Origin of the sequence: Sphingopyxis sp. P1IMeth2, from assembly GCF_900185685.1 — a bacterium.
GTDB classification, from domain to species: Bacteria; Pseudomonadota; Alphaproteobacteria; order Sphingomonadales; family Sphingomonadaceae; genus Sphingopyxis; species Sphingopyxis terrae_A.
On sequence record NZ_FYAT01000012.1, the window covers coordinates 283,708 to 341,378 of the forward strand.

A 57,671-nucleotide genomic window follows, 5' to 3' on the forward strand; every position below is an offset into this window, starting at 1 on the left:
AATGGTATCGCGCTGGTTGCCGGCGACCCCGTTGCGGCGATCGACCGCGCCGCGAGGACGGTGACGACCCGCAGCGGGGTCCACGAAAGCTATGACCGGCTGCTGATCGCGACCGGCTCCGATCCGTTCATCATCCCTGTCCCGGGCAAAGACCTGCCGGGCGTGATCGCCTTTCGCGACATGGACGATGTCGACACGATGCTCGCCGCGGCGGATGCGGGCGGCGACGCGGTGGTCATCGGCGGCGGCCTCCTCGGGCTCGAAGCGGCGCATGGCCTCAGTCTGCGCGGCATGAAAGTCACCGTCATCCACCTCATGCCGACACTGATGGAGCGCCAGCTCGACGAAGCGGCGGGCTGGTTGCTCAAGAACGCGCTCGAAGCCCGCGGCCAGACGATCCTGACCGGCGCCGATACCGCAGAGATCATCGGCGACGGCAAGGTCGAGGGGGTGAAGCTCAAGGACGGCACGCTGATCCCCGCCAGCCTCGTCGTGATGGCGGTCGGCATCCGCCCCTCGGTCGCCCTCGCCCGCGACGCCGGGCTCGCGGTCGGCCGCGGTATCCAAGTCGATGACCATATGGTGACGAGCGACCCCGCCGTGCTCGCGGTCGGCGAATGCGTCGAGCATGACGGGCAGGTCTATGGCCTCGTTGCGCCCTTGTGGGACATGTGCCGCAGCCTCGCCGACGGGCTGATCGAAAAACCCACAGGCTATCGCGGCTCGGTCACCTCGACCAAGCTCAAGGTGTCGGGGATCGACGTGTTTTCGGCGGGCGACTTTTCGGGAGGCGACGGCTGCGAGGACATCGTGCTGCGCGACGCAAGCCGCGGCGTTTACAAGCGCGTGATTGTCAAGGACGACCGCATCGTCGGTGCCGTGCTCTATGGCGATACCGCCGATGGCAACTGGTATTTCGACCTCCTGAAGAAGCAGGAGGATGTCTCCGGCCTCCGCGACCTGCTGATCTTCGGTCAGGCCTTCGCCGCGGGAGGCGGCGCGGCGGACCCTAAGGCAGCCGTTGCAGCGCTTTCCGACGATGCGGAAATCTGCGGCTGCAACGGCGTCACCAAGGGCCAGGTCGTGTCGTGCATCGCCAAGGGCGCGCACAGCCTCGACGCGGTGCGCGGCAGCTGCAAGGCCTCGGCGAGCTGCGGCAGCTGCACCGGTCTCGTCGAAACGCTCCTCGCGCTGACGCTGGGCGACGATGTGCAATCAGGCCCGAAGACGATGTGCAAATGCACCAGCTTCGGCCACGACGACGTCCGCCGCGAGATCGTCGCGCAGGGGATGCGTTCGATCCCCGAGGTGATGCAGAAGCTGCACTGGACCACGCCCGATGGCTGCTCGTCGTGCCGTCCGGCGCTCAACTATTACCTGCTCTGCGCGCTGCCGGGTGAGTATGTCGACGACCAGCAGAGCCGCTTCGTCAACGAGCGGCTCCACGCCAATATCCAGAAGGACGGCACTTACTCGGTCGTCCCGCGCATGTGGGGCGGACTCACAAATCCGACCGAATTGCGCGCGATCGCCGATGTGGTCGAGAAGTATAACGCGCCGATGGTCAAGGTGACCGGCGGCCAGCGGCTCGACATCTTCGGGATCAAAAAGGAGGATCTGCCTGCCGTCTGGGCCGACCTCAACGCCGCCGGCATGGTGTCGGGGCACGCCTATGGCAAGGCGCTGCGCACCGTGAAGACCTGCGTCGGGTCCGCATGGTGCCGCTTCGGCACGCAGGATTCGACCGGGCTCGGCGTCAAGCTCGAACGGATGAGCTGGGGCAGCTGGATGCCGCACAAGTTCAAGATCGCGGTGTCGGGCTGCCCGCGCAATTGCGCCGAGGCGACGATCAAGGATTTCGGTGTGGTATGCGTCGACAGCGGCTACGAACTCCATGTCGGCGGCAACGGCGGCATCCATGTCCGCGCCACCGACCTCCTCTGCAAGGTCGCCACCGAGCAGGAGGCGATGGATTATTGCGCCGCCTTCATTCAGCTCTACCGCGAGGAAGCGCGCTACCTCGAACGCACCGCGCCATGGATCGAACGCGTCGGGCTCGCGCATATCGTCGCGCGCATCGTCGAGGACGAGCCCGGCCGCGAGGCGCTGCGCGCACGCTTCCTCTATTCGCAAAGCTTCAGTCAAGACGACCCCTGGGCGCAACGCGCCGAAGGCGCCGAGGCCGAACATCATGCGCCGATGGCGCGCTTCACCCCGCAGGAGGAACCGGCATGAACGCCCCCGATTGGCTCGACATCGGCTGGATCGACCAGATTCCGATGCGCGGAAGCCGCACCGTACAGGTCGCGGGCGGCGACGATATCGCCGTCTTCCGCACCGCCGAGGGCAAAGTCTTCGCGCTGCGCGATCGCTGCCCGCACAAGCATGGCCGCCTCAGCCAGGGCATCATCCACGGCGGCGCGGTCGCCTGCCCGCTCCACAATTGGCGGATCAGCCTGTCGACCGGCGAAGCGCTCGGCGAAGACAAGGGCTGCACCCCGACCGTCCCCGTCAAGATCGATGGCGGCCGTGTCCTCATCTGCCGCGCGAGCACCTTGAAGGCCGCAGCCTGATGAGCGAAGCGGTCCGCACCACCTGCGCCTATTGCGGCGTCGGCTGCGGTATCCGCGCGACCTTGACCGGCGAACGGAGCGTCGAGATCGCGGGCGATCCCGACCATCCCGCCAACCGCGGCCGCCTCTGCTCGAAGGGTACGCATCTGGGCGAGACGGTAGGCCTCGAAGGCCGCCTCCTCCACCCGATGATCGGAACCAAGCGCGCAAGCTGGGACAAGGCGCTCGACCTCGTCGCGAAGAAATTCCGCGAGACCATCGCGCGCCACGGCCCGAACAGTGTCGCTTTCTACGTGTCGGGCCAGCTCCTGACCGAGGACTATTATGTCGCGAACAAGCTGATGAAGGGCTTCATCGGCACCGCGAACATCGACACCAATTCGCGCCTCTGCATGTCGAGCGCGGTCGCCGGCCACACCCGCGCCTTTGGCGAGGATATCGTCCCCGCCACCTATGACGATCTCGACGCCGCCGACCTTTTCGTCCTTGTCGGATCGAACACCGCGTGGTGTCACCCGATCGTCTATCAGCGCATCCGCGCCCGCTGCGAAGCCGGCGCCAAGCTCGTCGTCATCGACCCGCGCCGTACCGAAACCGCCGAAGAAGCGGACCTGCACCTGCCGATCCGGCCGGGCAGCGACGTCGCGCTGATGAACGGCCTTCTCCAGCATTGCCGGGAAGCCGGCATTGTCGACACCGACTATCTCGCCGCACATGTCGCCGAACCGGAAGGTTTCTGGGATCAGCTTGGAGAGGGGAATGACCTGTGGTCGGTGGCGCGCATTTGCGATGTCCCCGCCGCCGACCTCAGGCATTTCTATGAACTCTTCGCCGCGACCCCGCGCACCGTGACTTTGTTCAGTCAGGGCATCAACCAGTCGACCGCCGGCACCGATCAGGTCAATGCAATCACCAATCTCCACCTCGCAACCGGCCGGATCGGCAAGCCCGGCGCCGCGCCCTTCTCGATCACCGGCCAGCCCAATGCGATGGGCGGGCGCGAGGTCGGCGGCCTCGCCTCGACGCTCGCCGCGCATATGGATTTCGCGCCCGAAAACCGCGCCCGCGTCCAGCGTTTCTGGGCCGCGCCGACGATCGCCGAAAAACCGGGACTGAAAGCCGTCGATATGTTCCGCGCCATCGGCGAAGGCCGGATCAAGGCGCTATGGGTGATGGCAACTAACCCCGCGGTGTCGATGCCCGACGCCAATCGGGTGCGCGAGGCGCTCGCCGCCTGCCCCTTCGTCGTGGTCAGCGATGTGATCGAAAAGACCGACACCGGTGCCTTCGCCCATGTCCGCCTGCCCGCCGCAGCATGGGGCGAGAAGGACGGTACCGTCACCAACAGCGACCGGACGATCAGCCGCCAGCGCGCGTTCTTCCCGCTTCCGGGCGAAGCGATGCCCGACTGGTGGATCGTCAAGGAAGTCGCGCGGCGGATGGGATGGAAAACCGCCTTCAGCTATGACCGCGCCGCCGACATCTGGCGCGAGCATTCCCGCCTGTCGAATTACGACAATGACGGCGCGCGGCTGTTCGCACTGCCTGGCGCAGCGCAGGGCGGCAACGCCGCCTATGACGCCATGACGCCTTTTCGCTGGGGCGGCGATCAACCCTTTGCCGATGGCCGCTTTTCGACCGAGGACGGCCGCGCGCGGCTGGTCCCGGTGACGCAAAAGCCGCTCCCCGAACCGCTCCCAAAATGGCCGCTGACCCTGAACACCGGGCGCTACCGCGACCAATGGCACAGCATGACGCGCACAGGCCTTGCCCCGAAATTGGCGCGTCACCGCGAGGAGCCGCTCGTCGAGGTTCATCCCGACGACGGCTCCCGCCTTGGCCTCACCGACGGCGGCCTCGCCCGCGTCGAAACCCCGCAGGGCGACAGCCTCTACCGCGTCGCCTTCCACCCCGGCCAGCGCTCCGGCGAGTTGTTCGTGCCGATCCACTGGACCGACCGCACTGCCAGCGGCGGACGCACCGGCCTGCTCCCGCGCCCGCTCGTCGATCCGGTGTCGGGCCAGCCCGGCTTCAAGCGCACCCCGGCGTCGATCTCCGCGGTCACCCCCAAATGGCGCGCCTTCCTGCTACTGGCACGAGAGCTTCCCAATACGCCGCGTTGCCTGTGGGCGACGCGCGTCGCAGTCCCGTCGGGCGTGCTGTGGGAACTGGCGGGCAATGGCGACCTCAAGGCGATCGAGGCGCTGCTGCCCAAGGGCGAACGTGTCGAGGCACAGGACGCCGCACGCGGGACGAAGCGAATCGCAATCGTTGCGAATGGCCGCCTCGCTGGCGCGTTGTTCACAACAGAAACCGGCGAACTGCCGCCGCGCGACTGGCTGATCGCGCAACTCGCCGCGCCCGAGGTCGCCCCGACCCTGCTCGCCGGCCGCGCACCGGGCGTGCAAGTCGATCGCGGCCCGATCATCTGCGTCTGCTTCGACATCGGATTGAAGACGATCGTCGCTGCGATCCGCGACCAGAGCCTCGCCGACGTCGCGGCAATCGGCGCCGCGATCGGCGCCGGAACCAACTGCGGCTCGTGCCGCCCCGCGCTCGCGCGCATCCTGACCGAGGAGACCAGCCATGCAGCCTGACGACTTCGCACCCGGCACCGTCTGGCTCGTCGGCGCCGGCCCCGGTGATCCCGAGTTGCTGACGATGAAGGCCGTCCGGCTGATCGAACGCGCCGACATCGTCTTTTACGATGCGCTCATCGGCGACGGCGTCCTCGCGCTGATCCCGGCGGCGGCCGAGCGCGTCAGCGTCGGCAAGCGTTCCGGCCGTCACTCGAAGGACCAGCGGACGATCGACGCGCTGCTCGTCGATGCTGCGGCTGCCGGCAAACGTGTCGTCCGCCTGAAGGGCGGCGATCCGTCGATCTTCGGCCGCTCGACCGAGGAGCTGACCGCGCTACGCGACGCTGGATACCCCGTGCATATCTGCCCCGGGATCACCACCGCCTGCGCCGCTGCGGCCTCCGCCGGCCTCTCGTTGACGCTTCGCGGCGTGGCTCGCGACGTCCGCTTCGTCACCGCGCACAGCAAGCGCGGCGCGGCGCTCGACATCGACTGGACCTCGCTCGCCCACGGCGGATCGACCCTCGCCTTCTATATGGGGCGCGAGGCGGCGGGCGAGATCATGCGCGGCCTGATGCGCGCCGGCACGCCGGGCGCAATGCCGATAATGATCGCCTGCGACGTCAGCAGCCCGCGCGAGCGCCGACTGGCAACGCGGCTCGATCTGCTCGAGCTTGCGACTCGGTCGTTCGCGGCGGACGCACCGACGCTGATCCTCGTTGGCAGGGCTGTCGAACAAGGCGCCTCCGCGCTCACGATTTCGGAAGCGCACGCGAGACAGATGCATGGGTAAGCTAGCTCCCGTGCTGGTATCCGGCGCCTGCGCCGCTTCGCTCGATTTCGACGGCGCCTTGGCGATCCTGGCCGCGCATGCCCGTCCTCTCGGCAAGGAAAGCGTCTCGTTGGTCAATGCAGGCGGACGCTATCTCGCGGCGCCGGTGCTTGCCCGGATCGACGCGCCGCGGCGCGACTGCGCGGCCATGGACGGATATGCCGTCCGCGACACCGACCTGAAGGGCGGTACCATATTCTTGCGATCCAGGGGCACGAGCTACGCGGGCGGCGCCGAACCGGGCGCAATCTCGGCGGGAGAAACCTGGCGCGTGATGACGGGGGCGCCCCTGCCCCATGGTAGCGACCGCGTCGTGATGATCGAACATTGCCGGCATCGCGGCGAGATCGTGGTGCTGGACGCTCCACCGCTCGGCAAACAGCATGTCCGGAAGGCCGGTTCTGATTTTGCTGCGGGCGACCCGCTTCTCGCTGTGGGCGTGAGGATGACGGCGGCGCGGCTTGTCGTGGCGGCGGCCGCCGACCATGGAGAGCTCCATGTTTGGCGCCGCCCACGCGTTCTGCTGGTCGCGACGGGTGACGAAATCTTCACGCCGGGATGTGCATTGCGCATTCCTGACGCCATCCCGGACAGTCTTGGCGCCGCAATCGAACAACTGTGCGCATCAGCAGGCGCGGACGTCGTCGCAAGCCTCCGGCTCCCCGACAATGAGCAGGCAATTGCCAGGGCGCAGGAAGCGGAGTCCGCCGATGTGGTCGTCATCATCGGCGGAGCCTCGCGCGGTGATCGCGATTTCGGGCGCTCGGCCTTCGCATCGCTCGGGCTCGATATCGCCTTTGCCGATGTCGCCATGAAACCCGGCAAGCCGGTCTGGTATGGCCGGTTGGGGCAAACACATATTCTCGGGCTCCCGGGAAATCCGACTGCAGCATTTACGGTTGCTCGCCTTTTCCTGGCGCCGCTGATCGCAGGTCTCTCGGGAGGAGCGATATCCGACGCTCTGCCTTGGCAACTCAGGCGGGCGACGAAGCCCATTCCTGCCAATGGACCGCGCGAGGCATTTCTTTGTGCATCGCTGCGTTGCGAGGGCACCGCCATCTGCGATCGACAGGACGCATCGGGGCAAGCCACGCTTGCTTTGGCCGATTGCCTTGTGCGCCGACCCGCCGACGTCTCCGCGGCAAAAGTCGGCGATCTCGTACCAGTGTTGCCGCTGTGCTGATGGGTCTCTTGCTCGAGCGGTTTCGCGCCCTTGGAGCGCCGGATCGTCCGGCGAGGACAACGAACTCGGCGAGCCTCGAAGCGACGCTCGCAACAATTGGGAAAAAGATCGAAGTCAGTGGCGGAACGACGCTGACCATTGCGGAGTGCAAGATCTGGAACACAGCGGCGGTGATCTCGTACATGGCGACTGCGTCCAGAGATCATGCCCCGGCAAATGCCAAGGTTCTGAGCTGGGCAGCCGCCCGCGCCGGTTTCGAAGATATGGGTCTGCCAGCTGCAGCGACGTTCGTGACATCCTTGGTCACCGAACTCGCGTTTCGGACCGAAATGGATCCTCGCGACCGTCAGGGCGAGACAGGTTCCCTCGTCCGGCTTGCCAAGTTGAAACAGCAGTTTTCAGCCATCGAGGAGAAACATGACCTCTGGGAATTGCTACGGAGAATGATCGAGCGAACCGCTCACTAGCTTCGTGTTCTCGGTTGAAAAAGTGCGCCCGCCGAATGCACGGACGGGCGCAAGATGAAGATTTCTGTCCTCTTTCGAGGAAGAGCTCTTCTGGGTCGCGTGGCGCTATTAACCCGACCAGCCGCTTGTCGATTGTATGAAAGCGCCAAAACGCCAACCGTCTCATAGCGTTGAGCGATCGTGAGCGACTGCGCAGGGCCGGTTGCGGATCGGCAGGTTTCAGATGAGCGAAGCAGGAAAGCTACTGGCCCTGACCGGCTCACGTGCCTAGCCCGTTTCGAGCCAATTTCGGACGATCCCCCGATAGTTGATTGACCCAGGAAATGGCTGTTCGATAATAACCGTTGCCCATTCTCCGTCCGCGATGACCAGTTCCGGGAAGTGGTGATCACCAACCTATTTAGGAAAGCCAAAGCTGCGATCCGAGCATCACAGCGCTCCAGCGCGGGCCATCCAGTTGGGATTCGTTTGCGAGAATTTGGCTGCAGATTCTGCTAGCCCGATTGGGCCAGCTCCCCGACTTTGGTCAACGCTAGGTCAATTTCCTCGTTGGTGTTGTAGTAGTGAGGGGAAGCCCGGACCAGAGCGCCCAACCCGCGCTTGGTGCTATCGATCGGTGTACTAGTCGCATCAGACACTGACAAGTTGATGCCTAACGCTCCCAGAGACGCTACTGCGTCCGCCGCTTCCACGCCGTCCAAAGTGAATGTCACGATAGCGGCAGGGTCCGGCCCGACATCGTACACGGTCGCTGTCGGGATCGCGGTCAGACCGGTGCGCAACCGGGCCGCTAGGGCCCGGCTGCGTTGCTCAATCCGGTCGATGCCGACCGCCAGCGCATAATCGATCGCCGCGCCGAGCCCAGCTCGGGCAGCATAGTCGGACTCCCACGTTTCAAACCGGCGTGCGTCCGAGCGCAACGTGTAACGGTCGCCGCCCGCCCATTCTGCGCCAAACATATCGATCATCGCTGGCTCGGTACGCTGTACGAGGTCGCGGCGCATGTAGAGGAAGCCGGTACCACGCGGGCCGCGCAGGAATTTGCGCCCTGTCGCGGTAAGCATGTCGCAGCCGATCGCGGCAACATCGATCGGCATCTGGCCCGCTGCTTGGCAGGCATCAAGCAGGAACGGCACGCTGTGCGCGTTCGCGATCTTCCCAACGGCTTCAGCCGGGTTGACCAAGCCGCCGTTTGTTGGAACCCAGGTGATGGCGATCAGCTTCACGCTGTCATCGATCATGCAATCGAGCGCGTCCGGATCGAGCAGTCCGTCCGGTCCGTCCGGTATGACGTCGATCACAGCGCCCGTGCGACGCGCGACCTGTAGGTAGGAGAGATAGTTGGCTGCATATTCAGCCGTGGTGGTCAGGATGCGGTCGCCGTGCTTGAAACCTTGCGCATAGAAGGCCCACTGCCACGCTACCGTCGCGTTTTCGGAGATGGCGATTTCATCTGGCTCGGCACCGACGAGGCGCGCAATGCTCGCGTAAACTCCTTCGAGCTGCTCGTGACGTTCCGCCTTGGTCTCGTAGCCGCCAATCTCCGCCTCGCGCCCGAGATAATCGGTAACAGCCGATAGAACCGGCGTGGGCATCAGCGCGGCACCAGCGTTGTTGAGGTGAAGGCGGTGCCGCGTGCCAGGCGTGTCAGCGCGCAGCCGTGCGATTTCTTGCTCGGTGAAAGCGGTGTCGTTTGTCTTGGTCATGCGCCGCACTTAGGCCGCGATTGGGGGAAGCACCAGCCGCCAATGTTGCTTCCCGATCAACCGTCGTATCAGGGCAGAGGCGACAAAACAGCTATGTCCTCCCTTTAACCTGAAGCTTGCCACTCGGCTAAGTCCCAAAGTCGGCCGTTTAGGATCACACTTTCACCGGTGGTCGGACGACAGGTCTCGGGTCTTCGGAATTTCATAGCGAATGACCGACTAGGACGCGCATTTCCGCCGCAGCAGATTCACGATAACGGCCACTCTGCAACCTAGGATGCTGCTTCTCCTGTTGAGATCGAATTCCGGCGCCTAGTCAGGAACGAGCGAAGGCTATCTGTTGGAACAAGGGTACATCTGCCGATCTTGACGGTTTCAATCTCACCGGCGGCGATCATCTCGTATAGAGTAGATTTGCCGATACCCAGCATCTGCGCAGCCAGCGGGATCCTGACGGCCAGTGGCTCCACAGCCTGGGCAATTCGCTCGGAATTCATCTTCCTCACTTCATCAATCCTTAGATGTCGCGTTGAAAATCGGACTTGATCCGGTCACGCCCGCCCGCCAATGAAATATGCTCGCACCGAAGCGGCGACGCAGATGCTCAGAAACGGCGTTCGCGTAGCGACGCTGCCGCCACAGAGTTGGGCTGTGATATGTGCCGATCGCCTTCCAGTAGTCGCCGGTCGCGTGAAGGCCCGAAAGGAATATCCATCGTGCAGCATCGACATTGAAACAGGCATCGTTCGCGAGCCACCACCGAATTAGCACGGGCGACCGCCCCGTCACCGACGCAATTTTGCCTACCCACCAACTATTGACCTGGAGCGGACCTAGGTCGTGGCTACCGTCGCTGTTCCTGACCTCGGCGCCGATCCAACCGCCTTCCTGATCACGCAAGCCCCAAAGCGTCCGTTCAAGCCATTGACGGCCGCCAGCGGCGGCGCGAATGCACTGGGCGATCCTTGCTTCTCCGTCAGCGCTTTTCGTATTGGCAAACGCGGCACTAGCTGGCGACAAGGCGAACACGGCGACCACGATCGATATCCGATAAAGGCGGTTAGCGGTCATGACGGCTTCCTTCACTCGCATGGTTGGGAGATGGCTGCGGAGCCTGCGAGCTATCGGATGACGTGCGCTGCGCGGACCGGTCTCCGTCAAGGATCGAGCGGAAGAACCTGTCCATCGTCTCGGCTGCCGACAACGCGCGGTTTGCAAAATAAGAGCGGAAGCCAGGCGGGTCTGCCTGCTCGCGTCGAGCGCGGTGGGCCATCATCCGCTCCTCGCGGTCATGCCGCTGCTCGTCACGCAACTTATCGAGACGCCGGCCATGCCGCGCAGTCCGGCTTCGCACATTGTCGCGGTTGAGACGCCCCAAGCCTTCAAGCGCCGACGTCTTCTCGCCGGACCGCCGTTCGAGCCGGTTGACGAGCCGTTTCTCATCCTCGGTCCAGAGCTTTACGCCGAACCGCGCCCGCGTGATCGCCGTGTAATAATTCTGGCCCGTGACCAGCGGGGAGTTGACCGGGGCAAGCACATAGACGCGGTCATAGGTTTTGGACTGCGCCGAAAAGACGGTCTCGGCATAGCCATGGTCCCAATTCTTGTGTCGGCCTAGATCGATCGTTTGCACCCGCCCGTCGCGGTCCCAGCGGATCGTCGCCTGTGCGCCCTCCAGCCGCTCGACCGTTCCGCGGTCGGCGTTGCGGACGCCGTGATCATGCGACACGAGGCGCCACTGAACGCGGTCGCCTGCCGCAAGGTCGCGTTCTTCCGCCTTGAACACATTAACCTGCGACGCTCGTCCGAGGCTCGGATCCCAGCGAATGGTCCTGCCATTCTCGTCAACGAGGCGGACGATCTGTCGTCCGCGCTCGTCGCGCCCGATGCCAACGACCCGATATTCGGTGTCTCTGGCAATGCCGAGCCCGGCATTGTCGCGCGCGAAAACAAGCACCTGTCCGCCGGAATAGAAACGCGCAAAATGCTTCTCCTGATCCGTCAGGCCCGAAGGGGTGAGCACGGCAAGACGGGTATCTTCGGCCGCGACCGCGCCTTCAGCCTTCAGCGCCTCGCGCACCCTGGTGTTGACGATAAGCCGGGTCGCATTCTCAAGGACAAGGATATTGGTGTTCACCCGGTTCTCGGGCTTGAGATGCGTCCATTCGCTGACGAGCCCTTCGGCGAGCTTGTCGGTGCCTTCTCCACTCGACACCTTGTCGAGATTGGCGATTGATGCGGCATAGTTGAAAAGCCGGGCCTGGGTGACTGCCGCCTTCATCATCCGCGTTTCCTGACGGACCGATTCGAGGAGCTCGGCCTTCGGAAGCCCCAGGCGCTGCATCAGCCAGAAGGCCTTGCCCTGTTCGATCGCACCCGTCTGCTGGTTGTCACCGAGCAGGATCAGCCGCGCTCCAGTCAGCCGGCTGATCTCCAGCACCCGAAGTGCCTGCCGGTTGCCGAGCTGGCCCGCCTCGTCGAGCACCAGCGCATGCCGGTCATCGAGGCCGTACCCTCCGCCCGCGATAAGGCTCGCGACGGTCCGCGATTCTATTCCTGCGATGCGCCCGAGATTGGCTGCGGCCGACGAAGTCGGGGCGAGCGCGATGATCGCCATGTCCGGACCCGCCGCTTCACGGAGCGCCTTGACCAGCGTCGACTTCCCCGCGCCGGCGACGCCATGAACGCCGACCACACGATCAGTCGTCGTGCCGATATGAAGGAGCGCTGCCTCCTGCGCCGCGTTGAGCCCCGCTTCCTCGCTCATCTGCTCAAGCCGTTCGCGCGGTGCGACCGGGACAGCGTCGCCTAGCGCCAGTGCCAGATGATCGACAAGCGCGAGCTCCAGCCGTGCCGTGCGCCGCGTGGTCCGCCCGCGCACATGCACAGCGTCGCCCGTCTCGTGCCGCGTCACGAGGAGTTTCGCGCGATCTTCGTGCGCCTCGACAAGAGGGCGGATGTCGGCGAGCCGCACCTCGCCGACATGGCTGGCGAGCGCAGTGCGGAGGAACTGTCCCAGATTATTGACCGCCTCGCGGCCTTCCGACTGCCGGATGCCGAACAGCATCGCGCGCGCGGCGGTCATCGGCTCGACCGGGATCATGCGCTCGCCGGCTTGAGCCGCGGCGCGGATCAGCTTGTCCAGCACGTCCCGATGGGGTTCAAGGCGAGCGGCCCAGCGCCCACGCAATTCATCCAGCGACGCGCGTTCCTTGGGTCCACGGGTTTCATAGAAGGATATGCGCCGCGCCGCCTGCCCGGTGAGACCGTGCTCACGGGCATGTTCCTCGATCTGGGCGGCGCGGGTCGAATAAGTCTCGATCAGTTCGCGCGGAACGCCCCCGATCTCGAACAGACCCTTGCGAGGGTCGAATTCGATCGCATAACCGAGTTCCCTGAGCGCATGTGCGAGTTCGCTCCGATAAACCTGCCCCGCGGTCATCTGCTCGGCGAACATGGCGCGGGTCTCGAGGCTGGTCATCTGCGCGCCGTCCTCGCGATTGGTGAAGTTCATGACGACGACATGCGTATGGAGATGCGGATCGAGCTCGCGCGAAGCATGTTCGGTGAACCGCGCGAAGATCAGGCGTCCGGTCGTCTCGTGGACGATCCTGCCTCCATCGCGGTGGCGTAGCGTTGCATGTTCCTCCAGATAGGAAAGCGCGACACCGACCGCGCGCTCATGCGCGGCCACGATGCGCGAGTCCTCCGCGACGAGGGCCAAGATCGAGACGGATTTGGGCGCACTGACCGCGAAGTCCCATCCGGGGTGATGTTCGATCCGGCCGCCATGCCTGTGCCGGCCGAGTTGCTGGCCAGCGACCTTACCTTCGAGGAACGCCTCGAAGACGGCGTGCTCGACCTTCCCCTCAAGTCCAAGTTCGGCGGCGATCCGGCCACCCCATTCCGAATGCTCGTCGACGCCCTTCGAATAGTAATCGCCCACCGTATAATAGCGGGACAGGTTGCGGGGCATGCCCTTCAGGCGGCGTGGATGGATCATGCCGGTCTCGCCTCGTCGCGGTCGCCATCGCGGCGGCCATGCTGGCGCAGGCGGAACCCCGCCGGCTTGCCGAACAGGGCGATTTTCGGCTGAGGCCTTGGCGGGGGCGCCCCCGGTTCTTGGGGTGCGGATGGCACGCCCGCGGGAGGCTGCGGTTCGGGGAGCGGCAGTGTCGGCGCATCGTCACCCGTACGGCGGCGCTTTGGCTTGCTCGCGGCTATGGACGGCTTTGGCGACGATGGTCCGGCACCGGCCGTGACCAGACGGACCGGCTGCGCGGTCCGTTCTTCAAAGGCGACCGCGACCGACGGCACCTTGTTGTAGCGATCCTCGAAGCGGACAACCGGGAGATTACGGCCGAACCGGAGATAGCCTGCAAGGTTCGGAAGATTGGTGACCTCGGTATGCATCACCAGAGGCCGGGTTACCTGCATCCGCGAGAGATTGACCCCGTCGCGCATGTCGTTGACGCCGTAGCTCATGCCTTCATTGGCCTCAACCTGTTCGACCTGGCCGAGATTCTCGCTGACATGCTTGGCGGTAGGGGTGTCGTTCGCGCGCAGTGCCACCCAGGTCGAGCAATAGCCGGTGATTGCGGCGGCATCCTGGATTCCGTAGGTCGCTTCAAGCTGGGGATAGCTTTGGAACCCCAAGATACCGCACCCGCCATATTTCCGGGCGCGGGCGAGGAAGTCGGAGAGCGATGGCAGCTTCTGGAGGGTCGGGAGTTCGTCGATGACGCAATAGAGCCGCCGGTCGCGATCGGGCGCCATGCTCATGATCGCGCTGATCGCGATATCGAGCCATACCGTGATGAGGGGCCGGAGCGAGGGGAGCTGATCGGCCTTCACGGTGATGAAGAGCCAGCTGTCGTCCTTCTCGTTCGCCACCCAGTCGCGGATCGAAAGCCCATCGACGGTATCGTCGAGATAGGAGAAGCTGCGCATCACCGAGGCGAGCTCGGCCTGGATGCCGGCAGATGTGCGCTCCCCTTCCGTCGAGATGAAGGCCGCGGCGTCGGTCCCGGCCGCGAAAGCGGCGAGATCCTTGAGCTTGGACCGGAGCAGCGTGTCGAGCAGGATCGAGACCAGGGTCCGCTCCTGTCGGGCAAGCTTGCGCAGCACCGCCACCAGTGTGCCGCGCGCCGCCTTCGCCCAGAAGGGATCGCCCGCCTTGTCCGGAATCGTCGACTCGGCGATCTGGTCATAATGATAGTCGCGGGGCACATCGACCCAGGGCGACCATGCGTCCGCGCGGGCATCGAGCGGATTCAGCAGCACGTCGATCCCGGGGCGGTAGAATTTCTCGACGAAGGTCCCCGCGGTGTCATAAACGATAGCCCGCCGTTTTCTCTTGCGGATGCCGTCGAGCATCTTGACGATGATGTTGGTCTTGCCGGTTCCGGGCGCACCGCAGATCAGGATATGCTCGGGCTCGAAGGCCTCGGGCATTTGCACGCCGCCGATCTCGAAGCTCCCGTGCGGCTGCCAGCGCAGCGCCCGACGAACCTGGCGAACGGTCCCGAAGCGCGCACCGCGCAGGAACTGGTTGGAGCCGAGCCCCCTGCCCGTTCGGGTGAAATAGAACCAGGCCCAGGCGAGCATCGCGAGTGCGAACACCCCCGAGAGCGCCGCCCCGTGGAGGAGATAGGTCTCGAAGGAACGGAGGGTTTTTTCGGCGATACCGGAGTCAAGGAGCGCCTTGGGGCTGACCCAATAGTCGCGGCCTGCAGGCGTCCTGAACAGGATGGGCGCGGCGCCTCCGGGCACCGTGTCTCCCATCATCGCCGCCTGCGCCAGCTTCACGAGAACGAACCGCTCATAGTCTGTGGACTTCTCGAACGCGTACCAGAGGACGCCCCCGATCCAGATGACGATCCCTGCGAGACAGGTCTGGTAGAAGACCTGGGTGGTCATCCGGACATTATGGACGATCGCCTGCCCGCCCCTCGTCCAGGACCCCAGCGTGTCATGGCGGAAGATGCTCATGCGCGGTCCTGCTCTGGATCGAGCAGCCCCCTTTCGCGGAGCAGGCGCCGGGCATCGGCGAGCCCCTCCTCAAGCGTCTCGGGGGACCGCCGGCCGATCGACTTGGCGAGGATCGCGAGCGTCTGAATTCCGGTCGCATGAAGCTCGTCGAACCGGGCATGATAGCCGGCCGGATCATGACCTTCGTAGCGGTCGAGGACATCCCGGATATAGGCGGACGGTGTGGTCCCGATGCCCCGCGCGGCAGAAACCAAACGGTCGTGCAGCGCATCGTCGAGACGGAGCGTTATTCTGGCCAAGCACTGATCCTTGAACAGTGCCGACCGTGATGAAGCATTCGCTTGATAACAGATTAGCGACATGATCTCAACAACTTATCGTGTCCGCCGGCGTCAGACACGGTATGACGAATGCTATCAGCGGGTTAGCCCATTTCTTGCGCGCAACCGTCAGACGCCGTCTGACGATCGGAGACATCGCGTCCGCCATTTTGTGACCCGCAAAACCGTCACTTTTCTGGCGATTTTGCGACTGCAGCACCCGTGCGTACGGTGCATTACAAACGCCCTTGCGGCGTGCGTCCTTTCTTCGCAGCGCATTTCGCGCTGCGCCGCCTCGTGCCGGAAGGCGCGGGGCACCCCGGAGGGGGTGTTTCTCTTCGGCCGGCGGCACGCCGGCCCCTTCCTGTGCTTGCATCAGCGGGGTCTTTTTCGGATAAGGGGAAGCGGCGGGCGGACCTCCTTTTTGAAGGAACAGTCAATGCCCAAGATGACCGACCGCGAGCGCCTCGCGAAGATCGACAGCGACCAGAAAAAGCTCGCGGACGAAGCCGATGTCGTGCGCCGTCAGCTTCGCGCCCGCTATGGCGCGCTCACTGCCGATATACCGGTGGAACAATTGACCGAGCGCGAATATAAGGACGTGCTCGTCTTAGCGACCAAGGCGGGCGGTGCGGCCGCCGTGGCAGCGCTGAAAGCGCTCCCGGCGGTCGCCACCTGATCCCGATCATCGCCGGAACGGCGTCCCTGCGACGAGCACGGCGGAGCCGCGCGCAGGAGGCCGATGCCGCCGAGCGAAGCGCGGCATCGCATCGCCGGGCGACGGACCCCGTGAAGGGGTCCCCGAGCCCGGCGAATTTCCTCGCCGACAAGAAAAAGGGCCGATCCGGGAAGGCCCCGGACCGGCCCTTTCCGCCGTCAAGCGGCGCGGCGCTGGTCTCGCAGCCGGAAGAAATGCGCCGGGACGCCCTTCGCCCGTACGCCCCGAGCGAGATGCGACTGGAGCCCGCTGCCTTCGCAGACCACCGCCTCCACCGGCTTCAGGGCGAGCATCGCGTCGTTGCGCGCGAACCCCGCCCGGTCTCCCATGCGCCGCCACTTGGCGAGGGTGAAGGCGATCAGTGGCACCTCGCGGCTCGCGGCCCAGGCGGCGGCGATGGCGTCGCAGCCCTTGTCCTGTGCGGTCGTCGCCAGCACCATCATCGGTATCCGAGTGCGGATGCTGTCGAGGCGGTCCCAGAGGGCATCGCTATCCTCCCATGTCTGGCCGCCCGAGAAGAGAACGACCGGGCCCTTCGGTGCGTGACGGTCGATGCGCTGCTGACGGCGTGCGGCGAGGAAATCGGCGGCGGCGACCACCGACGCGGTGCGCTTGCTCGACACCAGTGATCCCCTGGGCGCGGACCATGGGCGGCCGGTCTCGGCGGCGAAGGTCCGTGCGGCATGGTCGCGCATGCAGGCGACCGCATCGCGCGCTTCGTCGAGGGACTGGCAGAATGTCTGGGCCTCCTCCAGCTCGGCGGTCAGCACCTCGCTGCCGTCGGCGTCGCGGATGAGATCGCGGACCTTGCGCGCCGCCTTGTCGGCCTCGCCGTCGAGTTGGCCCGCGACCTTGTGGAGACTGTGGACCATACCCCAGGCGATCCGGTCGGCGAGGCTTTCGAGGCGCGTGTCGCGGAAGAGGTCGAAGAGGGTGCGGACCACCATCTCGGTCGCCAGCTCCGCTTCATGGGCGAGCGGCATCGGCGCGTCGCTCTCGTCGTCGGCATAACTCATCCGGAACCCGTCTATGGTTTCGGTGAAGGCGTGTTCGAAGGCCGGGCTTGCGGTTTCCTCGGCGATGAGGGCGGCGATTTCGTCTGCGGTGCGGATACTTTTGATCGTCGTCATGAGAACCTCCTTGAAACGAAAGAGGTCTTTTTTCCGGCACGGGCTCCGAGCGGCGGGGTCAAGGATCGGGCGAAGCCCGACCGCGCAGCGGCGGTGGGGGTCACGATTTTTCTTGGCGGCCACCGGCGCCCGAAGGTGGGGCGCCGCGCCCGCTCCGCCAAGAAAAATGGTGGGGCCCCGCCGTCCTTGAGGCCGGCGCTGTCCCCGTGCCATGCTAAAAAGAGTTGAGAGAGAAGAAGAGGCTTGCGAAGCGGGGGCTCGACGCCCCCGATTCGCAAAGGGGTGCCCTAAGCGCCACCCTCAAAGGACCGGGGGCGGCAGCGACGATCACCCCGCCCCTGTGGCACCGGGGTAGCCGTGGAAAGGATGACAGGTCTTGAGTGCGCCGAAAGAGGGGGAACGGATCGACAGCACGTCACGAATCATCCTGGCAAGCCCGCGCCTGCTCTTCCGGACTTTTCTCGACCCGGAGACGCTCAAGGCGTGGCGGGTTCCCGAAGGGGTCGATGGCGGCTTCTCGGGTCTCGATCCCAGAACTGGCGGCGGCTATCGCCTCGAGCTTCGTTATCGGGATAAGCGCCGTGGCGTGTCGGCCTCAGGGCTGGACCTCATCGACGGACGCTTCGTCGATTTCCTCGCCGACGAACGGGTGCTGGAGGACGTACGTTTTCTAAAGAAGGATGGCAGCGAAGCCGCTGCCATGACCTTCGAGACCCTGATCGAGGCGGCACAGAGCGGCACCAAGGTGACGCTGCGCGCCACCGGCATGCCCGACGCCATCGACGCGGAGGAGCATCGCGAGGCGCTGGCCGCTGCGCTGCGCCGGCTCGCCATGCTGACCGAATAAAAAGGGCGACCACTCCGGGAGGAGGGTCGCCCTTGCAGTGTCAGCTGGCGGTCGGCTGGTGCCCTGGTGGCCAGATGAGTTCGGCGGGGTCGCCGTCATGGAGATGCGCAAGCGGGGTGATGACATGTGCGCCGCCTTCGCGCCGCATCTCGCACAGGACATAGACCGGGCCGCCGCTCGCGCGGCCGGTGCATTCCATCAGAGCAAGGTCGCCCCGTTCGGCGGCGCGCAGCAGCAGGGCATAGGTGTCGCGGCAACGCGCGGTGAACGCCATGGCCGCCTCACGCCGCCCGCGCGGCCGGGGCGACGGCCCCGGGGCGCCGCGGCGCATCCGCCGGGATCGCCGCGTCGGTCTTGCGGAAGGCGTGGATTGGAATGCCGGCCTTGCGGAGCAGCTGATAGAGATTGGCCTGAAGGCCCGATCCCTCGCAGAGCAAAGCCTCGGCTGGCGCGAGGTCGACGAGCTTGCGGTTGCGATTGAAGGCGATCTTCTTGCCCGAGCCATAAAGGCCATAGGCAACCAGCGGAACGCCGTTTTCGGGCCGCGCCGCCCAGGCGGCGGCGATCGCATCGGCGCCCTTGCGCTGTCCGGTCGTCACCAACGTCATGTGCGGGACGCGCGCCTTGATGGCGTCGAGCCTCGTCCAGATCGGCTGCCAATTCTCCCATTGCGCGGGACCGGAGAAGACGACGATCGGTCCCTGCGGCAGATGGCGTTCGCGCGCGGCGAGCTGGCGTTCGCGCAGGAAGTCCTGCACCGCGATCTGGCTCGCGATCGAGGCAGTCGAGACGCGCGAGCCCCTGGCCGGGGACCAGGGCCAGCCGGACAGCGCGCGGTACATCTCGGCGGCATAATCGCGCATGCATTCGATCGCATCGCGCTGCTCGGCGAGCGAGCGGCAGAGGAGCTGCTTTTCGTCGAGGGTTGTCGCATAGACCTCGCTGAGCTCGGGGCGGCGCGCGAGCTCTCCCAACTCCCCGGCGATCGCGTCCTCGCGCCGTTCGATCTTGCCCGCGACGAAATGGAACGAGTTGACGATGCCCCAGGCGATCTCGGGGGCGAAAGGTTCGAGCCGGGTGCCAGTGAACAGGTCGAAGATGGCGGCGACGATGCCGCCGCATTCGGCCTGCGCCGCGATCGGTTCGGGCATGTCATGCTCGCCAGGCTCGTCGCCGGCCTCGACGATCGAGAGGGGCATGGGATCGCCGAAGGCGGCCTGGAATTCGGGGGTGGCGATCGCTTCGGCATAAAGCTGCTTGAGGTCGGCGAAGCGGTCGATGCTTGGGGAACGGCTGTGCGTCATGTCCTGACCTTTCCAATGAAAGAAGAGAAAAGGGCCGGGCGCGCGAACGCCCCCGGCCCGGTCCTGACCCCCGTCAGAAGGGGATCTCGTCATCGACGGGCTGCTCGTCGCCCATCACGCCGCCGTCGCTACCGGCGGTGCTGTCGCCGAAGCCGCCCTGATCCCCGGAGGGATCGCCGGCCCGGCCCGAGCGGATCGCGGGTCCGAAATCGTCGCGCCGCTGCGGGCGACGCCAGGCGACGCGATAGCCGTCCTCGTCGCTTCCGAAGAGCGCGATCGGGAGCGGTTCAGCGAGGCCCGGATCATCGATCGAGCCCTGAAGAAACACCTCGCCGGTCGTGTGCTTGGCGACGGCTTCCCAGAGTGCGCCGACCTGGACCCAGCGATTGCCGACATTGAGCGCGATGATCTCGAAGACCGGGGCGCGGTCATTGTCGCTTTCGACGGGACGGAGGCCGAGGCGCGGCAGATCGATCGTACGGGTAGCGATCGAACCCAGGAGACGGCCGTTGCGGACGTTGAATTCACCGATATTCATGAGACTTTCCTTTGACTTATGCCGCTCCGGCCAATCCGAAGCGACACAAGCCAAAAGCCCTCTCTCCTCTCTGTCCCGCCGCCGCGGCCCCGCGTCCATGCTCGGGGCACACACCGCCCTCCCCGCCCGCACCGAGGCTCGCTTCATGACGTTTCGGGCGCTATGATCCCACCCATGGATTCGGAGACGATGCGAACGGTCGCGCGGCTGGCGCGATCCCGCGCGACGCGCGGCAGCGCGGCCGCGCATGGCGACGGCCTCGAACGGCTGGGCGCCGCGCGGGCGCTGCGTCAGCTTGCTGCCGATCTCGAAGCCTCCGCCGACGCGGCCGACCGCCGCCCGCAGCGTTTCCGCCCGCGCGGCTGATCTCCACACCCACCCTGCCCTTCACCCCGCGCCTTTCTTCCCCCGGCAGCCGAACGTCACCCGACAGGGCCGAGATCCGCCGCAGGCGGAGCTCGGTCGGAGCGGCGCGGAGATAGAGCGGCGGTGCCCGCGCCAGCGGGCAGCCGCCCTCTCCTCACCTCCGTCAGCGGGATGGTTCAGAGCGAACCGCCGCGCAGCCTCTTGCGGCGCCGAACCGGGATTCCTATATGGCATTGCGGGTTGGACACCTGTGACCTGTCGCCGGGTCAAACGTCCGAAGAGCATCGAGCTTTTGCATCATGATACCGAGGCACCCTTCCACCGGGCAGCTGCGTAATCGGCGAACGGCCATGCCCCTCCTGGAGGTGCTCTATGTTCACCCTGTCCATTTCCGTCACTGCGTCTGCTGTCGATGCGGTCAAACGTTCGCTGACCAGGGCGCTGCCCGAGGTCAAATCCTCGCACCGCTGCGAAGCGCTTGCGCGGGGGCTCGGCTACCGGACCTATGCGTCGCTCAAGGCGGATACGGACGCGGGTCATCATGCCGTCGCCGATGGCGCGGCGTTCACCGTTTATCTGGCGCAGCATGACTTCCACGGCCCGGGCACGGCACTGTACCAAGCGGTCGCCAAGGCTGCACTCGAGCAGGTGGCCGCGCGCTATCCGACGCTAACCGCGGGCGGCTTCGGCATCGGCGAATGGCAGCGCGATGACACGGCGACAGGGCGGCGCAAGCGCTTCGATGACGAGCGAGCCGAACTGGTCAGCGACCATGCCGCCGAGCCGTTCCTTGCCAGCCTCGCCTTCGTCGCGCGGGTCGAGCGAACGAAGACGATCCGGCCCGCGACCAACAGCTATTGGCTGAAGCATATCGCCGAGAATTATGAATGCCGCTATCCCGGCGGGGAAAAGCTCGGGCCGGTCTATGTCCCCAATGGCCTGCTGATCGCGGCCGCCATCCATGCCGGGTTCGCGGTGAAGCCTCATACCGACAATTATGGCCGCGAGACGCTCAACGCGGGCTTCAACATGGGCAAGGCCTCGCTCTACGATCTCGATTGCGAGATCAGGCCCGAGGGAGCCAGGGCGCAGGCGCGCCGCGAGGAAGAGCGGCGTCGCGCGCTCCGGCGGACCTATGGGTCCTCGGTCTGGGTCTAGACGAGCCGTGGCTGAAAATGGCAACGACGTGCCGCTACGCGATGCTCAGGCGTCCGCGGCCCCTCAGGGATCGACGTCGCCGACCGGGATAAAGAGATAGCGCAGGCGGCCGCCGGCTCCACCGACATCGGCATAGTCGCGCCAGGCCAGCGGATAGCTACCGGCGATTGCCAGCGGCACCTCCCGCCCCCTGGTCGTTCCCGTGCCGGTGCCCTCGGCCCAGGCGAGCGTACCGCCGAGCACCCGAGAGTCGGCGAGGTTGAACGCGGCGTCGAACGTGTCGGCGCGGCGGCGCGGCGACCAATAGGCTGGGTCGTTGGTGAGGATGAGGACGCCGCCGGTGGCGCCGAGGCGCTCGCAGAAGGCCTCCATGCGGACGACATCCTTGCAGACGTCGTAGCGGCGGATGTCGTGCGCGCTCTGATGGCGCAGGCGGAACGCCTCGCCGGCGACCGAGACATCGGCCGCGCGGCAGAGATATTTGAGTTCGAGGCCGGCCAGCACATTCTTCTTTCGGAGCAAGATATCGAGGCTGGCGCGTGCACCGAGCCCGATGGGATATTCGAGCCGCAACGCGAGCGCGGGGTCCATGGCGCGGAGTTCGATCGCCAGTTCATGCTGGAAGTCTGCCTCCGAGTGGAAGATCGGACGTCTGGCGCTCAAGCGCGTCATCAGTGGTTCGATACGGATCATCTCACTCTCCCCCGCGAAGTACGCCCGCTTAAGGTCCTCCCCCCGGGGCGCTCAGAACGCCCGGTGGACCGGTATGCCCATCCGGCCCAGCGCCGCATAGGTGAACACGAGATTGACGCCCCGGCCCCTGGACGCCTCGGTGAGCCCCAGGAGCGCGAAAAAGGCCTCGCGCAGCGCCGGATCGGGCCGGCGACGCTTGCCCGCGGCGTCGCGCGCGAACCGCATGGCGCAACCGGCAAGAAGATCGCTGGCCTGCAAGCACAGATCGTTCGTGCTGGCGGTGAAGCGTAACGCGGCGGCGCCGGAGACGTCATAGTCGGCGAAGGGCAGATGCATGACAGGCCCCTGCCGGGCGAGGTCATCCATCGCCGCCTTGGTGTCGGCAAGAACGCGGCCATATTGAAGTTGCTCGTCATGGACGAGGCTCACGCCTTCGAGGCCTCCGGGACGGGACAGGTTGATGCGGCCATAGATATGGGCGAGCGATGTCAGGTTGGGCAGCATCCAGACCATCCGGTCGGACTGGGTCCGATCGGGCAGCGGCAGGAAGGCCCTTGTGTCGGCGTCGGCCAGATGGGCCCGATCGCGGGCTTCCATGGCGAGAAACTGGCCGACGCGGGCGATGTCTCCGTCCGAGGCGTCGAACCAGGTCCACAGATCATCGAGAAGCAAGCGGATAGCCGGGAGCGATGGCTCGCGGCATGCGGCGAGATAGCCGAGCAGGAGAGCGTCGGCCGGCTCGTCGGTCAGGAATTCGGCCACGGCGTTGCGAACGGGCTCGGGCACGCTGTCGAAGCCAAGTCCGCCGCAGAGCAGATAGGTCACGACATGCGTGGCGATAAAGAAGCGCTTGTCAACGAGCTCGATGAAGATCGGGCAGTCCTGCGCCTTCAGATAGGCCGCGAGGTCGGTGACGAATCGGGGCAAGCGCGCCATGGCCGATTTGAGTTCGCCCGGGCCGCAGCCATGGACCCCGCGGAGACGTTCCATCTCGGCGCCGAGCGCCCCTGCATCGGCGACGCCGATACAGGCAAGCGCGAAGATCGGCTGATCGGCGAAATCGAGCGCGCGGGCGGCCGCGAGGTCGCCGCTATGGCCGCTCTCATCGATAAAATAGGCGGTGGGGTTCGGGCGAAGAGCCATGGGGTTCAGTAATAGAGATCATAATCGCCGCCGAAACCGCCAAGTGCGGCCAGCTCATCGAGAATGGTGATCGTGGTCGTGAGGAGAAGACGGGTACGCGGCGGATCGCTCCAATAGGTGAGCCCATGCTTACCGCCGTGGAAGAGGTTGTTCCGGACCGTCCGGACGTAGATCGTCAGTGCGTGGAGGTCCGAGGCATCCTCGGGGATCGGGGGCTCTTCGAAATCATGGTCGGGCTCGCCGACGACCTGCCGTTCGGGTTTTGCCGCGATGAGCGCATTGGCTGCGGGCGTCAGCTTGTACGCACCTTCATGGGCTTCCCAGAATTCCTTCCAGCTCGGTTCCGCTTTCCGTCCGACCACGTGCGACTTCAGATAGCGCCGTTCCTTCAGCGCGAATTCGAAGCGCGAGAACCAATAGAAGAAGTCGAACACGATGGCCCGGAATTCCTGGTCGATCTCGTCACCGCGCGTCATGGCCTTCGTCTCCTTTTGGGCTGGCGACCGAGGGGAAAGGCCTCATCGCATGTACTCAATTACGGTTGAGGCCGATGGAGCGGCTCAAAAGCTTCGCTTTCCATTGAGCTTCCATGGCAAGGATGTCGGCCTCCGAGGCGGCCGATCCCGCGACCTCCAGAATGCTGACCGTAAAATCGGAAGGGTCGCGGATTCTAAGGCCGACATTCCCGCCATGACCGGACGCAACATAATCGCGCCAGCGCGCGAGGAACCCTCCGGCTGAGCAGGCGGAACCGACATAATGTTCACGCGTGCGCGGACAGGCGAGCAGATAGACCCCGCGGCTCGCGGCGAGCACTTCCTTCCACGCCGGTGGCATCGTCTCGACCTCGGACAGCGGACGGATGAGATTGGTGAAGCCCGGGAAGACATCCTCGCGAAAGGCACGCAAAAGCTCCACGATCGGCTTGTCGCGCAGGTCCGCCCGCTGCTTCCAGGCGCGGCGGCTGCTCGCGCTGTCACCCCAATGGATGGACAGGCGGCCGACATAGTCAGCGAGATCCGGCATCAATAGACATTCATATTGATCATATTGCGCCCAGCCCTTCTCCTCGCCGATGCCGCGCCCCGTGAAGGCGTCGATCGCACCGACCGGGACGGCGCCGATCAGCTTCACCCGATAGAGGCCGACGAACAGGGTGCTGCCGCCGGGCGGCGCCACGAAGCTCGCCCAAAAGGCACCCCGGAAGTGGCTGCGCTGTTTCACGTCCTGGACGGATTGATATCGCTCGAAGGCAGCGGGATCGTCGCGCCAGAGCGAGTAAGGCGTGCGGCCATGCTCCTTTTCGGTCTGATGACGGAGCAGGCGCACATCGGCTGGATCGATGCCTTCCGAGCGCAGCAGCATGTTGAAGGTCAGCGGCATCGCGGCGGCTAGTCCGCCAGGATCGGATCGATGGTGGGCAGGACCCAGCGCATCAAACCCACCTGGTCGAAATATCCCAAAAAGGTGTCGCGGGGCTTTGGCGCGCCATCGACAAAGCGCGCGGGTTCGCATCGCCAGCGATCCTTGGCGGCCGGACGAATGGCATTACGCGGCATCCAGGCGATGTGCCGCGGCGCAGGATCCTCGAGCCTCGCAAAGAGCGGGATCGCCAGGATCATGTCGTCATGAAAAGCGGTGATCGGACCCACATAACCGTAACGCGCCTTGTCCGTTTTTCCCTCGGTTGGATATTTGCCCTTCACCTGGACTGGCCGGACGATCATACCGTCCGCGCCAGCGTAGGTTGCGATCATGTCGAACCCCTGGTCGCGGTGCGGGAAATAGAGGTTCCAGCCGGCGTCGGCCATCAGGCCCGCCACATACATTTCGGCGAAATAGTCGCGGGATTTCCAGCTGGCTTGTTCCTGTTCGATCATCGGCCGCCCGTTCTCCTTTCCGTATCCATGATGCGCACGGACCATGAAGAAAAGCTTGTTCCAAAGCCAGTCAAAGCCGTGGATCGCCGCAGCGTCCCTCGCCGGAGAGGCAGAACGAGAAGAATTCGAGGCCGTTGAGCTGACAGGAACATAGAATGAACTTCTACTTGCGCGGCTATTTCGCGGCGAGATATTGGGAGGACCGATCCCACGGCGAAACGCCGTCGGAGATCTCGATATGAGGACAAGATCGATGACGGTGAAAGATGCCCGGAATGCCGAAATGGAGAGGCTGCATAGCGAAGGGGCAAGCTATGCGGCCCTCGGACGGCAGTTCGGACTGTCGCCGTCGCGTGTGACGGAGATTATTGCCCGAGTAAGGCGCAAGCGAAAGACGTTGCAACTGCTCCTCGAGGCACCGCTTCGGCGCACGACATGAGTCACTTTCGCCGGATGGCTCCTCTTGCCTTCCGGCAGCATGGTCTCATTCTCACGGATATCGCCTGGAATAGGGCGCCTGCGATCATCCGGCGAGAGATGCGGTAACGCAAAGCCCGTGGGTCATGGTCCTCCCGCAGCAAGATGGGCAGCGGCAGCCGCGAATATTCGCTGCGCTTCCTCTGCACCTTGTTCGGATTCGATGATGAAGCGCACAGCTGCCAGCATGCGGTCGGCAGGCCAGGCGTCGGGGGAATCCATATCCTCGTCGTCGCCGACGTCATCGCTTTCGCCGTTGCCCCCGCCAGTGTCGTTGCCGTCATCCGCACCATCCCCATCATCGTCCTCCGGCGCCGGGTCGTTTCCACCTCCCTCTTCGGGTTTCTCCGGTTCCGGTTTCGGGCGCCCGCGCAGTTCGTCGAGCTTCTCCTGCAACGTCTTGAGCTTCGACACATACCCGCCGACCTCATCGGGGTCGCCGCCGGTGAGCTTCTCAGGCTTCAGCCGGGCAAGAATGCGATTGATGGTGGCGGCGACCCGGTCGGCAACAACCGGTTCGATCCACTCCACATCGATCGTTCGCGCGAGGCCGGATATTTCGCTGGCGATCGAGCGGAGCGTCGTTCGGCTCTTCGAGGCTTCCCGGACCAGGGTGACCACGCGCTTCGCGACCTTCGTCTTCACGTCGGTGCGGATCTGGCGCCAGGCTGCGCTGTCCTCGAACCCGTCGCGGCGCGCGTTGGGGATCACGGCGGGGTTAGTGATGAAAATCTCGCCGACGGCGTAGCGTTGGAGGCGGCCTTCGGTGCCACCGAGTGTCAGCTCAGACCCTAAAGTCTCGATGAGGTTCGACCCGTCGATCTGGATATTCTTCATCCGGAAGCGCACGCCTGCGACCATGTCGTCCGTAAGTTCTCCCTTGAAGTTCGAACGGGCGATCCAGCCGTGCCAGCCGAGCTCGGCATTGTTGATGAGTTCGATGTCATTTACGGTCGATGGCTTGCGCGGATCGCTCGTCGGCGTCGCATCGTCATAGGCCTTGAGGATCTGGGTGCGTTCGCGCTTGTAGCGGGTTTCAACCTCGATCGAGCCAATGGGATGTCCGACTGTCTCGGCGAAATTCCGGATGCGCGGCGCGAAGGTGAAGCGATCCGAATAGTCGGTCGGACAAACCTGTCGGAGATAGGGCACCAGTTTTTCGATCTCGGCAAATTCGAGACCGACACCGGTGAGGCCGATCATTTCGACCTCGGTCCAATGCGCATCAACCGGTGCCGTCCTGATGTCGCTCGTGGAGCATTGCCGGATGACTTCGCGAATATCCTGATAGTCCGCGCTGGGCTTCATGAAGCCTCGCAGGCGCCCGCAGTCGAACTCGACGACCGTCGCGACGTCCTCACCGGCCACGGTGGTGGAGAAACGAAGGGTCGTGCAATAGGCGATGCCTGCAAGGCGCCCGATCCCGCGAAATCCTGCATTCAGCGTCGAGCGTTTGGTGCTGGCACCGACAGACACGAGGATGCCGACGGCCTGCGCGGCGGGAATGCCGGTGCCATCGTCCTTGACCGTGATCGTCGGACGGCTTTGCGAGCCGCTGATCGAAACCGTGACGAGGCCCTCGGCCGGACCGATCAGTTCGGCGGCCCGCGCGGCGCGGATCGCGTCATAGCCATTTTGCACATATTCGCGGATACAGTGCCGCGGATCTTCATACATACCCGTGGTCAGGGATTCGAGCGAATAGGATCCGACGATCACTGAGTCGGCGGGCACCTGGGCTTTCGTCATCGCAGCAATTCTCCGCTGTTCGGGCCCCAGCCGACAAAACCTATCCGCTCGGGAAGTTCGATCTGGAAATTGGTCGGGCCTTCGAGAGTCAGCATGGCCTCAGGGACCACGAACTCGCGCGCCAGCGCGGCGAGCAGATCAGTGACCGGCATTTCCTCGCTCTTGCCGCCGCTCACGAGCTGACGCGATTCCGGGGCATTCATTTCGAGCAAATCCTTTCCGTCGGCCTGGCAACCGACGAGGCGGCTGCCGCTGAGCTGAAGTTCGATCGGGATGCTGCGTTCCGGTTCGCCCGGAAGAGCGAGATAGAGTTTGCGGAATGGATCGAGTGTCGTCGCGATCGTCGCTTCATAGGCGACGCGTGTGTCGGCGTCGCCGGCATGATCGAAGAGGATACCGGTGATGTCGCTGTGCGCCGTCGGCTTCCTCGGCTCGCCATTTTCGTCAAAATAGGTCTCGCCGAGCATGCCGACGAGGAGGTTGGCCCGTATCTCCGCCGAATATTCGTCTCCGTTGAGAACATGTTGTGCGAGTTCGATCGGCTTCAGCGCGTCGTCGTTCGACGCTGCGACAATGCCCCGGCCAATTTGCTTGGCCTGATCGGCATTCACCTGGTGCATATATTCGGTCAACGCCGCGGCCGCCGCGTTGGTTATGCTCCAGCCTTCCGCACGGAGCGCATTCACCGCTCGCCAGACCGGGCCTTCTGTATCCTCCCCGGGCTCGAACATCATGTCCGACGACCCGAAGCTCACGGCAACAGGGTCGCCCTCGGCACTTTCCCCGCGTCGTTCGGCGCGCCCGTCGCGCACGCTTCCGCGCGGGTTGCCGACATCGGGCTGAAGCGCGCGCACGAGGTTTGTGACGCGCGCGCCATGACCTGTCCGCAGAATGTGCGTGAGCATTTCGAGCGAGATCACGTGGACCCCTTCGAGGTGCGGGCAGCGAAATTTTGCTTCCTGTGCGAGAAGCGGGAGCGGAAGGGTGATGAGGCCGCCATTCTGCAAGAGGCCGCCCTCGTCGGTCGCAACGCGTTCGGGATTATAGACCCAGTCCTTCTTGGTGTTGTCGCGTGTCACGATCACGAGATGCTTGGCTTCCGGCGCACCGCAATCCTGCAGCGCCTCGAGCCACATTATCAGGTCGCCGAAGCGGTTGCGCTTCTTGCCCTTGAGCTGGGCCGATCCTTCGCTTTCCTCGCCTTCTCCATTTTGAGCCCTTACGCCGCCATCGCCGAAGCCCGGGGGGACGTCATGACTGTAGCGCGCCTCGCCTGTCCGGTTTACCTCGTCGTAGATGACCGTCATGTCGGATGTGAGGGCGTGGCCGGCGATGAACGGCAGCAAGCGCGCATTTGCGTCATCGTGGCCGGGGTCGATGTGCTCCGCCCGCTTGGCGAGCGCCTCGCCGGTGGCAAGAAAACCATCAAGCTCGCGTGCGAATTGCTCCATGCTCATGTCGCCGAAGGTTCGCTCATCGACGTAGCGAAGGCTTTCGGACCGAAACCGCGCCATGTAGTTGCTCAGTGTCTTGGCGGTTGCCTTCAAGGGCCATTTGGTCCGCAGCGCGCGGGTATGATCCCAGGTTTCCTTCGCTGACCAGACGGGAATGCGCACCTTGGCCCCGAAGGAATCGAGCGCGTTGAGCAGTTCCTCGCGGGCACTGCGGCTCATTTCGTAGCAGTGGATGAGAACACTTGCGTCGACATAAATTCTGGCGCCGTCAGACCGGAAAGCCTCCTGGATCTGCCGCATGCACTCGCTGCGAGAGGGGGCGATTTCCGGAAATATCATTATGTGAAAGCCGCCCCGCGAAAGAATTTTATTGGATGCGACGACTGATTACTGATTCAACCTTCTGAGTCGAGGGTGAACAAACTCGAGTTTGGAATCAGCCCATTGCCGGACAAGGCTTCGTCTCGAACGTTCCGATGAAAGTGCAATGCTATTCGATTACCCGGATCGGTTCCAAAATAGCGAACATGGGGCCGCCAGCCCGAAAGTGAAGGCTGCCCCGCGCCTGCCGAGCCTCTCACCGAAGACCACTCAGGCGATCTGGGCAATAATCCGGTCGACAAGGCCCTTTGCTGCCGAGCGGTTGACTGAGCAGTTGTAGATAAGAGCAAACATTTCCTCGTAAAAGGCGCGTCGTTCGGGGTTCAGCCGGTCAAGCGGCGATGCGGGCGCCTGTTCGTCCGACGCCAGCACGTCGAGCTCTTCGCGCAAGCCGTCGAGCTCCAGGCGCGTCTGTTGATGCGCATCCACGACGAGCCCCGTTTGGCCGGCATGCTTCTCGGCACGCATCAGCGCGAGTTCGACCGAAAGCGCCACGCGGTCGCGCTCGACGACACCAAGGCTTCCCTGTCTCAGGATTGAAAGCCCCTCGCGGGCGGAGGCTTGCTCAAGCTCGATATCGCGCACCCGCTTGCGCTCCCGCGAACTGGTGCGGCACCGGTTGGCAACCTCGCGTCCGTGCGGCGCGAGATGGTTCTTCAGATTCGCGAGATGGATGTTGCGCTCAAAATCGTCCCGGCGCCCATTCGGGACGATGCGAGGATCGAGAATATGGATTTCACCGACCGCCCAGCTGTCGAAACGCTGTTCGGGGAATGCGTCGGCGAGAACGCCCGCATCGCCAATCTGAATATTGCCGGCGCGCACGCGAAGTCCGCGTACCTTGGTCGAGGGATGGATTGCGCCCTCATAATCATGATGGGCGATCCATCCGAGCGCCGCGACCCCGCCATCCGTCGACGGGATCTCCACGAAGCTGATTTCGTGCAGCCGAAGCGGACGAACGCCGTCGACCAAGATCTCGTCGACATGTGGACGCATGAGCGGCGGTTCGCCGTTGATGGAAATTTCGATACCCGCCATGTCAAGCTCGGCCGAAAGCTTCGCGACGATGAGCTCCCGGTGTGAAAAGGCGGTGTTGAGCGGAAGCGGCGCGACCTGGGATAGATAATCGGCGACGGCGCCCGGCGACATCAGCCGGTCGTCACCGTGGCGCACCACCCCCTCGAGCCTGACCTCAAAAAACGGAGGGCCGGCTTCGGTTTCGATATGTGTTTCCGTGACCGCCGCGACCAGCGCGGGAAGATCGCGGTGATCGTCCGGGTCCTTGAGCGCAGCGCGCAGGCGCTGACAGTCCCATCGCATTGTTGACACAAAGTCCTCGCCTCGCGCGCGAGACCGGAAGGTGAGCGCGCGCGCATAGGCCAGTCCGGACAGCCGGCCGACGCCACGAAACCCCCGTGCCTGCGTGCCTCGTTTGAGACTCGCCCCTACAGCCGTCAATCTTGCGGCGAATCCCTGCATCGGCAGGCCGTCCCCGTCATCGCGAATGACGATCGTGCGCGCGGCGGGATCGAGCGCGATGTGGACCTGTCCCGCGTGATGTCCTGTGGCGCGCGCGGCATCGATCGCATCGGCCGAGTTCTGAATATATTCCCGGTAAACCGTAAGGGGGTCGACATACATCGCCGTCGAGAGGAGTTCGATGATATCCTTTCCAACTGTCGCAGTCTGCTCGAGTTGGCTTTCCGCGTCGCCGCGACCGAGCTGTATCATCGTATTCATGCTGCCACCTTTCGGTTCGCCGGCGCCTCGATCGGCTCTTCTTCTGCGTCAAGGCCCGCATCCTCAACACGTTCGTCCTCTGGAACCCCAAGGTCGGCGGCAACCTTCGGCCAGGAACCCCGTCCGCTCCAGATTGCCGCAAGAAGTTCTTTCGAGCGAGGCATATAGAATTGGAGGATGCTGCGAACGGCCGCATCGTCGGTCATTTCAGTCAAAGTCGGATAATGGCGCGGGTCGCACGATGAAAGGAGCGTTATCAGTTCGTGGCGCCGGTCCGGCGAGAGCCGCGAGGCCTGGGCCACATAGTCATCATATTCGGCCCGCCCGCCCTGCTTGTCATACCAGTCGCGGTTGAAGATCATGTCGTGCGGCATCATCAGGATATTCTCGAATTCGGCTACGGTGTCACCGAACGCGCGACGGAAAAATTCGGGAGCGCCGCTCACGACACCGTGTGTCGCCTGAAGGATGAGCTGCATCGATCGCAGCTGGTAGCGCGACCAGTGCTCGCCAATATGACCGCGGTCCGGTCGGTTCGTCGGCTGGAAACGCATGGGGAAGGACCAGACGCGAATGTCGAGTTCTTCGTTCAGCGTCACGTTGAGGCGCATTCGTTCGAAAAGGTCCGCGGGCGTATCGTGGAAATTATAGAGCATATAATTCGAAAGCTCGGTGAGCCCATGTTCATGAGCGTAACGGACCGCCTGCTCATAGGGCTTGCGAACGCCGAGATGATCGAATGCGATGCGCAAGGGCTTGAGACAGATCGAGGCCAGCTCCCGCAGATACATCGGATCCTTGCACAGAATGCGCGCATCGACGCCTTGGTTGAAATCGACCCGGCGCTGAACGGGGACTCGCGAGCCCGGCCGCAAGAGCTTCGCGCCCGGGGTGAAGCCGAGATCGCGAATCTCGGCGATAATCTCCTTGAATCGCGGGCTTGCGACAACATTGTTGTCCATGAGGATGAGGTCCTTCTTGGGACCATATTTCTCGTCGATCGCACGGACGATATCGGTCAACGATTCGACGTCACGCTGCATGCCCTCGAGCTTCGGCACGCCGCAGAACTGGCATTTGCGAATGCAGCCGCGGGACGTGTACGCAAAATAGGCGTCGCGGACGGGATATTGATAGTCGATCTGCGACAGGATGCTGTAGTCGGGCACAAGGTCTTCTATGGGCGTGCCCGCGTGATCGTCGGAATAGAGCTCCTCAGAAAAATCGTCGAGTTGCAGCGACGTTGCCGGCGCATCCGAAAGCAGTCCCTTGATGAAGCGCACACCCTGCCAGCGCCGTTCCTCGAGAAAGCGTTCGTGCATCAATGAGGCGGCGATGCCACCGACGAATACCTTGTCGGCCTGGCCGTTTGCGACCTTCAAGGCATAATCGATGCTGTTCGCGATGCGGGGATATTCAAACGAGAACAATGTCGTCACGTAGATGCGGTCCCAGGCTTCGGACAGCACGCTCGGATCTTCGCCCTTTACAAAGCGGACATGGTCCTTCTTGCCTTCGGGCCCGTGATATTGCGCGATCTTCATCAGGCCGAGGGGCGGATATTTATTCTTGTAGCCCGGCTCGATAAGCAGGATTTTCCTGTCAGCCATGGGCCACCTTGTCTTGTGCGTGGAACCCCGTTCCCCCCCTGAAACAGGCACGTCCGGCCGCCAGCCGGCCGGCTGCCGCCGGGCGTGCAAATACCCTCTCGATTCCTCGCCCGTTCATCTTGCGATCGCCCCCGAATTACAGTGCTGAACTGCACTGTGGCAGTCTCCTACTGTTCGTCAAGAAATAACCAAGGCTATTGCCGCGACGTTCTTAAGGGGTCACTCCGGGGCGCCGCCGACGTTTTGCCGGCATGGGCCCGACAGTTCGAGACAGCCGGTCCGACCGCGACGGTCGCCAGGCAGGCAACCCGAACGTCCGCTTTTGGAATGCTGCGTCGAGCGGAACGAAACGAGCCGTCCCGGATTGTTCGCGCGCGGAAACGGTCATCGACACCGCGTCGGGCGGTGCGCCGCGGGCGACATGCTCGCTGATCATCGCGGTGGAGCCGGCGCCCGCTCGCCCAGGGCGGCAAGAACAGGTGCGCAGCGCCGTCATCGAATCCAGGCCAGCACGCATCCGGCCTCGGCTGGCGGCGTAGCCGTTACGCGGACCGGTTGAAACGGATCGCCGGTGCGCACCACATAGTGGTTGCGGCCGGTCGCGTACCGAAGACGGGTCGCGAGGATATAGGCATGCTCGAAAGAGGCGAGCCGCGCCCGTAGAGGTGACAGAGTCTGCATCGAAGTGTCCGGGATCGTGTGCGCAACGCCGAGCGCCGGGTCAGTCGCCGTCGAGGGCGATCGCAATGGCATGCAGCGCATTGGCAAGATTGTCTTCAACCTCCGCGCTGGTCATGCCGAGGCGGGTCGCGATCTCGCTGATCGGCAGATCATCGACACGGTGCATCATGAAAACGGCGTGCTGGTCGACGGGAAGCGCGCCAATGGCGGCTCGGTATCGAGAACGGAGATCGGCGGTGCCCGGTGCGACGGGAAAAAACCGGAGGACTGCAAGGCAAGCGCGCGCCGCGCGCTGAAGCGCGGCGCCTATGCGGCGGGCGGCGTGACGGAACATGACGGTCATCCTCTTGGCGTGGCACCGCTCTGGATGCCTGCTCCCCAGCCCTCTTCCCTCCGTCGCACCGCTACCAGGGAAAGGTCGGCAGCACCGCCTCGGTGGGGCCGTCGCAGTCGAGGAGGATATAGTCACAGCCATGCGCCCGCCCGAGCGCCAGGATCGGAGGAATTTCCTTTGGCAGATGCCGCGCAGTATCGCCGGTCTCGATCCGGGTGGGCAGGAACCAGCCATATTGCGTGGGCGCGACGGGCAATGGCTGGCGAACGGGCGGCAGGTCGGCCCAGTCGCTGAGCAGCTGACCAGTCGCACAGCGTATGTGCGCTGTGCTGAGCACGAGATATTGTCCGGTTTCCATGATATTGGTCTCCTTTGCTCAGGCGTGGCGGAGGGCTGCTGCGAGGGCGGGGTTCGCCGGATCGAACTCGGCGGCCCTCATGTGGCCGTGCGGGCACGCCCGTTCCAGGCGACTTGGGCCTCCTCGATAGGCGTTTCCCGGAAGTGGCCGAGGCAGAACTGGATAAAGTCATAATCCTGGGCGATGTCCTCCGCGTCGAGCGCGGCCGCGAGATCGCGCGTGTAGCGGTCGAGCGGCACGACGTGGTCGGCGGGCACCCATCGCGCGAGATCGTCGCTCTCCCCGCCGCAGATATTGCAGGTCGTGCAGTCATAGAGACCCGACATCGTCCAGTCCTGTGCGTCCATGTCCCATCGAGCGGAGGCGTCGCGCACGAGCTGGTCCGAACCGCATTGGGTACAGACCGGCCTCGCGCGCGCGCCGGCGGGCGGTGGTTCGGGGTCGTCGGGGTCGAAGGGCGTGATCCTCATTGCATAGGAGAGCTCGGGGACAGACGCGTTGAAATAGGGACTGGCCTCCGCGGCGATCGTCGCTGCCGCCTCGATTTCGCCGCTGGCGGGTTGATCGACGAGCAACGTCTCAGCCGCAAAGACGTCGCCGCCGCTGAAATATTCCACGCGGATCGCGTAGGTGGGAACGGACAGGGTGGTTGTCATGAACGGACTCCTTGAAATGCAAAAGCCCGGCGCCTGGGCCAGGCTTTCGTGCAGGTGGCAGGAACGGATGGAGCGAACGTCAGCCCTTGCGTGCGCCGCTCGCGATATCGGTGATGCAGGTGACCGCTTGATCAAGATCTGCGCCGCCATCCGCGGGCGTACCCGGGAGAGCGAGCGTGCCCGCGCGGCGAGGCTGACCAGGACGCCGGACCATGGCGAGTCCGATCGACGCGAGCGTATCCGCGCCGGCGGTGTCGAGATTTGGGTTCGGCATGATCATATCCCTTCGAGATGACCGGGTTGGCAAGACGCCGGTGTATCGGCGCGCACCGTTCAATGGGCGCGCTGGAGCAGTCCTCTTGCCTTGCCTTCGAGTTCAAGGCGGCTGTCCTGATGCGACTTGGTGCGGGCGACGGCGGTGATGCCGTTCACGAAATCGTAGAGCGATGCCGGCGGATGGCCTTCCTCGCCCAGGACGCGCGCGATGATCTGCTGCGTATCGGACCTTGAGAAGCCTCGGTTCCGCAAGAAGCTCGTTCGGTCCTCGTCGGTGCGAGCAACGATCCGTTCGCGCGCGGTTTTGATCCCATCGATGAATCTGGCGGGCGAGGAGTCAGCGAAATGCGCGAGCGCCGGTTCGGCCTGGTGCGCGAAGCGATTGGCGGCGAATTTCGAGTGCCGGATGTTGATTTCCTGGAAATTCTCGACACCCCAGAGATTCCGGTTCATGCACACCGCCCGAAGATAGAAGGTCGCGATGCCCAGCGCCTTTGACCCCACCTCGGAGTTCCAGCAGTAAAAGCCACGGAAGAAGAGATCGGGGTCGCCATTGCGCAGTTTCCCGGCCTCGATCGGGTGCGTGTCGTCAACGAGAAAGAGGAAGACGTCGCGGTCGGAAGCGTAAAGCGTCGTCGTGTCGCGCGAGACATCGACATGAGGGTTATAGTGCATGGTCGACCAGTCGAGGACGCCCGGCACCTTCCAGCGCGTATCGCCCGTGCCATTGCCGGCGATGCGCATGACGGCGGAGACGAGTTCATGGTCCCAGATGCGGCCATAATCGGGCCCCGTGACCGCGCGGAGTTCGGTGCGGCCATCGCTGGTTTCAAGGAGCTTCACCTGCTCGCCTCGATGATCGATCAAGCCATGTTGCATGTTGATCCCGGCGAGTGCTGCGGGAAGCGTCCGCAAATAGGAGGCCGGCGCGCCCACGAGGCTGCAGAGCTGGCCGAAGGACCAGTTGGTCGGTGCGACGAGTTCGTCACGGCCGGGCACGGCCAGGGTCAGGCGCTCAGGTTCGTCGCTGCGCGCGAATACACGCACCGCGCGGCTCTCGACGACGCGCGTCGTTGCCGCCTCGGCTCGCGCGTGAACGCGATGATAGAGGTCGGGAAGCGAGAGGAAGCGTTCGTCGTCGGGCCTTGAAAACCATTCGGACGACACGCGGCTGATATTGCGGCCGCGGCTGATGTCGACCTTATAGGGTTTTTGTGCGGCGCGCGCAGCGGGAGCCATCATGTTCATGGGAAGGGTCTCCTGATTGAGGATCTGAAACAGCATCGCGCTGCTCCGCCCTTCCCTGTCCCCCTCCCTCCTCCGGCCACAGGCGGATCAATCGTCGCCCGCCGGATATTTGGCTCGACGCGGTCATTTCTGAAAGGCCGGAGAAGCCCCGCTCCTCGGCATCCGGCCTGATCGTCCGGCAGGAACGAACGTTCGATCGCATGTCGTGAACCTGGCAGGCGGCGTTACCTCAAGCCGCCGCCGCAGGGCTGTCGCGTTTCGTACGCCGAAGCCGACCAGCGGGGAAATTCTTTCAGCATCCGGCGCGCCGGTCCCGGCCTCGGATCGCGGAGATTGTCAGTCCGCCTGCAGATCCTGTCAGAGGTCCAAAGCCTAGTGAAAGCGGGTGCCCTGCTGCTCCTGGCGCAGCGGGAGAATGAAATCTTCAAGTTTGGCATCGACCCAAGCCGGCAGGCCGGGCGACGCAGAATTTTGCAGGGCCAAAAGCGCATGCTGGACCCTAACCGTAAGAGGAAGCGCATTCGCCTCCCGGACCTTTTCGAAAAAGGGGTCGAGGGACCGCCATTCCTCGGCAACCAATTTGTGGATTGCGGCGGTCAAGGGTTCGGCGAGCGCATGGCCAGGGTCGAGTACCGTTGCCGCGCCTCCCAGGTCTTCGATTGCATGTAACATCGGTGCCCGGCCGCCGTTGACGAGCGGAAAACCGCATTGCCCGAGATGGGTGATGATTTCGAAATCGAAACGGTCTCCATCGGAATCGCCGAATACGGAGCGGAGACGAGCAAGCTGAGAGAGGATCATCCAGGCGATCATGTCCTTGTAGGATCTGGCTTCATCGCCTTCATCGACCGGTTCGAAGGGGCTGAGCGGGTTCCCGTCTGCATCGGCAAGGGCTACCCATCCCTTTTCGTCAAAGACCATGTAGAATGGCTTTCCGTCTTCTCCTTCCGCACTGACCAGCTTGCCCGTCATGGTGTCGGCTTCGGGAAAGAAGTTCATCAGAAAAGCAAGCAGTTCGAGAGGCAAGGCCCGCCTGCGCGCTGCGAGGTCGACGATGGCGCAGGCACCGATCAGGTCCCCCAGGAAAAAGCGATGCGATTGCCAGAGGAGCTCCGTCGCGGCTGTTTCGGCGCCTTGTGCCAGGCGTTCGGAAACGCGTGTGGCCAGTTCGGAGGCGAGCTCGCTGACCAGGAACTCGGGCGCACGGATAACCACGATATCCTCGCCGCCATGATGACGGCTGCATTTGACCCAGCCTTGTGCAGCGAGCGCCGCCGTAGCTGCGTCCGACGCAGGGCCGAGGGCATCACGGCGAACGACGAGGGCATTTGCTTGCGTCAACGCGAGAGCGTCGGACACCTCGCCGCCGTCCGCGAGCGCGTCCCGCGCCAGGAGACGAAAGAGCCGGGCGGTATCACCGCCCACCTTCGCAAGGTGCTGACGGGCAGTCTGAACGAACTTGAGTCCCATGGATGCCGGCATGAAGGCTGCGACATCCTCGTCATCGGGTGTGGAGCCCGCAGCAAGCGCGGCGCGAAGGATCCAGGGCCTGCGATATTCCTGGCTTAGCTCGGCGCCGCCGTAAAAGAAGAGGCGAGCAGGTGCGATCGCTTCACGGACATAATGAAACTCCTGGTCGTCGAGAAGGTCGACCTCGATCACTTTCGCGACCGGCTCGAGTGCACCCGGTGTGCGGCCATTCGCGCCGCGGAGGATCGCATCGGCGCGATCGGTAGACAGGACGAGCCGCAAGGCATCGCCGAAGCCGGTTTCGGCAAGCTCTTCCAGATCTGAGGCGACGGCCGAACCTGGTGCGACGCCATCCACGGCGAGGATGAGCGCGGGCTTGCGGTCCGACCTCGACATGCGCCGCAGCCATGTCCGGACTTCCTGCGGCGAAAGCGACCATTCGAGCGTCGTTTCGAAAAGGTTGGCGATGCGCTGGAAGAGTCCGGGCCCGGCCGTGGCGGCGTTGATCATCAACATGGCCCAGTCGGGAGAAGAGCGGGTCAAGCGCGCAAGATCGCGCAGCACATTGCTTTTGCCGGAGAGCGGCGCCCCTTCGAGGACAATGGCCTTGGCGCCATCGTTGAGCATGGACAGGATGTCGACGGTAGCCCGTCGACGGAACAGCAGATCACGGCCATAAGGCAACCGGGGGTCATCCGGGTCTCCGGTGAGCTGCTCGATCAGCGCGTCGGTGCGTCCGCGGACGGCCTCGACCCAGACGGTCGTCTCCGGACCCATGAGCACTTCGATCGCCCAAGCGAGGTTTGACGCTGCAACCTTCCCGATATTGCTGAACAGCTTCTCCGCGAAGTCTGCGCCGTCCAGACCGGGGTCGAGCGGCTCGCCGTTGCTGGCTTGCCGCACCCATGTCTCCTTGCCGTTGCTTACGATGACCAGCGGCGGACGATCGAGGAGTTGCGCCGCATAGCTGCGGCCCTGGCCAACATGGTCTTCGCTGAGATTCTTGTCCTCGCGCTTGAGTTCGAAGAGCGCGAGCGGCCGCTTGCCGTGAAGAACGAGCAAGTCGGCGCGACCTTCGGCCTCCCAAAGCGCAGCGCCATCATAATCATCCTCATGATGTCCTATCCGCAGCTTGAATCGCTTCTCGACCTGAAAATCTCCAGGGGACAGATGCTTTAGTTCTTTGCGGAGCAGCGCCAGAACATAGGCCTGCAACTGGGCTTCGGGTACGAAGGTCATGACCGAGCTGTAACAGCCGCGCCCCGTGCCCCGCGATATAAAAATTCGGCAGGCTGGGTGCGGACGGTCAATCTCCATCAGGCGGCGGCCCGGCCGGCCCTCGTCCCGCCGATGGCTGCGACGATCGCCTCGGCCTGTTTCGGGGGGACAAAAATCCGGGTCTTGTAAGAAATGATCTCGGTGAAACAGCCGAGCGCCTTCAATCGGGCACGGCTGTCCGGAGGATAGTTCATGATTTCCAGTCGAGGCTCGTCATTGACCAGCGCGCGGCGGAGACGCGCCGGCTCGAGGCCTGGAATTGCCACGCCCTCGGACGAACGGGCAGCGCCAATGATCTCGGCCGGTGTCAGGCTGAACTCCATGTTGATGCCGAATGTCGCGGCCAGGCGTTCGAATCCCGCAGGCGAGACGATGCGGCCGAGGACGGCGTTGCCGGCCTGGTCCGCGATCCGCCAGACGCGGACGTCATCATCGGGAAGCTTGTCCCAGACCGGCAGGAGAAGACCCGTTGCGACGTTGACGTCGGTGGTTTCGACCTCGTGCGCCGCCGCATCGCATTCCGCATGCCAGAGCCGCGCGAAGTCGGCTTTTCCGATCGCGCGCCAGTGGCTGGCAGCAAGCCTGGACTCGCGAATGCGATCGGAGCCGGTGGGTCGGACGAGCTCCCAGATGCGGATCGAGCGGCCATCGTCATCGAGGATCGACCAGGATGGCACGCGAAGCGCGACGCGGCCCGATCGTTCGTTGCGAAGGAACCGGATATCGCCGCAGTCGCGCCATTGATCGAGGAGGACGGGAAGCGCCGTGGCGCGCCGCCGACGTTTCAGTTCGATCCGGCAGAGTTTGGTTTCAGCGCCGCTCACCGGATCGCACCGCAGCACTTGTTCCTCGACGATACGCATCTCATCGGCAAGGATCGTCTCGACGCCGACGTCGAGCGTGCCCGCCTCCCGCGCGACCTGAATGCGGGCCTGGATCAGCCCGAAATATTCCTCGAAGATGGCATTCTGCGTCGCAATCCTGAGCGCGAGGAGGCGATTCAGCCAGCGCTGGATCGGCGGCAGCTTGTCGAGCAGTTCCCCGCTGTCCTCGTTGACGAGCTTGAGACCTGTCATGGCGACATAGTCGGCGAGCGAGGTGCTCTTGAGTTTTCCGCGGTGCAGAAGCCTGTACCATTGCTGGAGCGCATCCTTGGCATAGTCGCTCTCGAGATTGTCCGCAGGATCGAAGAGATTCTGACCCCCGGCCTGGCGTTGACCACGGGTAAGGGCGCCGAGGCTGTCGAGCCGGCGGGCGATCGTGCTGATGAAGCGCCGTTCACCCCAGCAATTGGTTGCTGCGGGAATGAAGATCGGGGCGCTTTGCTGGTCGGTGCGGTTGGAGCGGCCAAGCCCCTGGATCGCGTTGGACGCCCGCCATCCCGGTTCGAGGAGAAAATGCGCGCGGCGGCGGTGCGCGGACGGGCATTTGCGATCGGCATGATAGCTCCGTCCGGTGCCACCAGCGTCCGAGAATATGAGGATCTGCTTCGCGCCCGCCATGAAGGCGTCGGCCTCGGCGATATTGCTGCGCGCGGTGCGCCGTTCGATCCGCTGCCGCCCCACCATATCGGTCAACAGCCGCCGGCTCCGTCCGGTCACCTCGGCGACAAGGTCCGTACCGAACCGTGAGATGATCGCGTCGAGGGCACTCGGGATCGCAGGCATCGCGCAGAGTTGCTCTATGAGATCGTCGCGCGCACGAAGCGCTTCCTGGCAGTGAATCGGATGGCCCGCCGCATCGACGACGATTTCGGAGCGAGGCTCACCGTCGGTGCCCTTGAAGACGCGCAGCATGCGCGTCGGGAAGGCCGTCTTGAGATACTCCACCATATAGTCGCGCGGTGAGAGCTCGATTTCCAGGCTTGCGCGTTCGTCGGCGCCAAGGCCCGCAAGCCGACGTTCGAGCATGGCCTCGGCGGTGGTCACCAGCTGGATCACGACATGATGATCGCGCGCGAGATGATGCTCGATCGCACCAAAGAGCGTGGGCAGTTTCATGGCGATCAGCACCTGGCCGAAGAAGCGCTGCTTAGCGCTTTCGAAGCGCGAGAGCGCGGCCCCCTTGGCCTGTGCGTTGAGCGACCGCCCGGTCATGCGGTCGACGATGTTGGTGGCCTCAAGCACCTCGTCGAGGCGGCGGTGGATAATGCTCCAGGCGTCGGCATAGGCATCGTAGACGCGGATCTGGTCTTCGGTCAGGACATGCTCGAGCGGCGCATATTCGACGCCGCGGAAGGTGAGCGAGCGGGCCGTGTAGAGGCCGAGCGCCTTGAGGTCGCGGGCGACGATTTCCATCGCCGCGATGCCGCCGCTCGCGATGGCGGCCATGAAGGCTTCGCGGGTCTCGAAAGCGGTGCCCTGACCCCAAAGACCGAGGCGCGTGGCATAGCAGAGATTGGCGGGATCGGTGGCGCCGGTCGCTGAATTATAGAGGATGCACGCGCGGGGCAACATGTTCTGGAGGCGTACGCCCGCCAGCCCTTGCTCGGATCCCTTCTGTTTGCCGTGGATGGTCTCGGTGCCCGCCGCATTGGCGAGCTCGTGCGCTTCATCAAATGCGAGCAGTCCCGCGAAGCCGGTTCCGAGCCATCGCAGGATTTGCTGAAGCCGCGAAGGCGCGTCGTCGCGCTGCGACCGGAGCGTCGCATAGGTGAGGAACAGGATGCCGCTCTCCATCGGGATGTCCGATCCGAGCGGAAAGGCGTCTAGCGGCTGGATGTCGATCGGCAGTCCGCCGAGTGCCGACCAGTCGCGCCGCGCGTCCTCGATGAGGGCGGCGCTTTTGGAGATCCAGAGCGCCTTGCGGTGTCCGCGGCACCAGCGATCGAGGATGCAGGCAGCGACCTGCTGCCCCTTGCCGACGCCGGTGCCGTCACCGACCATATAGCCCATGCGATAGGACTGGCCCTCAGGCTCGGGTCGAAGGGCGGTGCCAGCTGCGTCCGGCACATAGAGGCCGGGGAGATCGCGCTCGAACGCCTGGCCGGCGTATATGACGGCCTCGCGCTGCGCGTCGGAGAGCGCTGCAGCTGCGGATGCGGGAAGAAGCGGATGATAATGCGGCACCGGCGGCAGGATCGACGACATCGCGACCGATTCGACGAGTTGGTCCGGATGGGGATTTGGTTCCGGAAAGGCGATCCGCGTGAGGCGCCAGGGAACATAGATGCCGACCGGCTCAACGGCCGCCGGCACCTCTGCGAGCAATTCATAGGCGAGCGGCTGCGGCGTGGCATCGAGTGTCGGTGCGACAGGCGGAGCTGCAAGGCGCCGGACGCCGCCAAGGCCGCCGAGAAGGGCGCGCGGCCGCCGGGGCGGGGCGTCGATGACAGCCGATACGCACGCAGGCTCGGGGTCGGGCGCGCGCGGAGCGAGGGCAAGGCGCGGCGGAAGCGCAGCAATGACCGGGAGCGCATCCGTGACGCTCGATGCGAGGTGACGTTCGGTGCACCCGCTCCAGCCCTTGTCGAAGACGCAAAGACGCACGGTGATCGAGGTTCCCTGGCGCGCGAAGGGCTTGCCTTCCAGGGTGATTTCCGCACGGGGTGTCGCGACCGCGCAGACCGATTGATAGCTGGTCGCCCCGGCGCCGTCGGGCGCGAATGACGGCGGCATGATCGCAACGCAGCGCCCACCCGGCGCAAGCCGCAACAGCGCGGAACGCAGGTGGCGGGCAGCGGCATGCCGGTCGAGCCCGCGCCCCTCGCTTCGGCCGAAGGGCGGATTGATGAGCACGACCGTCGGACGACAATCGGGATCGATCATATCGTCGATGAACTCCGCGTCGTGACGCAAGACAGGCTGACCCATGACGGCCGTCAACAGTCCTGCGCGTCCCGGATCGCGTTCGTTGAGGATAAGCGCCGCGCCCATGCGCCGCGCGTGGACCGCCAGCATCCCGATGCCCGCGGACGGTTCGAGCACGATGTCCTCTTCGGTCATCGCGGCGGCGGCAGCCACAAGCCAAGCCAGCGGCAGCGGAGTCGAGAATTGCTGCAGTTCGACCTGCTGTTCGCTGCGATAGGTTTGTGGCGGCAGCGCAAGCGCGAAATCCACGAGCGCACGAAGCCGAGCGGGGAGATCATCGCGACCGGCAAGCGGTCCCGCAGGACTTAGAAGGAGCAGGACCTGGGCGGCCTCGAGCGCATCATATCCGTCGCGCATCGACCAGGCGCCGGCGGCGTCGCTCGCGCCATAGGCCTCGGTCATCAGCGACTTGATAGCCTGGCGACTGATCGCTCCGCCGTCGGCAAGCCGCCCGGTGATGGCGTGGGCGACGGCCAGAAGCTTGGTCGCGCGCGCGTCCGCGGGCTTAGCGCAGGCAGAGGGCTCGGGCGAGGCCCCGGCAGAAATGGCAGATTGCATGGGTTGCTCCTGGACAAGGACGGCCGGATCGCCGCGCCATTCCCACGCCGCCTTCCCTCCCTCACCGGTAAGGAGCCGCGGTGGGTCGGTCTGGATTTTCAGGCCGACAACGGAGGGGCGACGGACGTTGGACGGAATGAGGCCGCAGCACCGCCACGGCCCCAAGATGCGGGTTCGTCAGGCCGCCTCGGACATCGCGTCACCTTCGTCGCTCGAAACCGTGGCACCATCACGATCGGTATCGGAATCGGCGTCATCTGGGATGTCGACCTCGACCTGATCCGCCTCGGCGACGAAGCGCATCGCGCCGGGGAGCCAGGCCAGTGCCCGTTCCTTGGCGTCGTTGTCCAATATGATCGTCCCGGCGAAGAGCTTTTCGGCCGATACGGCGAGGTCATATTTGCGCGACGCGGTGTAGCGGCTGGCAAGTTCGCTGCCACCGATCGCCTCGAAGAGCTTCAGGATCGCGGGCTTGGTGATGCGATCGAAGAAATTGCGGGCCGTCGGCCTCCACCAGCCAGCCACATCGATGCCGAGCTTGGTGCCGAGATGATTGAGGAAAGGGCTTCCAGCCGCACCATCTGGAACGGCCTGGAGCGTTCGCGCCACGGCCCAGCCGAGCCATGCCGCCCTCGCCTCTTCGTCGAGGGCGCAGAAGGCATCGTAACGCTCTTCCATCACCTTGTGGTCGATCCAGCTGCGATCAAGCGCGGCATCAAGCTTGGCCCATGCCTCGGCCGCAGGCATGCCGCTGTCAAAATTGGCAACCCGCGGATGCGGCGTGCTCGCACGAAGCTCGCTCGGCATGTCGAAGCTGCCATAGGTTCGCGTCGCAGTGTCTGCCATGATGAAGGCGCCGAGATCGAGCGCGAAATGCGGATCGTTCGCGATATGGACGGCGAGAAGCTCGGTCTTCATCATTGCGAGTTCGTCGCTGAGCCGGGCGCTGTATTTGACCTCGTCTTTCTCATCGTCCGCCTGGGCGCCGTCGTCGTCCCCCTCGCCGTCATCACCATGGTCGTCATCGCCTTCATTGCCCATCGCTTCTTCGTCGACGGCGGGTTCGACGTAGAGCTGCTCATGAAGCATCGGTTGTCCGTCATTGCCGATAACGACATAGGCGATCGCCGCGGCGCGCTGCTCGTCGGTGACGGCGGAACCGGTAGCCTCGAGGGTCTCGAGCTCTTCGTTCAGCGCTTCGAGACGTTCATATTGCTCATCACTATATTCCCCCGCCTCCTCACGGACTTGTTCGATCTCCGCCACCTCGGCCTCGATGGCCGCCTTGCGGATCACCGCGTCGTCGCTCAGCGGAACGGGTTCGCCGTCGAGATGTTCGAGCTGGCAGGTTTCCATATAGGGGACACGGCCTGCGGGTATCGCACGAACCTCGGCGAAGCCCTCGCGTTCCCGGATGGCGAGCGCTGCGACAACGAGTTTCTCCTCGGCGAGCCGTTCGAGAATGTCGCCATCGATCCAGGTCTCGGTGTCGGTGCTGGAGAAGAGATCACCGTCGATACGACCGCCAGCGGCCTCATAATCCTCGCGGCCAACGAAGACCGCCTTGGGGTCCGCGCCTTTGTAGGAACCTACGGCGAGACGCCTGCGGATTTCGCCGACATTGTTCGAATGATAGCTGTCGCCAAGTTCTTCGAAAACACTCGATTGCCGCCCGGTGTCGGAGGTGCTGGCATAGGCGATGGCGATGTCGAGCGTGATCTGCTCGCAGCGCAGCGCCTCGAAGATCGGGTCGGCTAGATTGGCGAGGCGCAGACGGCCCTCGACGAAGCGCCTCGTCAGGCCGAGCCGCTTGGCGACCTGCTCGGTGGTCTTGCCTTCCTTGTCGATCATGTTCCGGAACGCCTCGCAGGCATCGGCGGGGTTCATTGCGAGGTTATAATAATTCTCGGTGAGGCTCATCTCGATGGCGTCCTTTTCGTTCGCCATCACCATCACGGGGACCAGGAAATCTGCGGGCAGTTTTCCCTGCGCGATCTGGTCGTGAACGGCACGCAGGCGTCGGCCGCCGCCGATGATGCTGAAATGATCCTTCTTGCGCTTCACGGCGACGCCGATGAGGTTCTGCAGGACAACGCCGGTTTCGCCAAGATTGGCCGCGAGTTCGCTGTCGGCGCTCGCATTGCTGTGCTTGCGGACGTTGAGCGGCGACACTGAGCAATTGGCGGCGGGTGCGTAGATGATTGGATATTGCATGATGATACTCCGATGGCGGGGCGTCCTGACCATCAGGCCGCAAACCGCATCGCGTTCCTTCCCCCTCCCTTCCGCGAGCGCACGGGCGCCGTGGCCTCTCATCGGCTCCCTGCGAACACCGCCTGGCAGGAGACTTTATGCCTTGATGGCCGACACTTGTTCGGCCGCGTCGCGTCAGGCCGCGTCGGCCAGATTGCGATCGCCGTTCGCAGCCAGCCGCCGCAAGACATTGTTCCAGTCATTGAAACCGAACCAGGGCATTCGCGTTTCGACAACGCGGCCGGGAGCGGCATAGGCCTGCTCCGCGAGGTGCGCGCCGGCCCGCCCAGCCTTGTCGGCGTCGGGAAGAAGCAGGAGGTGCTCGATCGCGTCGGGCAATCCGATCCGCGACAGACGCTCGGTTCCAAGGGTAGCCCATACCGGGATACCGAGCAGGACCATGGCTGAAAGCGCCGTCTCGATCCCTTCGGCGAGGCCGAGCACCGTGCGTGCGGGAGACAGGCGAACCGCCCCGGCCAATGGACGCCCAAGCGTGAGTTTGGGTTTCTCGAGATCGGCGGCCAGCGTTGCTGTGGTCGGGTCGAGAAAGATGCGCTGGATCGCGACCAATCGTGACGCTTCAACGATCGGGGCGATGATGGCTGGACGAAACCGGACGCTTGTGCCGCGGCCCAGGGGCGTATGCGGATTGTAGCGCAGTGCCGATGTCCGGATCTCGAGGGCGCGCGAGCGCAGATAGCGATCGCCGGCCGTACCCCACAGAGGATCGCCAGCATCCCAGATTCGACGCGCGAGCGCGGTGGTGGACGATGGGGCGCCGATGGGCCTCAAGGCGTGCGTGGGCGCAGTCGATGGAATGTCGAGATGAAGCCGGCGGATCGCGCGCAATATCTCGGCGGTCGGGCAGCCCGCGAAACATTTGAACAACAGGCTTCGCTCGCCGATCCGGACCGACAGGCTGGGGCTCGCATCATCGTGCGCGGGACATCGGCACATCGCGCCGCCATCGCGCCATAATCCGCCAAGGGCCTCCACGAGGTTGATTGCGGCCGATTGAAGGACCGGGTCGCGGTTGGGGTTCATATCTGGATCATCTCCTGGAAGGGGAATAGCGACACCCCCTCACCCCTTCTCCCCACCTGCCTTCCCGGTGCGGTTCGAGCGGCGCGTCCATTTGATCCGGTTTGATTGCAATCTCTGATTTCCGGAATTTTTTACAATCGCGGGGCGCCGCCTTCAGCAAGGATGGCCTTCGGCGCAGGAGGCAATCCATGGCAGGGAGCTTGATAAGCGGGTGCGCCGGCGAACCCTATTCGCTCGCCGGTCACCGCATTGCCCGTGATATCGGCGTGCCGCGATCGAACGGTCGTTCGATCGCAAATCGAGCCGTGCGAGTTGTGTGATGGCGGACGCGGGAGCACCTCCGCTGGCCGCTGGAATGGACCGTGTGACCTTCGCGCGGTTGATCGTCCGCGTAGGCCGCCATGTCGGCGACAGACTGGGGCGCGACCTGTTCTCGACGCCGGCGCTCGACATGATGCTCGACCTTTATCTGCGTGACGAGCACCGGCCCATCTCGCTCACCAGCCTGTGCGGCGCGACCAATGTTCCGGGCCGCACGGCATTGTTCACGATCAACCGGCTCGTTGAATGCGGGCTTTTGACCAGATATCCTGATCCCCGCGACGGGCGGCGGGTCAATGTCGATCTTTCGGCTGCCGGCCTTCGCTTGCTCGACGAATGCATCGAAGAATTGATCAGCCTCATAGATCAATGCGGATCCTGAGGGGAAACAAAGACATGGTTGCGAAGGAGCGAGATGTGATGCACATTTGATGCGCAACGCGTCAGGTTGTCGGCAAACGACGTTGTGGAATTATCCTGCCAGACATCACGGGCGTTCGTCCATTCGGGTCGAACGATAGTATAGGCATCTTGACCGACATCTTCGGATGGCCTGCCCGTGATTATTGCCTGCCTTTTCCTTGTCCCGGTTGCGACCGGTCATGACGCGATCTTCGTGTGATCCCATGTCCTCTCGGATTGAAGATCATGGCGACGAGACCGCGGGCGACCGCCGCGATCTTGAAGCCGTCTACCGCACCCAAGCCCCGCAGCTGGCGCGATACTTCCGGTTCCGGTTCCGTGGTCTGGAGGATCCTGACGATCTCGTCCAGGATGTGTTCGCGCGATTGGCGGCTGGACGTCCGCTTGCCGAGCTTCGTGACCCGGAAGGCTATTTCAAACGCGTCTTGCGTAATCTTCTCATCGATCGACACCGGAAGCGACGGCGACAGCCTGTTTTCACGTCGATGGACGGCATTGAGCCGGGCATGGAGCCCGATCAGGCCCATGCGATCGAAGTAGAGCAGATGCAGGAGCTCTATCGCGCCGCAGTCGATGCTTTACCGCCTAGGACGCGGGAGGTCTTTCTCTTACACCGGGTTGAAGAACTGAGCGTCAAATCGATCGCCGGGCAACTCGGCATTAGCACGCGAACGGTCGAATGGCATATTGGAGAGGCGATCCTCCGGATCGGGAAAGCGCTGAAAAAGGGATGAGCGACCAAGGATTTCAGGACGAACCGGACGATGGGGACGGCCTCATGGGCGAAGCAACCGTCTGGTTCGGCCGGATGCGCGGCCCGGAAGCCGACCTGCACAAGCCCGCGTTCGAGGCATGGCTTGCCCGGGGCGCCCTGCACCGGGCGTTCTACAATCGCGCGAGCGAAATCTATGCGATGGGCAAGTTCCTGAAAGAGGAACGTGATGGGGAAGATGCGCGGGTTCGTCCCGCTCATCGGCGCCGTGCACGCCAGACCCTGGGAGTGTTGGCCGCGCTGGCAGTCATCGTGACCGGATTGTCCACCCTATGGGTTTACGGACCATGGCGCCGACTGCCGGAAACCGCCATCGCCCCCGAAGGGGCATTGCGGCTGGCGACGCGAGAGGGGCAGGTCTTGACCCAGGTGCTGTCCGATGGCTCGAAGGTGACGTTGCAACCCGAAAGCGCACTGGTCGTCCGCTATACTCGCGCGCAGCGGACGCTTCGTCTCGAACGAGGCCGGTCCAGATTCGAGGTGGCGCATGAGCGACGGCCGTTCGTGGTTCTCGCGGCACGCGGGAGCATCACGGCCCGCGGAACCATCTTCGAAGTGGCCCTGCACCGGCGCGAGAATGTGACTGTGCGGCTGTTGCAAGGCAAGGTCGATGTCGCCATGCCAAGCGCGACGAAGACTTCCACGATCAAGCGCATGGTGGCTGGCGAGACGGTCTCATACGGGAGCGTGGTCAGCCAGCAGGCGGTCCCGTCTCCCGCGGTCGACGACGGCAAGCGCTTGGTCGCGGAGACTGCCGAGCTGGATGTCCGTGAGTTTGCGGCAGCTCCGCTCGGCGAGATCCTGACGCTTGCCAATCGCCACGGCACACCTATTCGGGTCATGGACGATGAGCTTTCACGCTTGAAGGTGTCCGGTCGGTTTCGTCTTGATGAGCCGGACAAGCTCGCAGCGAAACTTGCGCTCCTCTTCGACCTCGTTGTCGAGCATGCTCCAGACGGTGAGATCTTGTTGCGGAGACGAAATAAATAATCTCGCAGCCGCCCCGTAGTTCGCGATAGCGAGCGTCCATTCCCCATAGCCGACTAGCCGGCGAGAGATTGGGGGACAGTATGGTGGCGAGACGATTTGGCCGTGGTACGTTGCTGGCGGTGGTTGCGATTGGCGGTTTGTGCGTTACGAATATTGCCGTGGCACAGGATGCCCGGCAAGACTTCAGCATCGCATCGATGCCGCTCGCCGACGCCCTCATTGCGGTCGGGCGGCAGGCTGGCGTAGAGGTGATTTTCGCGTCCGAAGCGGTCGCGGGACGGCAGGTCGCTCCGCTTCGCGGCACCTATAGCGTCAAGGAAGCAATCGCCCGCCTGCTGGCGGGGACCGATCTTGTCGCGGAATTCCAGGACGGCGGCTATGTCATCCGGGGGCGATCGGCACCGTCGGGTGCAACCGAACCCAGCCCGGCGGCGAGCAAAGATACTGCCATCATCGTGACCGGCACGCGAATTCGCGGAAGCAAGCCTGCCTCACCTGTCATCGTCGCGACGCGCGATGACATTGTGGACCGCGGATTCTCCGATCTCGGCCAATATGTTCGCAACCTCCCTCAAAATTTCAACGGCGGCCAAAATCCCGGCGTCGTCGGCAGCGGGCAAGGAGGAAGCGAGAATTTGAACTCGTCGTCAACGGTCAACCTGCGCGGCCTGGGCGCCGACGCGACGCTCACGCTGATCAACGGTCATCGCGTTGCCTATGACGGGGTTCGCCAGGGAGTCGACATCTCGGCAATACCGTTGGCTGCAATCGAGCGGTTGGAGATCGTGGCCGACGGCGCCTCCGCACTCTACGGATCGGACGCTGTCGGCGGCGTTGCAAACGTGATTCTGCGGAAGAGCTATGACGGCGTGTGGACTTCGGCGAGAGTCGCGTTCACGACTGACGGCGGAGGAACCGAGCAACAATATAGCGCGGTCACGGGGACGACCTGGACGGGCGGCGGAATTTTGCTCACGGCGGACTACAAGCATTCCACGCCGATCATCGCAGCCCAAAGACCCTATGCGGATACGGTCAACGGGTCCGCGACGCTGATACCGGGCATGGATCAGTTCAGCAGCGTCATATCCGGTTTTCATCAGGTCACCGACGACATCCGTTTGGAAGTCGATGGTCAATATAGTCGGCGAAAATCTTCGCAGGCGAGCCCATTTTCCGTCGCCTCCGATGTCCGCTTCTTTGGCGATACGTTCGCGAGCACTGTCGAGACATTCTCGGTGTCGCCCACGTTGCGCGTCCGGCTTCCCGCGTCATGGGAACTCAGCGTTGCAGGCACCTATGGTGAAGATCGGACGATCGGTGATGGCGTTTCCTATCGCAGCGGCCAGACCGCAAGTACGCGCAGGATTCCGTACCACAATTCGATCAAGAGCATTGAGGCTTATGGAGAAGGCCCGCTGTTCGCGCTCCCGGGCGGCGATGCGCGGCTCGTTGTCGGCGCTGGAATTCGATCCACCAGCCTCGATGCCCAGAGCAGTCAAACCATTGGCGGCGTTACGACGCCGATCCTCTCCTTTGACCGGCGACACAGGGTTCGATATGGATTTGGCGAACTGTCATTGCCGATCTTCAGCGAGGCGAACGCCATTTCCGTCCTTAGGGAACTGCGGGCGACAGCAGCCGTGCGTTATGAAGATTATGACGATATCGGCGGCGTCGCGTCGCCCAAGCTCGGATTGATCTACAGCCCGGACCCTAATTTCTCCTTCAAGTTCAGCTGGGGAAAATCGTTCAAGGCGCCGACGCTCTACGACCAGTATCGGGGTTATGAGGTCCTCCTGCTTCCGGCGGAGTTCTTCGGCGCCAGTGGTGCGCCCGCAGGTAGCACGGTCGTATATACCGCCGGTGCAAACCCAGATTTGCGTCCGGAGAGAGCGACCACCTGGACAGCGACCGCCACGATCACACCCAGTTTCGCTCGGGGTTTGAAAATCGAGGCAAGCTATTTCAAAATCCGTTACAATGGTCGCGTCGGCAATCCGATCACGTCAATTTTCGGCGCGCTATCAAATCCGCTCTATAGCCACCTGATCACGCTATCTCCGACTGCATCCGAGATCGACGCCCGGTCGGCGGGCTCGCTCTTCGGCCTCGAGAATTTTACCGGAGGCCCCTATGATCCGGGCAATGTCTATGCGCTTATCGAAGGCGTACTCCGCAACACGGCTCGACAGAAGGCGAGTGGCGTCGACCTTGCGGCAAGCTATGCGGTCGATCTTGGCGCCAATGATCACCTGAGCCTGCAAGGATCGGCAACCTATCTCAAGAGCAACCGCCAGCTCCTCGAGGGAGCGGCAACAGTCGACCTCGCCGGCGTCATTTTCAATCCCCCGGATTGGCGAGTTCAAGGCGGCGCTACATGGAGCCGTGGCGAGTTTACCCTGTCGGGATTTGGCAACTATATTGGCGGCACATTGGACAACAGGATTCTGCCGCATGTTCGCGTCGGCTCTTTCCTGAGCTTCGATCTCGCGGGACAATGGAAAAGCAGCGCATCGACAGGTCCGCTTCGCGAGGCCAGCGTGCTCATCTCGGTCAGCAACCTCTTCAACGAACGTCCATCGAGGACGCGCAGTCGAAGCGTGAGTGACCCGTCGTATGATTCGACGAATTATCCCGCGTCGGGCCGGACGATCAACCTGACGATCATGAAAGCGTGGTAGCCCGTGCGCAACCACCGGAATCGCGCCCTCGTGCGCGCCGCCATATTCGCATCTCAGCTCCTCTATGCACAGCCGGGGCTGGCCGCAAATCCGGACTGTTCCGGACTGCTTCCACCCGCCTTCGAACGGGTCCGAGGGAATGGACGCGGCGTCGAGCCGGAAGATCTCGTGCGAGTGCGGGATATCGGTCCCCCGCTGAACGAGCTGCCTGATCGCCGGTTGTTCACGCTGTCGCCCGATGGAAGCGCCGTGGCGCTTCCACTTCGACAAGCCGATCCTGCATCGAACAGCTATTGCCAAGGCATCATGATCGTACCCTTGTCGGGCGCGGCCCCGCGGCTCGTTGACCAGGGTGGAGATCTCATCCGCTATGAAATCCACCAGCTCGATGGCTCTACGCAGGAAAGCGGGATTATCGAAGCAATCACGCCGCAATGGTCTTCTGACGGCCGGTGGATCATGTTTCTCAAGCGAGTGGACGGACGGACCCAGGTTTGGAAGGCGGCAGCCGATGGAGGTGGAAGCGCGCCGCTGACCGATAGCCCGATCGATGTCGATCGATTTCGGCTGATGCCCGATAGCAGAAGCCTCATCTTCACGACGCGCCCTGCGCTAGACGAAGCCAAGGCGGCGATCGAGCGAGAAGGTCTGACGGGCCATCACTTCGACGGTCGATATTTCCCGCTAGCCGGAAGCAAGCCGCAGTTGCCTGAGCACATTGCTTCCGTGTTCCATGTCCTAGACTTGGAACGGGGGGGCGTGCGCCCAGCGACGGCGACCGAGCGCGATGCGCTCGAGGCCCCATCCATCAAGAACCCGCGTGAGCCTGGCGCAGAGGCGAAAGGGAGCCGAATTCCCGAAGCGTGGGTTGAAATGACCGATGCCACTTTTGTCTATCCGGGCACCACGGTCAAATATGCTAGCGCCGACGGCCGAACCATTAGCTGTCCAGCGGATAGCTGCTCCGATGCACAAGCTCCGGCCTGGACCATCGCGGGCGGAAAGAGCGTGTTTTTTCTTCGGCGTGAGGGCTGGGCAAAGAGCTTGACCGGTCTGTACGAGTGGATCCCGGGCCAGGCGCGGCCGAGGCGCATTCTGCAAACGAAGGACTATTTTGCCGATTGCGAGCCCTCCGGGCGCGAACTCCTCTGCTTGCGCGAGACGTCGACCCGCCCAAGGCACCTTGTCCGGATCGACCTTCGGCGCGGTAGCATGGAAACACTCTTCGACCCAAACCCCGAATGGCGAGCCCTTCGGGTTGGAAAAGTCGAGCGTATGAACGTTCGTAACAGCTTTGGTCTGGAGAGCGCCGCAGACTTCGTCTTACCCGTCAATTATCAGCCCGGGCAACGCTATCCGGCGGTGGTCGTGCAATATGTGTCGCGAGGATTCTTGCGCGGCGGCGTCGGAGATGAATATCCGATCCACGCGCTTGCGAACAAGGGCTATGCGGTCCTCAGCGTCAACCGACCACCGCATCTCGGGATATTGGCCAAGGCCACGACCCTGGTTGAGGTCGAGCAGGTCAATCTTAAAGATTGGGGCAACCGGAAAAGCTTTCTCTCATCGATCGAGACCCCGCTGCGGCAGCTCATCGGTCGCGGGGTCATCGATGACAAGCGCATAGGCATCACCGGCATGAGTGATGGCTCGACGACCATCCAATTCGCTGCGCTACATAGCTCGCTTTTCTCCGCGGCGATTATGAGCCACTGTTGTTGGGAACGGTCTCAGGCATATCTGGACGGGCCGGACCTCGACGATCTCTACAGGCAGATCGGCTACCCAAGCATCCTCCAGCCCGCGCCCGAATTCTGGCGCGAGATTTCGTTTGCGCAGAACACCGACCGGATCGGATTCCCGATCCTGATCCAGGCATCTGATCGTGAATATGTCGGCGGCCTTGAGGCTTACACAGCTTTGAAACAGGCAGGACGGGTCGTCGATCTCTTCGTGTTTCCGAACGAATTCCACGTCAAGTGGCAGCCCGCGCACCGACTGGCTATTTACCAGCGGTCGCTCGACTGGTTTGATTTCTGGTTCAAGGGTGAACTTCCGACCGAACCCCGTCGACGGGCAGAAGCGGAACACTGGCGGGAGCTTCGCGAGAAATGCCATAAGGATGAGCATTGTGGATAGCGCCGGGATGCCTGGCGCATTTCGTCAGTTTGTGACGGATTTCCTCGTGCTCCTATTGTCGTGGATCGCGCTCGATTGCCAGGTCTCTATCCAAGCTTCGGTATCGAGAAGAAGGAGGATGCGCACATAGTTCGTGCCCTGCGTCACCTGATTCCTAGCAAGCACGGCTTCCAGCTCCTGCTTGTCAATGATCCCATTGGTTGCGAGCTGTCCCCCGAGAAGGCGATCCCGAACGAGGTCGTAATTGGATTTCAATATCTCCATTGCGAACGCGTCCGGTCCACCCTTCATTCGCCTGCGAATAATATTCGGCGGCAGCTTGGGCGCAAAGGCACGCCGCGCCGCGGACCGATCGACACCACCCTCGCAAGCCATCCAGCTGGGAATGGCCAATGCCGTCTCCACGACGGGTTGCGACAAGAGAGGTGCGATTTCCGTGAAATGAAGCCGCCTGTCATGTCCGTGCATATAATGTTGGGCGCGCGTGATCATGGCTATATGTCCGCATTTGCCGGGCAATGCACCCGTCGGCGCCTCCAGCCAAGAATGAGATGGCTTTTCCTGGATTAGGTGTTCGATCCAGCTTGGATGCAGAAACTGGGGTTCGCAGCGCCAGCTATATTTGGGTCCGCGGCGTCTCGGAATGGAGATGGCGCAGCGCGCTACCTCCCAAATACTCGCCTCTGTGACCTGCGCGAGGTCGCGTAGTGTCGCCAGAAGACCTGAAACGGTCGGAGCCGCGAGATAGCGGTCGACAACCGGGCGAACGGAACGCGTATTATAGAAGACATTGTCCCCTCCAGCGCCCGTGAAGAATGCCGTCGCGGACCGATCCACCATTTGCCGAACGACGGTCGCGTCATACGCCACCATCTGTGCCCGCCCTCCCGGCCTGGGCAAATGGGCGACGGCAGACTGCATGATATCGGCCTGATCGAGCCGATAGGTTCGCTTCTCGAGCGGCAGCGAGAACCATTCGCACAGTTCCTTGGCATAGATTGTCTCATCCCCTCGCGGTTCATTCGTTCTAAGCGTGAGGCATTCCAATTCCGGCGTTGCCGCCATGCACGACGCCAAAATCGAAGAGTCGAGCCCGCCAGATACCGCCAAAATGCTTTTATCGAATGTCGCAGCCCACCCCCGGCTGCATTGCTCGACAGCCCGGCGCAGTCTTTCGACATGGACGGCGGGATCCAACTCCGGTGAGTCCGAAACATAGTGCCACGGTGACCAGCAAATATCCTGCGAGCAGCCATTCCCGTTCACGGTCGCAAGGTTGCCCGCGAGCAAATCGGAAACCCCGGTCAGCCCCGTGCGAATCTGCGCGAGGTCGTCGACATAAAGAGTGGTCGCCACCCCGTCCCAGTCGATCGAAATGCTTACGAGGTCGGCATCGACCAATAGCCTGGGATCCGACGCGAACGCCACGACTCTGGGGCCGGTCACATAGCAACATGGCAGCTGGCCGGAGGGGTCGCGAAGCGCGCGGACCAGTTCACCATCGGTCCAGACAGCAAGATAACCGCCCCAGTAACGCTCCAGAAGTTGCCGGGCCGGCGCCGTGGCGAGGTCGATGCCGGACGCGGGGTCGAAGTTCTTGATCCCCGGCCCGCTACCGTGGCGATAGAACAGGTCGCCAATGATCGCTCCGGTGCCATTGCCAATCCCGAGGGGCGACCGTGGGTCGCTAGTCAGAACAGCGAGACGAGACGAGCGCCAATGGGCGATAAGTCCGGTTCGTCGGCCGACCTCGTCGACCAATTCGGTGTCGAGTTCGCCACCGCGCGAGGCCAAGACAAGATAGCGAAGCGCCATCAGATTGCCAGGATCGGCTTAAATAGGCGGACACGTTCAAGCGTGTCGTTGACGACATATTCGTCTCTCTGGATCCAGCAATGTGCGACGAAGGGATCGAGCTTGACGCCGATCACCAGCGTGGTGCGAGCCCGGCGTGTGAGGCAGAGCCGCTTGAACGCAATAGACAGTGGAAGGCATTGATCTTGACGCCGTATCATGACGCCCGTTGCCGCGAACGCCGCCGCAACCCGGTCGACAGCGGTTGGGTCATCGGCGCCTTCCGCAACGAGAGCGGCGCTCGACCGCGACATAAGGTCCATGACGTTTTTGAGAGATCGCCTGCCCAATTCGAACCGCGCCTTATGGACGGATATGAGTGCTGCAATCCGGTCGGTAATCTTAGCCATGGATGGCGCAGGCGCGATCTCGGCCATTGGCGGGGAGACTATTGCAGGTGACAGCACCGGCGTTCCCAGGCACGCGTCTACAACTAAGCCTCTCATGGCAATCGCGCTGAGAGCAGCCTCATCGCCTAGTTGCGCGGTACGGCCAGAGGCGAACCGTTGGAACGCCAAGTCTTGATCGGTCGGCAATTGAAAATACCGGTCGGCGCGAACGTCGAGAAATACCGTTCGTCCGGAGCAGACGCAAAAGTGCAAATCATCTCTCAGGCGCGCGATCATGGTTCACCCCCTCGCGGTTGGGCGCACAGCCTTGTGGCCGTGCGCCCTCCCGTTCAGTCGTCGGCGATTCCCGCGGCGCCGAAATCGCGGCCGCCCTTGGTGTCGAGGGGGCCAACGATGGACCCCTTGGTGACTTCGCTGGCAACGCCGAGGTCGATGACTTCAGCGTCGAGATCATGGTCATTGCGTTGCATGACACACTCCTTCATGAAACGCCGCGAACATTCGCGGCAGTCCCAGATTTACCGGATTCTGGAGCGGACCCGTTCAAATATACGCCGCAATTCTTGCTATATTTCCGTAACTTATAGGAAATTCGAAATTAACAAGCGCGGCGAAGGCAAGCCATATCAGGGGGTTGCCGTTAAGGTTTGGACAAGGGCGTAAAGCTGCGAGGCATGTTCAATACGCCGCCGATGATAGGCGATGACGCGCCTTCGGACGTTGGTTTTGACGTCGATCGTGCCGTTTCGAAAGAAGGTTCGAAGCTCGCGCTCAAGGTCGCCGAACAATCTCGGCTCGGCGAGTCGAAAATATTGAAGGCGTTCATTCGACCGCTGTACCGCCGCCACGAATTCTCTATTTCCAGACGCACCGGCGATGGTCTCAAAGGTCGTGCTTGTGGACTCCGCAAGTTCCACGGGCTCAAGACCCGTCCGAAATTCCGGCACACCGGCCATCGCTTGGCGGATTGCGGCGGCGCTCGACAGATGGAGCGCGGCGAGTAGTTGCTGGCCGGTCCAGATGTAGAGGCTGGTGAGCCCATGAAAATCGGGCAGCGCGATACGAAATCCGCCGTCGGGATGGGGCTCTACCAATGATTCGCCGACCAGCCGGCAAAGTGCCTCACGCACCGGGGTCGGGCTTGCCATGGACTGATCCGCGATCCGCTGAATATCTATGCGCGCGTGCGGATCGATATGCCCGGCCAGGATTTCATCCTTGAGCGTTCGATAAATCCGATCTTGGGTGACGCTCTCCGGTGCCATCGATCAAGCGGCCGATGAAATGCGGAGCCCCTGGCTCCAGCGGGGCGTGAGCGCGCTCGTCAGTTG

General features: G+C 63.7%; 48 protein-coding genes (2 of these 48 only partly in view). 15 read left to right on the forward strand and 33 right to left on the reverse strand.

All coding sequences use genetic code 11. The annotated features are described in order from the left end of the window. The 6 genes in view from nirB to P1IM2_RS08180 are tightly spaced (at most 10 nt apart) and all read left to right on the forward strand, a layout consistent with a single transcriptional unit that may run on beyond the window. Positions 1 to 2,235, forward strand: the 3' portion of a protein-coding gene (gene nirB / locus P1IM2_RS08155) for a nitrite reductase large subunit NirB (RefSeq protein WP_186402097.1). The gene continues 243 nt to the left of window position 1, outside the view; only the last 2,235 of its 2,478 coding nucleotides appear in the window; its start codon lies beyond the left edge, outside the window; the stop codon is at positions 2,233 to 2,235. Beyond that, positions 2,232 to 2,573 (forward strand): nitrite reductase small subunit NirD, encoded by a 342-nt coding sequence (gene nirD / locus P1IM2_RS08160; protein WP_186402098.1) that lies wholly within the window; start codon positions 2,232 to 2,234, stop codon positions 2,571 to 2,573. Before nirB ends, nirD begins: the two co-directional genes overlap by 4 nt. Then, positions 2,573 to 5,170, forward strand: a complete 2,598-nt coding sequence (locus tag P1IM2_RS08165; RefSeq protein WP_186402099.1) for a nitrate reductase — start codon at positions 2,573 to 2,575, stop codon at positions 5,168 to 5,170. The genes nirD and P1IM2_RS08165 overlap by 1 nt, the downstream gene beginning before the upstream one ends. Then, the gene (gene cobA / locus P1IM2_RS08170; RefSeq protein WP_186402100.1) at positions 5,160 to 5,945 is read left to right on the forward strand and encodes a uroporphyrinogen-III C-methyltransferase; all 786 of its coding nucleotides are present in this window, start codon (positions 5,160 to 5,162) and stop codon (positions 5,943 to 5,945) included. The genes P1IM2_RS08165 and cobA overlap by 11 nt, the downstream gene beginning before the upstream one ends. A gap of 10 nt (positions 5,946 to 5,955) precedes the next feature. Beyond that, the gene (locus P1IM2_RS08175; RefSeq protein WP_186402101.1) at positions 5,956 to 7,167 is read left to right on the forward strand and encodes a molybdopterin molybdotransferase MoeA; all 1,212 of its coding nucleotides are present in this window, start codon (positions 5,956 to 5,958) and stop codon (positions 7,165 to 7,167) included. Beyond that, a complete protein-coding gene (locus P1IM2_RS08180; protein WP_186402102.1) occupies positions 7,167 to 7,634 on the forward strand; it encodes a hypothetical protein in 468 nt (155 codons plus the stop codon). The genes P1IM2_RS08175 and P1IM2_RS08180 overlap by 1 nt, the downstream gene beginning before the upstream one ends. A 494-nt stretch (positions 7,635 to 8,128) precedes the next feature. Here P1IM2_RS08180 and P1IM2_RS08185 read toward each other — a convergent pair whose 3' ends face one another. The 6 genes from P1IM2_RS08185 to P1IM2_RS08210 form a co-directional block, all read right to left on the reverse strand. Then, on the reverse strand, positions 8,129 to 9,340 hold the full coding sequence (locus P1IM2_RS08185; RefSeq protein ID WP_186402103.1) for an aminotransferase class V-fold PLP-dependent enzyme: 1,212 nt from the start codon (positions 9,338 to 9,340) through the stop codon (positions 8,129 to 8,131). Between the two features lie 272 nt (positions 9,341 to 9,612). Further along, positions 9,613 to 9,837: a helix-turn-helix domain-containing protein gene (locus P1IM2_RS08190; RefSeq protein ID WP_186402516.1), complete on the reverse strand. Its 225-nt coding sequence runs from the start codon at positions 9,835 to 9,837 to the stop codon at positions 9,613 to 9,615. A 13-nt stretch (positions 9,838 to 9,850) separates the two neighbouring features. Next, on the reverse strand, positions 9,851 to 10,411 hold the full coding sequence (locus tag P1IM2_RS08195; RefSeq protein WP_260833954.1) for a lytic transglycosylase domain-containing protein: 561 nt from the start codon (positions 10,409 to 10,411) through the stop codon (positions 9,851 to 9,853). Further along, complete coding sequence (mobF, locus tag P1IM2_RS08200; RefSeq protein WP_186402104.1) at positions 10,401 to 13,343, reverse strand: MobF family relaxase; 2,943 nt, start codon at positions 13,341 to 13,343, stop codon at positions 10,401 to 10,403. Before mobF ends, P1IM2_RS08195 begins: the two co-directional genes overlap by 11 nt. Then, positions 13,340 to 15,331, reverse strand: a complete 1,992-nt coding sequence (locus tag P1IM2_RS08205; RefSeq protein ID WP_186402105.1) for a type IV secretion system DNA-binding domain-containing protein — start codon at positions 15,329 to 15,331, stop codon at positions 13,340 to 13,342. The genes mobF and P1IM2_RS08205 overlap by 4 nt, the downstream gene beginning before the upstream one ends. Further along, positions 15,328 to 15,630 carry a CopG family transcriptional regulator gene (locus P1IM2_RS08210; RefSeq protein WP_186402106.1) on the reverse strand — a complete coding sequence of 101 codons (303 nt, stop codon included), beginning with the start codon at positions 15,628 to 15,630 and terminating at the stop codon, positions 15,328 to 15,330. The genes P1IM2_RS08205 and P1IM2_RS08210 overlap by 4 nt, the downstream gene beginning before the upstream one ends. Positions 15,631 to 16,090: 460 nt before the next feature. On the opposite strand from P1IM2_RS08210, the gene P1IM2_RS08215 reads away from it, so the two are divergent. Further along, positions 16,091 to 16,330 carry a hypothetical protein gene (locus tag P1IM2_RS08215; RefSeq protein ID WP_186402107.1) on the forward strand — a complete coding sequence of 80 codons (240 nt, stop codon included), beginning with the start codon at positions 16,091 to 16,093 and terminating at the stop codon, positions 16,328 to 16,330. A gap of 197 nt (positions 16,331 to 16,527) precedes the next feature. On the opposite strand, the gene P1IM2_RS08220 is transcribed toward P1IM2_RS08215, so the two are convergent. Further along, on the reverse strand, positions 16,528 to 17,499 hold the full coding sequence (locus tag P1IM2_RS08220; protein ID WP_186402108.1) for a DUF2493 domain-containing protein: 972 nt from the start codon (positions 17,497 to 17,499) through the stop codon (positions 16,528 to 16,530). Between the two features lie 376 nt (positions 17,500 to 17,875). Between P1IM2_RS08220 and P1IM2_RS08225 the strand changes: the two genes are divergently transcribed. Further along, a complete protein-coding gene (locus P1IM2_RS08225) occupies positions 17,876 to 18,346 on the forward strand; it encodes an SRPBCC domain-containing protein (RefSeq protein WP_186402109.1) in 471 nt (156 codons plus the stop codon). A 40-nt stretch (positions 18,347 to 18,386) separates the two neighbouring features. Here the strand turns inward: P1IM2_RS08225 and P1IM2_RS08230 are convergent, their stop codons facing one another. The 3 genes from P1IM2_RS08230 to P1IM2_RS08240 form a co-directional block, all read right to left on the reverse strand. Further along, positions 18,387 to 18,620 carry a DUF6117 family protein gene (locus P1IM2_RS08230; RefSeq protein WP_186402110.1) on the reverse strand — a complete coding sequence of 78 codons (234 nt, stop codon included), beginning with the start codon at positions 18,618 to 18,620 and terminating at the stop codon, positions 18,387 to 18,389. 7 nt (positions 18,621 to 18,627) lie between these two features. Further along, positions 18,628 to 19,650, reverse strand: coding sequence for an SLOG family protein (locus tag P1IM2_RS08235; protein ID WP_186402111.1), 1,023 nt, complete (start codon positions 19,648 to 19,650; stop codon positions 18,628 to 18,630). Positions 19,651 to 19,723: 73 nt separating this feature from the next. Beyond that, positions 19,724 to 20,188, reverse strand: a complete 465-nt coding sequence (locus tag P1IM2_RS08240; protein ID WP_186402112.1) for a DUF736 domain-containing protein — start codon at positions 20,186 to 20,188, stop codon at positions 19,724 to 19,726. Positions 20,189 to 20,350: 162 nt separating this feature from the next. Between P1IM2_RS08240 and P1IM2_RS08245 the strand changes: the two genes are divergently transcribed. Both P1IM2_RS08245 and P1IM2_RS08250 read left to right on the forward strand, forming a co-directional pair. Continuing rightward, entirely contained in the window at positions 20,351 to 20,554 is a 204-nt protein-coding gene (locus P1IM2_RS08245; protein WP_260833955.1) for a hypothetical protein, read from the forward strand. A 372-nt stretch (positions 20,555 to 20,926) separates the two neighbouring features. Next, positions 20,927 to 21,712: a hypothetical protein gene (locus tag P1IM2_RS08250; RefSeq protein WP_186402113.1), complete on the forward strand. Its 786-nt coding sequence runs from the start codon at positions 20,927 to 20,929 to the stop codon at positions 21,710 to 21,712. Between the two features lie 63 nt (positions 21,713 to 21,775). Here P1IM2_RS08250 and P1IM2_RS08255 read toward each other — a convergent pair whose 3' ends face one another. The 18 genes from P1IM2_RS08255 to P1IM2_RS08340 all read right to left on the reverse strand — a co-directional run bounded on the left by P1IM2_RS08255 (position 21,776) and on the right by P1IM2_RS08340 (position 46,807). Next, positions 21,776 to 22,405: a hypothetical protein gene (locus P1IM2_RS08255; protein WP_186402114.1), complete on the reverse strand. Its 630-nt coding sequence runs from the start codon at positions 22,403 to 22,405 to the stop codon at positions 21,776 to 21,778. 51 nt (positions 22,406 to 22,456) lie between these two features. Further along, complete coding sequence (locus tag P1IM2_RS08260) at positions 22,457 to 23,548, reverse strand: DUF3800 domain-containing protein (protein WP_186402115.1); 1,092 nt, start codon at positions 23,546 to 23,548, stop codon at positions 22,457 to 22,459. A 5-nt stretch (positions 23,549 to 23,553) separates the two neighbouring features. After that, positions 23,554 to 24,024: a hypothetical protein gene (locus P1IM2_RS08265; protein WP_186402116.1), complete on the reverse strand. Its 471-nt coding sequence runs from the start codon at positions 24,022 to 24,024 to the stop codon at positions 23,554 to 23,556. 55 nt (positions 24,025 to 24,079) lie between these two features. After that, positions 24,080 to 24,931: a GIY-YIG nuclease family protein gene (locus P1IM2_RS08270; RefSeq protein ID WP_186402117.1), complete on the reverse strand. Its 852-nt coding sequence runs from the start codon at positions 24,929 to 24,931 to the stop codon at positions 24,080 to 24,082. An 8-nt stretch (positions 24,932 to 24,939) separates the two neighbouring features. Continuing rightward, positions 24,940 to 25,428: a hypothetical protein gene (locus tag P1IM2_RS08275; RefSeq protein ID WP_186402118.1), complete on the reverse strand. Its 489-nt coding sequence runs from the start codon at positions 25,426 to 25,428 to the stop codon at positions 24,940 to 24,942. Positions 25,429 to 25,989: 561 nt separating this feature from the next. Then, complete coding sequence (locus P1IM2_RS08280; protein WP_186402119.1) at positions 25,990 to 27,654, reverse strand: ATP-binding protein; 1,665 nt, start codon at positions 27,652 to 27,654, stop codon at positions 25,990 to 25,992. Then, complete coding sequence (locus P1IM2_RS08285; RefSeq protein WP_313906810.1) at positions 27,651 to 29,447, reverse strand: PIN-like domain-containing protein; 1,797 nt, start codon at positions 29,445 to 29,447, stop codon at positions 27,651 to 27,653. Before P1IM2_RS08285 ends, P1IM2_RS08280 begins: the two co-directional genes overlap by 4 nt. Positions 29,448 to 29,699: 252 nt before the next feature. Further along, the gene (locus tag P1IM2_RS08290; protein ID WP_260833957.1) at positions 29,700 to 31,232 is read right to left on the reverse strand and encodes an ATP-binding protein; all 1,533 of its coding nucleotides are present in this window, start codon (positions 31,230 to 31,232) and stop codon (positions 29,700 to 29,702) included. Continuing rightward, a complete protein-coding gene (locus P1IM2_RS08295; RefSeq protein ID WP_186402121.1) occupies positions 31,229 to 32,842 on the reverse strand; it encodes a radical SAM protein in 1,614 nt (537 codons plus the stop codon). Before P1IM2_RS08295 ends, P1IM2_RS08290 begins: the two co-directional genes overlap by 4 nt. Before the next feature lie 721 nt (positions 32,843 to 33,563). Beyond that, on the reverse strand, positions 33,564 to 33,998 hold the full coding sequence (locus tag P1IM2_RS08300) for a sigma-70 region 4 domain-containing protein (protein WP_313906811.1): 435 nt from the start codon (positions 33,996 to 33,998) through the stop codon (positions 33,564 to 33,566). Beyond that, positions 33,928 to 34,215 carry a hypothetical protein gene (locus P1IM2_RS08305; RefSeq protein WP_186402123.1) on the reverse strand — a complete coding sequence of 96 codons (288 nt, stop codon included), beginning with the start codon at positions 34,213 to 34,215 and terminating at the stop codon, positions 33,928 to 33,930. The genes P1IM2_RS08300 and P1IM2_RS08305 overlap by 71 nt, the downstream gene beginning before the upstream one ends. A 77-nt stretch (positions 34,216 to 34,292) precedes the next feature. Beyond that, positions 34,293 to 34,871 (reverse strand): hypothetical protein, encoded by a 579-nt coding sequence (locus tag P1IM2_RS08310; RefSeq protein WP_186402124.1) that lies wholly within the window; start codon positions 34,869 to 34,871, stop codon positions 34,293 to 34,295. Positions 34,872 to 34,950: 79 nt separating this feature from the next. Further along, complete coding sequence (locus P1IM2_RS08315) at positions 34,951 to 35,151, reverse strand: hypothetical protein (protein ID WP_186402125.1); 201 nt, start codon at positions 35,149 to 35,151, stop codon at positions 34,951 to 34,953. A gap of 53 nt (positions 35,152 to 35,204) precedes the next feature. Continuing rightward, on the reverse strand, positions 35,205 to 36,395 hold the full coding sequence (locus tag P1IM2_RS08320) for a DUF932 domain-containing protein (protein ID WP_186402126.1): 1,191 nt from the start codon (positions 36,393 to 36,395) through the stop codon (positions 35,205 to 35,207). A 372-nt stretch (positions 36,396 to 36,767) separates the two neighbouring features. Then, complete coding sequence (locus tag P1IM2_RS08325) at positions 36,768 to 39,104, reverse strand: type I restriction enzyme HsdR N-terminal domain-containing protein (RefSeq protein ID WP_186402127.1); 2,337 nt, start codon at positions 39,102 to 39,104, stop codon at positions 36,768 to 36,770. Between the two features lie 77 nt (positions 39,105 to 39,181). After that, positions 39,182 to 43,510: a strawberry notch family protein gene (locus tag P1IM2_RS08330; protein ID WP_260833959.1), complete on the reverse strand. Its 4,329-nt coding sequence runs from the start codon at positions 43,508 to 43,510 to the stop codon at positions 39,182 to 39,184. Between the two features lie 177 nt (positions 43,511 to 43,687). After that, positions 43,688 to 45,724: a ParB/RepB/Spo0J family partition protein gene (locus P1IM2_RS08335; protein WP_186402128.1), complete on the reverse strand. Its 2,037-nt coding sequence runs from the start codon at positions 45,722 to 45,724 to the stop codon at positions 43,688 to 43,690. A gap of 174 nt (positions 45,725 to 45,898) precedes the next feature. Then, complete coding sequence (locus P1IM2_RS08340) at positions 45,899 to 46,807, reverse strand: toprim domain-containing protein (RefSeq protein WP_186402129.1); 909 nt, start codon at positions 46,805 to 46,807, stop codon at positions 45,899 to 45,901. Between the two features lie 355 nt (positions 46,808 to 47,162). Between P1IM2_RS08340 and P1IM2_RS08345 the strand changes: the two genes are divergently transcribed. The 5 genes from P1IM2_RS08345 (at position 47,163) to P1IM2_RS08365 (ending at position 54,136) form a co-directional block, all read left to right on the forward strand. Beyond that, complete coding sequence (locus tag P1IM2_RS08345; RefSeq protein ID WP_186402130.1) at positions 47,163 to 47,510, forward strand: MarR family winged helix-turn-helix transcriptional regulator; 348 nt, start codon at positions 47,163 to 47,165, stop codon at positions 47,508 to 47,510. 220 nt (positions 47,511 to 47,730) lie between these two features. Next, positions 47,731 to 48,285, forward strand: coding sequence for an RNA polymerase sigma factor (locus P1IM2_RS08350; RefSeq protein ID WP_186402131.1), 555 nt, complete (start codon positions 47,731 to 47,733; stop codon positions 48,283 to 48,285). Next, entirely contained in the window at positions 48,282 to 49,313 is a 1,032-nt protein-coding gene (locus tag P1IM2_RS08355; RefSeq protein WP_186402132.1) for a FecR family protein, read from the forward strand. Before P1IM2_RS08350 ends, P1IM2_RS08355 begins: the two co-directional genes overlap by 4 nt. A 158-nt stretch (positions 49,314 to 49,471) precedes the next feature. Beyond that, complete coding sequence (locus tag P1IM2_RS08360; protein WP_186402133.1) at positions 49,472 to 51,997, forward strand: TonB-dependent receptor; 2,526 nt, start codon at positions 49,472 to 49,474, stop codon at positions 51,995 to 51,997. Positions 51,998 to 52,000: 3 nt separating this feature from the next. Continuing rightward, positions 52,001 to 54,136 (forward strand): Atxe2 family lasso peptide isopeptidase, encoded by a 2,136-nt coding sequence (locus tag P1IM2_RS08365; RefSeq protein WP_186402134.1) that lies wholly within the window; start codon positions 52,001 to 52,003, stop codon positions 54,134 to 54,136. 24 nt (positions 54,137 to 54,160) lie between these two features. Here P1IM2_RS08365 and P1IM2_RS08370 read toward each other — a convergent pair whose 3' ends face one another. From P1IM2_RS08370 to P1IM2_RS08390, 5 genes are all read right to left on the reverse strand, one after another. Further along, positions 54,161 to 55,951 (reverse strand): asparagine synthase family protein, encoded by a 1,791-nt coding sequence (locus P1IM2_RS08370; RefSeq protein ID WP_186402135.1) that lies wholly within the window; start codon positions 55,949 to 55,951, stop codon positions 54,161 to 54,163. Then, entirely contained in the window at positions 55,951 to 56,616 is a 666-nt protein-coding gene (locus tag P1IM2_RS08375; protein WP_186402136.1) for a lasso peptide biosynthesis B2 protein, read from the reverse strand. Before P1IM2_RS08375 ends, P1IM2_RS08370 begins: the two co-directional genes overlap by 1 nt. A 53-nt stretch (positions 56,617 to 56,669) precedes the next feature. Next, complete coding sequence (locus P1IM2_RS08380; RefSeq protein WP_186402137.1) at positions 56,670 to 56,810, reverse strand: benenodin family lasso peptide; 141 nt, start codon at positions 56,808 to 56,810, stop codon at positions 56,670 to 56,672. A 156-nt stretch (positions 56,811 to 56,966) separates the two neighbouring features. After that, complete coding sequence (locus P1IM2_RS08385) at positions 56,967 to 57,605, reverse strand: GntR family transcriptional regulator (RefSeq protein ID WP_186402138.1); 639 nt, start codon at positions 57,603 to 57,605, stop codon at positions 56,967 to 56,969. 3 nt (positions 57,606 to 57,608) lie between these two features. Continuing rightward, positions 57,609 to 57,671: the 3' end of a multiprotein-bridging factor 1 family protein gene (locus P1IM2_RS08390; protein WP_186402139.1), read on the reverse strand. The gene runs 354 nt beyond the window's last position; the window shows 63 of its 417 coding nt (coding positions 355–417); its start codon lies beyond the right edge, outside the window; its stop codon occupies positions 57,609 to 57,611.

Coding starts and splice junctions, on each gene's coding strand:
- nirD (WP_186402098.1), top strand. CDS start 2,232: ATGAACGCCCCCGATTGGCTCGACATCGGCTGGATCGACCAGATTCCG.
- P1IM2_RS08165 (WP_186402099.1), top strand. CDS start 2,573: ATGAGCGAAGCGGTCCGCACCACCTGCGCCTATTGCGGCGTCGGCTGC.
- cobA (WP_186402100.1), top strand. CDS start 5,160: ATGCAGCCTGACGACTTCGCACCCGGCACCGTCTGGCTCGTCGGCGCC.
- P1IM2_RS08180 (WP_186402102.1), top strand. CDS start 7,167: ATGGGTCTCTTGCTCGAGCGGTTTCGCGCCCTTGGAGCGCCGGATCGT.
- P1IM2_RS08185 (WP_186402103.1), bottom strand. CDS start 9,340: ATGACCAAGACAAACGACACCGCTTTCACCGAGCAAGAAATCGCACGG.
- P1IM2_RS08190 (WP_186402516.1), bottom strand. CDS start 9,837: ATGAATTCCGAGCGAATTGCCCAGGCTGTGGAGCCACTGGCCGTCAGG.
- P1IM2_RS08195 (WP_260833954.1), bottom strand. CDS start 10,411: ATGACCGCTAACCGCCTTTATCGGATATCGATCGTGGTCGCCGTGTTC.
- mobF (WP_186402104.1), bottom strand. CDS start 13,343: ATGATCCATCCACGCCGCCTGAAGGGCATGCCCCGCAACCTGTCCCGC.
- P1IM2_RS08205 (WP_186402105.1), bottom strand. CDS start 15,331: ATGAGCATCTTCCGCCATGACACGCTGGGGTCCTGGACGAGGGGCGGG.
- P1IM2_RS08215 (WP_186402107.1), top strand. CDS start 16,091: ATGCCCAAGATGACCGACCGCGAGCGCCTCGCGAAGATCGACAGCGAC.
- P1IM2_RS08220 (WP_186402108.1), bottom strand. CDS start 17,499: ATGACGACGATCAAAAGTATCCGCACCGCAGACGAAATCGCCGCCCTC.
- P1IM2_RS08230 (WP_186402110.1), bottom strand. CDS start 18,620: ATGGCGTTCACCGCGCGTTGCCGCGACACCTATGCCCTGCTGCTGCGC.
- P1IM2_RS08235 (WP_186402111.1), bottom strand. CDS start 19,650: ATGACGCACAGCCGTTCCCCAAGCATCGACCGCTTCGCCGACCTCAAG.
- P1IM2_RS08240 (WP_186402112.1), bottom strand. CDS start 20,188: ATGAATATCGGTGAATTCAACGTCCGCAACGGCCGTCTCCTGGGTTCG.
- P1IM2_RS08245 (WP_260833955.1), top strand. CDS start 20,351: ATGATCCCACCCATGGATTCGGAGACGATGCGAACGGTCGCGCGGCTG.
- P1IM2_RS08250 (WP_186402113.1), top strand. CDS start 20,927: ATGTTCACCCTGTCCATTTCCGTCACTGCGTCTGCTGTCGATGCGGTC.
- P1IM2_RS08255 (WP_186402114.1), bottom strand. CDS start 22,405: ATGATCCGTATCGAACCACTGATGACGCGCTTGAGCGCCAGACGTCCG.
- P1IM2_RS08260 (WP_186402115.1), bottom strand. CDS start 23,548: ATGGCTCTTCGCCCGAACCCCACCGCCTATTTTATCGATGAGAGCGGC.
- P1IM2_RS08265 (WP_186402116.1), bottom strand. CDS start 24,024: ATGACGCGCGGTGACGAGATCGACCAGGAATTCCGGGCCATCGTGTTC.
- P1IM2_RS08270 (WP_186402117.1), bottom strand. CDS start 24,931: ATGCCGCTGACCTTCAACATGCTGCTGCGCTCGGAAGGCATCGATCCA.
- P1IM2_RS08275 (WP_186402118.1), bottom strand. CDS start 25,428: ATGATCGAACAGGAACAAGCCAGCTGGAAATCCCGCGACTATTTCGCC.
- P1IM2_RS08280 (WP_186402119.1), bottom strand. CDS start 27,654: ATGACGAAAGCCCAGGTGCCCGCCGACTCAGTGATCGTCGGATCCTAT.
- P1IM2_RS08285 (WP_313906810.1), bottom strand. CDS start 29,447: ATGATATTTCCGGAAATCGCCCCCTCTCGCAGCGAGTGCATGCGGCAG.
- P1IM2_RS08290 (WP_260833957.1), bottom strand. CDS start 31,232: ATGAATACGATGATACAGCTCGGTCGCGGCGACGCGGAAAGCCAACTC.
- P1IM2_RS08295 (WP_186402121.1), bottom strand. CDS start 32,842: ATGGCTGACAGGAAAATCCTGCTTATCGAGCCGGGCTACAAGAATAAA.
- P1IM2_RS08300 (WP_313906811.1), bottom strand. CDS start 33,998: ATGGCTGTGACTATATCCTCCTCGACTGCGACGGCCCCACCGAGGCGG.
- P1IM2_RS08305 (WP_186402123.1), bottom strand. CDS start 34,215: ATGGAAACCGGACAATATCTCGTGCTCAGCACAGCGCACATACGCTGT.
- P1IM2_RS08310 (WP_186402124.1), bottom strand. CDS start 34,871: ATGACAACCACCCTGTCCGTTCCCACCTACGCGATCCGCGTGGAATAT.
- P1IM2_RS08315 (WP_186402125.1), bottom strand. CDS start 35,151: ATGATCATGCCGAACCCAAATCTCGACACCGCCGGCGCGGATACGCTC.
- P1IM2_RS08320 (WP_186402126.1), bottom strand. CDS start 36,395: ATGAACATGATGGCTCCCGCTGCGCGCGCCGCACAAAAACCCTATAAG.
- P1IM2_RS08325 (WP_186402127.1), bottom strand. CDS start 39,104: ATGACCTTCGTACCCGAAGCCCAGTTGCAGGCCTATGTTCTGGCGCTG.
- P1IM2_RS08330 (WP_260833959.1), bottom strand. CDS start 43,510: ATGCAATCTGCCATTTCTGCCGGGGCCTCGCCCGAGCCCTCTGCCTGC.
- P1IM2_RS08335 (WP_186402128.1), bottom strand. CDS start 45,724: ATGCAATATCCAATCATCTACGCACCCGCCGCCAATTGCTCAGTGTCG.
- P1IM2_RS08340 (WP_186402129.1), bottom strand. CDS start 46,807: ATGAACCCCAACCGCGACCCGGTCCTTCAATCGGCCGCAATCAACCTC.
- P1IM2_RS08345 (WP_186402130.1), top strand. CDS start 47,163: ATGGACCGTGTGACCTTCGCGCGGTTGATCGTCCGCGTAGGCCGCCAT.
- P1IM2_RS08350 (WP_186402131.1), top strand. CDS start 47,731: ATGACGCGATCTTCGTGTGATCCCATGTCCTCTCGGATTGAAGATCAT.
- P1IM2_RS08355 (WP_186402132.1), top strand. CDS start 48,282: ATGAGCGACCAAGGATTTCAGGACGAACCGGACGATGGGGACGGCCTC.
- P1IM2_RS08370 (WP_186402135.1), bottom strand. CDS start 55,951: ATGGCGCTTCGCTATCTTGTCTTGGCCTCGCGCGGTGGCGAACTCGAC.
- P1IM2_RS08375 (WP_186402136.1), bottom strand. CDS start 56,616: ATGATCGCGCGCCTGAGAGATGATTTGCACTTTTGCGTCTGCTCCGGA.
- P1IM2_RS08380 (WP_186402137.1), bottom strand. CDS start 56,810: ATGCAACGCAATGACCATGATCTCGACGCTGAAGTCATCGACCTCGGC.
- P1IM2_RS08385 (WP_186402138.1), bottom strand. CDS start 57,605: ATGGCACCGGAGAGCGTCACCCAAGATCGGATTTATCGAACGCTCAAG.